The sequence below is a fragment of the Paenibacillus sp. 2TAB19 genome, assembly GCF_052115185.1.
Classification (GTDB): Bacteria; Bacillota; Bacilli; order Paenibacillales; family Paenibacillaceae; genus Pristimantibacillus.
Genome location: NZ_JBFRGE010000046.1, coordinates 1 through 50,126 on the forward strand (window position 1 = coordinate 1; position 50,126 = coordinate 50,126).

The 50,126-nt window shown below is 51.2% G+C and carries 46 protein-coding genes, 4 tRNA genes and 1 other RNA gene; 41 read left to right on the forward strand and 10 right to left on the reverse strand.

Going from position 1 to position 50,126, the window contains the following annotated elements; all coding sequences use genetic code 11:
* Positions 1–19 precede the first annotated feature (19 nt).
* From AB4Z33_RS19710 to AB4Z33_RS19720, 3 genes are all read left to right on the forward strand, one after another.
* A tRNA-Phe gene (locus AB4Z33_RS19710) sits at positions 20–95 on the forward strand.
* A 42-nt stretch (positions 96–137) separates the two neighbouring features.
* Positions 138–221, forward strand: a tRNA-Tyr gene (locus AB4Z33_RS19715).
* A 13-nt stretch (positions 222–234) separates the two neighbouring features.
* Positions 235–310, forward strand: a tRNA-Lys gene (locus AB4Z33_RS19720).
* 58 nt (positions 311–368) lie between these two features.
* Here the strand turns inward: AB4Z33_RS19720 and AB4Z33_RS19725 are convergent.
* Genes AB4Z33_RS19725 through AB4Z33_RS19755 form a run of 7 tightly spaced genes read right to left on the reverse strand, consistent with a single transcriptional unit; the run spans position 369 to position 7,001 of the window.
* Positions 369–1,580 carry an amidase gene (locus AB4Z33_RS19725; protein ID WP_442051542.1) on the reverse strand — a complete coding sequence of 404 codons (1,212 nt, stop codon included), beginning with the start codon at positions 1,578–1,580 and terminating at the stop codon, positions 369–371.
* A 34-nt stretch (positions 1,581–1,614) separates the two neighbouring features.
* Positions 1,615–2,622 (reverse strand): amidohydrolase family protein, encoded by a 1,008-nt coding sequence (locus AB4Z33_RS19730; protein ID WP_442051543.1) that lies wholly within the window; start codon positions 2,620–2,622, stop codon positions 1,615–1,617.
* Positions 2,623–2,652: 30 nt separating this feature from the next.
* Positions 2,653–3,684, reverse strand: a complete 1,032-nt coding sequence (locus AB4Z33_RS19735) for a ring-opening amidohydrolase (RefSeq protein WP_442051544.1) — start codon at positions 3,682–3,684, stop codon at positions 2,653–2,655.
* Positions 3,685–3,686: 2 nt separating this feature from the next.
* Positions 3,687–4,322: a cysteine hydrolase family protein gene (locus AB4Z33_RS19740; protein ID WP_442051545.1), complete on the reverse strand. Its 636-nt coding sequence runs from the start codon at positions 4,320–4,322 to the stop codon at positions 3,687–3,689.
* 3 nt (positions 4,323–4,325) lie between these two features.
* A complete protein-coding gene (locus AB4Z33_RS19745) occupies positions 4,326–5,123 on the reverse strand; it encodes an ABC transporter ATP-binding protein (RefSeq protein WP_442051546.1) in 798 nt (265 codons plus the stop codon).
* Between the two features lie 3 nt (positions 5,124–5,126).
* Positions 5,127–5,897: an ABC transporter permease gene (locus AB4Z33_RS19750; RefSeq protein ID WP_442051547.1), complete on the reverse strand. Its 771-nt coding sequence runs from the start codon at positions 5,895–5,897 to the stop codon at positions 5,127–5,129.
* Between the two features lie 33 nt (positions 5,898–5,930).
* Entirely contained in the window at positions 5,931–7,001 is a 1,071-nt protein-coding gene (locus AB4Z33_RS19755) for an ABC transporter substrate-binding protein (RefSeq protein WP_442051548.1), read from the reverse strand.
* A 277-nt stretch (positions 7,002–7,278) separates the two neighbouring features.
* On the opposite strand from AB4Z33_RS19755, the gene AB4Z33_RS19760 reads away from it, so the two are divergent.
* The 26 genes from AB4Z33_RS19760 to AB4Z33_RS19885 all read left to right on the forward strand — a co-directional run bounded on the left by AB4Z33_RS19760 (position 7,279) and on the right by AB4Z33_RS19885 (position 34,255).
* Positions 7,279–8,931 carry a PucR family transcriptional regulator gene (locus tag AB4Z33_RS19760; protein ID WP_442051549.1) on the forward strand — a complete coding sequence of 551 codons (1,653 nt, stop codon included), beginning with the start codon at positions 7,279–7,281 and terminating at the stop codon, positions 8,929–8,931.
* A 71-nt stretch (positions 8,932–9,002) separates the two neighbouring features.
* A complete protein-coding gene (locus AB4Z33_RS19765) occupies positions 9,003–9,950 on the forward strand; it encodes an MraY family glycosyltransferase (RefSeq protein WP_442051550.1) in 948 nt (315 codons plus the stop codon).
* Positions 9,951–10,041: 91 nt separating this feature from the next.
* Positions 10,042–11,187, forward strand: coding sequence for a PucR family transcriptional regulator (locus AB4Z33_RS19770; RefSeq protein ID WP_442051551.1), 1,146 nt, complete (start codon positions 10,042–10,044; stop codon positions 11,185–11,187).
* Positions 11,188–11,276: 89 nt separating this feature from the next.
* Entirely contained in the window at positions 11,277–12,398 is a 1,122-nt protein-coding gene (locus AB4Z33_RS19775; RefSeq protein WP_442051552.1) for an ABC transporter ATP-binding protein, read from the forward strand.
* Between the two features lie 122 nt (positions 12,399–12,520).
* Positions 12,521–13,084, forward strand: coding sequence for a sigma-70 family RNA polymerase sigma factor (locus AB4Z33_RS19780; RefSeq protein ID WP_442051553.1), 564 nt, complete (start codon positions 12,521–12,523; stop codon positions 13,082–13,084).
* Positions 13,062–14,435, forward strand: coding sequence for a DUF4179 domain-containing protein (locus AB4Z33_RS19785; RefSeq protein ID WP_442051554.1), 1,374 nt, complete (start codon positions 13,062–13,064; stop codon positions 14,433–14,435). Before AB4Z33_RS19780 ends, AB4Z33_RS19785 begins: the two co-directional genes overlap by 23 nt.
* Positions 14,436–14,555: 120 nt before the next feature.
* Complete coding sequence (gene hprK / locus AB4Z33_RS19790; protein ID WP_337104383.1) at positions 14,556–15,494, forward strand: HPr(Ser) kinase/phosphatase; 939 nt, start codon at positions 14,556–14,558, stop codon at positions 15,492–15,494.
* Between the two features lie 27 nt (positions 15,495–15,521).
* The gene (gene lgt, locus AB4Z33_RS19795) at positions 15,522–16,529 is read left to right on the forward strand and encodes a prolipoprotein diacylglyceryl transferase (protein WP_442051555.1); all 1,008 of its coding nucleotides are present in this window, start codon (positions 15,522–15,524) and stop codon (positions 16,527–16,529) included.
* 59 nt (positions 16,530–16,588) lie between these two features.
* Positions 16,589–17,260 (forward strand): pyrophosphatase PpaX, encoded by a 672-nt coding sequence (gene ppaX, locus AB4Z33_RS19800; protein WP_442051556.1) that lies wholly within the window; start codon positions 16,589–16,591, stop codon positions 17,258–17,260.
* On the forward strand, positions 17,247–17,774 hold the full coding sequence (locus tag AB4Z33_RS19805; RefSeq protein WP_442051557.1) for an acyltransferase: 528 nt from the start codon (positions 17,247–17,249) through the stop codon (positions 17,772–17,774). Before ppaX ends, AB4Z33_RS19805 begins: the two co-directional genes overlap by 14 nt.
* A 232-nt stretch (positions 17,775–18,006) precedes the next feature.
* Entirely contained in the window at positions 18,007–19,233 is a 1,227-nt protein-coding gene (locus AB4Z33_RS19810) for an ATP phosphoribosyltransferase regulatory subunit (protein ID WP_442051558.1), read from the forward strand.
* On the forward strand, positions 19,230–19,874 hold the full coding sequence (hisG, locus tag AB4Z33_RS19815) for an ATP phosphoribosyltransferase (protein ID WP_442051559.1): 645 nt from the start codon (positions 19,230–19,232) through the stop codon (positions 19,872–19,874). The genes AB4Z33_RS19810 and hisG overlap by 4 nt, the downstream gene beginning before the upstream one ends.
* Positions 19,875–20,004: 130 nt before the next feature.
* The gene (gene hisD / locus AB4Z33_RS19820) at positions 20,005–21,294 is read left to right on the forward strand and encodes a histidinol dehydrogenase (protein ID WP_442051560.1); all 1,290 of its coding nucleotides are present in this window, start codon (positions 20,005–20,007) and stop codon (positions 21,292–21,294) included.
* Positions 21,295–21,584: 290 nt separating this feature from the next.
* Positions 21,585–22,184, forward strand: a complete 600-nt coding sequence (hisB, locus tag AB4Z33_RS19825) for an imidazoleglycerol-phosphate dehydratase HisB (protein ID WP_337104375.1) — start codon at positions 21,585–21,587, stop codon at positions 22,182–22,184.
* Positions 22,185–22,814, forward strand: a complete 630-nt coding sequence (gene hisH / locus AB4Z33_RS19830; RefSeq protein WP_337104374.1) for an imidazole glycerol phosphate synthase subunit HisH — start codon at positions 22,185–22,187, stop codon at positions 22,812–22,814.
* Between the two features lie 52 nt (positions 22,815–22,866).
* Positions 22,867–23,625, forward strand: a complete 759-nt coding sequence (gene hisF / locus AB4Z33_RS19835; RefSeq protein WP_442051561.1) for an imidazole glycerol phosphate synthase subunit HisF — start codon at positions 22,867–22,869, stop codon at positions 23,623–23,625.
* The gene (gene hisIE / locus AB4Z33_RS19840; RefSeq protein WP_442051562.1) at positions 23,622–24,314 is read left to right on the forward strand and encodes a bifunctional phosphoribosyl-AMP cyclohydrolase/phosphoribosyl-ATP diphosphatase HisIE; all 693 of its coding nucleotides are present in this window, start codon (positions 23,622–23,624) and stop codon (positions 24,312–24,314) included. Before hisF ends, hisIE begins: the two co-directional genes overlap by 4 nt.
* Positions 24,315–24,374: 60 nt before the next feature.
* Positions 24,375–25,181, forward strand: a complete 807-nt coding sequence (gene hisJ, locus AB4Z33_RS19845; protein ID WP_337104371.1) for a histidinol-phosphatase HisJ — start codon at positions 24,375–24,377, stop codon at positions 25,179–25,181.
* A 119-nt stretch (positions 25,182–25,300) separates the two neighbouring features.
* Positions 25,301–26,251, forward strand: a complete 951-nt coding sequence (locus tag AB4Z33_RS19850; RefSeq protein WP_337104370.1) for a ribose-phosphate diphosphokinase — start codon at positions 25,301–25,303, stop codon at positions 26,249–26,251.
* Between the two features lie 168 nt (positions 26,252–26,419).
* A complete protein-coding gene (locus AB4Z33_RS19855) occupies positions 26,420–28,165 on the forward strand; it encodes a tetratricopeptide repeat protein (RefSeq protein ID WP_442051563.1) in 1,746 nt (581 codons plus the stop codon).
* 65 nt (positions 28,166–28,230) lie between these two features.
* Complete coding sequence (trxB, locus tag AB4Z33_RS19860) at positions 28,231–29,178, forward strand: thioredoxin-disulfide reductase (protein ID WP_442051564.1); 948 nt, start codon at positions 28,231–28,233, stop codon at positions 29,176–29,178.
* Positions 29,179–29,725: 547 nt separating this feature from the next.
* Complete coding sequence (locus AB4Z33_RS19865) at positions 29,726–30,676, forward strand: ROK family glucokinase (RefSeq protein WP_442051565.1); 951 nt, start codon at positions 29,726–29,728, stop codon at positions 30,674–30,676.
* 292 nt (positions 30,677–30,968) lie between these two features.
* A complete protein-coding gene (rapZ, locus tag AB4Z33_RS19870) occupies positions 30,969–31,856 on the forward strand; it encodes an RNase adapter RapZ (RefSeq protein WP_337103546.1) in 888 nt (295 codons plus the stop codon).
* Between the two features lie 12 nt (positions 31,857–31,868).
* Positions 31,869–32,855: a gluconeogenesis factor YvcK family protein gene (locus AB4Z33_RS19875; RefSeq protein WP_442051566.1), complete on the forward strand. Its 987-nt coding sequence runs from the start codon at positions 31,869–31,871 to the stop codon at positions 32,853–32,855.
* 6 nt (positions 32,856–32,861) lie between these two features.
* On the forward strand, positions 32,862–33,791 hold the full coding sequence (gene whiA, locus AB4Z33_RS19880; RefSeq protein WP_442051567.1) for a DNA-binding protein WhiA: 930 nt from the start codon (positions 32,862–32,864) through the stop codon (positions 33,789–33,791).
* Positions 33,792–33,985: 194 nt separating this feature from the next.
* Entirely contained in the window at positions 33,986–34,255 is a 270-nt protein-coding gene (locus AB4Z33_RS19885) for an HPr family phosphocarrier protein (RefSeq protein WP_028609180.1), read from the forward strand.
* A 225-nt stretch (positions 34,256–34,480) separates the two neighbouring features.
* Here the strand turns inward: AB4Z33_RS19885 and clpP are convergent, their stop codons facing one another.
* Together clpP and AB4Z33_RS19895 are read right to left on the reverse strand one after the other, a co-directional pair.
* A complete protein-coding gene (gene clpP, locus AB4Z33_RS19890; RefSeq protein ID WP_337103554.1) occupies positions 34,481–35,065 on the reverse strand; it encodes an ATP-dependent Clp endopeptidase proteolytic subunit ClpP in 585 nt (194 codons plus the stop codon).
* Between the two features lie 546 nt (positions 35,066–35,611).
* Positions 35,612–35,686, reverse strand: a tRNA-Arg gene (locus tag AB4Z33_RS19895).
* A 234-nt stretch (positions 35,687–35,920) separates the two neighbouring features.
* Between AB4Z33_RS19895 and AB4Z33_RS19900 the strand changes: the two genes are divergently transcribed.
* The 12 genes from AB4Z33_RS19900 (at position 35,921) to ssrA (ending at position 49,105) form a co-directional block, all read left to right on the forward strand.
* On the forward strand, positions 35,921–36,952 hold the full coding sequence (locus AB4Z33_RS19900; RefSeq protein WP_442051576.1) for a sugar-binding transcriptional regulator: 1,032 nt from the start codon (positions 35,921–35,923) through the stop codon (positions 36,950–36,952).
* A gap of 107 nt (positions 36,953–37,059) precedes the next feature.
* Complete coding sequence (gene gap / locus AB4Z33_RS19905) at positions 37,060–38,064, forward strand: type I glyceraldehyde-3-phosphate dehydrogenase (RefSeq protein WP_307207893.1); 1,005 nt, start codon at positions 37,060–37,062, stop codon at positions 38,062–38,064.
* 206 nt (positions 38,065–38,270) lie between these two features.
* Complete coding sequence (locus AB4Z33_RS19910) at positions 38,271–39,455, forward strand: phosphoglycerate kinase (protein ID WP_442051568.1); 1,185 nt, start codon at positions 38,271–38,273, stop codon at positions 39,453–39,455.
* A 26-nt stretch (positions 39,456–39,481) separates the two neighbouring features.
* Positions 39,482–40,237: a triose-phosphate isomerase gene (tpiA, locus tag AB4Z33_RS19915; RefSeq protein WP_442051569.1), complete on the forward strand. Its 756-nt coding sequence runs from the start codon at positions 39,482–39,484 to the stop codon at positions 40,235–40,237.
* Between the two features lies 1 nt (position 40,238).
* Positions 40,239–41,777: a 2,3-bisphosphoglycerate-independent phosphoglycerate mutase gene (gene gpmI / locus AB4Z33_RS19920; protein ID WP_442051570.1), complete on the forward strand. Its 1,539-nt coding sequence runs from the start codon at positions 40,239–40,241 to the stop codon at positions 41,775–41,777.
* Between the two features lie 47 nt (positions 41,778–41,824).
* Entirely contained in the window at positions 41,825–43,117 is a 1,293-nt protein-coding gene (gene eno / locus AB4Z33_RS19925; protein ID WP_442051571.1) for a phosphopyruvate hydratase, read from the forward strand.
* 148 nt (positions 43,118–43,265) lie between these two features.
* A complete protein-coding gene (locus tag AB4Z33_RS19930) occupies positions 43,266–44,051 on the forward strand; it encodes a sugar phosphate isomerase/epimerase family protein (protein ID WP_442051572.1) in 786 nt (261 codons plus the stop codon).
* Positions 44,052–44,149: 98 nt separating this feature from the next.
* Positions 44,150–44,386 carry a preprotein translocase subunit SecG gene (secG, locus tag AB4Z33_RS19935; RefSeq protein WP_337103538.1) on the forward strand — a complete coding sequence of 79 codons (237 nt, stop codon included), beginning with the start codon at positions 44,150–44,152 and terminating at the stop codon, positions 44,384–44,386.
* A gap of 173 nt (positions 44,387–44,559) precedes the next feature.
* Positions 44,560–47,400 (forward strand): ribonuclease R, encoded by a 2,841-nt coding sequence (rnr, locus tag AB4Z33_RS19940; protein ID WP_442051573.1) that lies wholly within the window; start codon positions 44,560–44,562, stop codon positions 47,398–47,400.
* A 268-nt stretch (positions 47,401–47,668) separates the two neighbouring features.
* A complete protein-coding gene (locus tag AB4Z33_RS19945; RefSeq protein WP_028609190.1) occupies positions 47,669–47,869 on the forward strand; it encodes a cold-shock protein in 201 nt (66 codons plus the stop codon).
* 154 nt (positions 47,870–48,023) lie between these two features.
* A complete protein-coding gene (gene smpB / locus AB4Z33_RS19950; protein ID WP_442051574.1) occupies positions 48,024–48,503 on the forward strand; it encodes an SsrA-binding protein SmpB in 480 nt (159 codons plus the stop codon).
* Between the two features lie 236 nt (positions 48,504–48,739).
* Positions 48,740–49,105, forward strand: a transfer-messenger RNA (tmRNA) gene (gene ssrA, locus AB4Z33_RS19955).
* A 43-nt stretch (positions 49,106–49,148) separates the two neighbouring features.
* Here ssrA and AB4Z33_RS19960 read toward each other — a convergent pair.
* Positions 49,149–49,937: a nucleotidyltransferase domain-containing protein gene (locus AB4Z33_RS19960; RefSeq protein WP_442051575.1), complete on the reverse strand. Its 789-nt coding sequence runs from the start codon at positions 49,935–49,937 to the stop codon at positions 49,149–49,151.
* Between the last annotated feature and the right edge of the window lie 189 nt (positions 49,938–50,126).

The window sequence follows — 50,126 nt, forward strand, 5'->3', positions numbered from 1 at the left end:
AGGCTCGGTAGCTCAGTCAGGCTCGGTAGCTCAGTCGGTAGAGCAGAGGACTGAAAATCCTCGTGTCGGCGGTTCGATTCCGTCCCGAGCCACCACTTTATTTTTTTTCTGCTTTTGGCAGACAGAAATAATATTGTGGAGGATTAGCGAAGTGGCCAAACGCGGGAGACTGTAAATCTCTTCCTCACGGTTCGGTGGTTCGAATCCATCATCCTCCACCATTTCCCACATCAAGAGCCATTAGCTCAGTTGGTAGAGCACCTGACTTTTAATCAGGGTGTCGAAGGTTCGAGTCCTTCATGGCTCACCATTTTTACCCAAAACAACAAACGCAACCGGAGATCTTTGATCTCCGGTTTTTTGTGTGTTTATTTAACTGTTCTAGAACTAGAGGTTGAATGGAACAATGGCAACTGGTGCTGAATTTCATTTATCCAGGATAATAGCTTCAGATCTTGCCCTCTTCCCGCAATAATGGAAAGCCCGATCGGTGGGCCGTAGGCTGATGCTATCGGAATAGAGAGCTGAGGCAAGCCCGTAAGTCCGGCAATGGAAGTGAGCTGCAGTGTACGAAGACGCCAGTCGGCAACTTCCGCGTCCGATGCATTCAGTAAAGGAGCAAGTCCTGGCGTTGTAGGGATGATTAGCACCCCGTCGTCGCCAAGCTTCTCTACCAAGGCGGAAGCAAGTGCTCCGCGCAAAAATGTATGTAGCTCATACTCTTCAGTATTCAAGCTTGCAGCCCATGCGAATCGCTCAGTGGTAGCTTTACCGAAGATGGGTTTCTCATTCTGGATCCACTCACCGTGCGTGCTCCATATTTCAATACCTTGCAGCTTGCGGAATAAGTTCATCCATTCAACAAGGCCATCACGCGAGACACGTACGTTATCATGATGTTGAATTAGTCCGGTAAGCAAAGAGATAGTCGGCTTCAAGTCCTCCCGCATATGCTTATCTGCAAGGGACCAAGCATCTTGCTCCATATAGAGATGATTAAAGCCATTATGGTTACCCGTGTCGAGCAGAAGCGCAGAGCCGACTTGAAGCATTGTAGCGACATCTGCGGCAAACCAGCCTACCGTATCGAAACTCGGCGCAAGCGGAATGACGCCGTCCATCGATACGGCGCCATGCGTGGGACGAAAACCGAATATGCCGCAATGGGAGGAAGGGACTCGGATAGAGCCCCCTGTATCTGTTCCAAGCGCAAAGTCGGATAGTCCGGCAGCGACGGCTACGGCAGAGCCGGAGGAAGAGCCGCCGGGTATTCGGTCAGGCGTTGCCGGGTTAACCGGTGTGCCATAGTGGTCATTCTGACCGCTAAGACTGAACATGAGCTCGTCGGTATGGGTTGTACCTTCTAAGCGTGCGCCATGAGAAAGCAAAGTATCAATAACGGAGGCGTTTTGGCCTGATGGACTATGCGTACGCAGCCAATCCGGATTTCCGGCTCCCGATTTTTCTCCTCGTATAGCAAATATATCTTTGACAGCGAAAGTACGGCCCAGCAAGTGGCCGGAGTTCGACGGCTCAAGAAAGAGTTCTTGGTCGACGTAAGCGTCGAAATGTTTGATCAACAGAAGCCCTCCCTTACTACGAATGAATGAAGCATTATGACGGCAATGGTAAATGGGTGAGCAAGTAGCGACTATCTTTCGTCGTGAAACGGTAACGATCCTGTGCCAACTGGCTGACGAGTACGGCGGATTCGGCATTAAACGGCATTTGGGAAATAATGCGCAGCAGCATATCCATTTCCCGCGGCTCGTAGAAACGCTGAATATAAGCAAGCAGTTGGGCATATTGCAGCATATTGCCGCTGCCCATCGGATTGAAGAAGTCGCTCATGTTATCGCTCCCCATGCCGATACGTACACCGGCCTGGTTTAGCTGCTTAACGCGCGTTATGGCTCGAGTAGCGATTGCGGTCGGGCATACCGTAACATGCAGACCAGCTTCTGCGGTGAGAGCGATAGCTTGCTCGGCAAGCTCATCCGATACGTTAGCGAGCGAGTTGCAGTGGATTGCATAGGTTTTGCCGCTCCAGCCTCTGGCTTTGACTTGCTCGGCTAAGTAAGGGAGCAGAAAATGCTCCGGCTTGCCGCTTTCGTCGGTATGAAATTCAACCCAAGGCGCATTGGCTTGTTCCGCCAGTTCGAAAATACGATTGATATGACTGCATCCATCCTGATCGGACAACGTATGGCCGCCAATGCCGATGCGACTATCCATCGTAAGTGCTTCTGTCAACAAACCGGCGGAATCCGGATAACGATCAAAGCCCTCTTGGTTAAAGGCGGTGATATCGATAATGATATCGTTCTTGTAATGCTCTCTAAGCTCCAGTAACGCTTCTATGCCCTGCAGCCCGACAAGAGGGTCGACGTCTACATGGGTTCGAACATAAGCCGTCCCATAGGAGAGAAGCTGTTGCAGCGCTTGCTCAGCTCGGCTGTAAATGTCTTGCTTCGTAAAGGACGACTTCGCTTCTCTCGTCCAGCCTGCCCGTATAGCTACCGGATCGTCCTTATAGGATCTTTCAGGTACAAGCATCCCTTTATCCAGGTGGGCATGCTCGTTCATAAAACCAGGTATGGTCCACTGTATTGGTTGTGTCATTGTTATCCTCCTATCCACGTTGCAGAGTAACTACGCTCGAACAACGGCTGCTATCAGATTGGCTCCTTGCGGACCTTGATGCTCCGAGCCAGCCGAGCAAAGGATGGAAGCATCGCCAACGAAGCTGCCTACGACTGCGTTTGCAATCGATTTGGCTAAGATGCCGGCATGCATGCTAAGCGCATCGGAATGCATCGTATGCCGCCTGCCTCTAATGTGCGGAAGCGCGTCCGAACCCGCATTGACGAATAGCTGAACGAAGCGAGCGCGGTCTCCCTCGGACAATGTTGGAGCAGCCGAGATGTTCAAGCTCTCGAACGTAGCGAGCAAGCCGTTCAAATCGAAGGCATCCTTCATAACTCCGGAGCCTACGATAAGCGGGCTTTCCGAGCCAATGGCATTGCCCATAACAATTACGCGTACCGCATATTGCTCGTTGCCTGCGGAAACCGAGGTTTTGACCGAATACAAGGAATGATCGCCGTTAATGCTGGCTTCGGAGATGAGCTCGCGCTCCACTTCCCTCAGCGCGACAGCCGAGCCAAGAGCAGATGCAGCTTTCGACCTTGTTCCGCCGATGCCCCAGGGACACTTAATCTCTACGCAATGAACGTCTTCGAGCGCTAACGAACCCGCGTCGGCAATTGCAGCGAGCACGGTCTCGCGCGTTAGATCGACTTGCGCTTGCGTACCGATTTCTTCCGCTAACAATGGACGGCTGGATGCAACACCGAATACGAATCGTTTCTCTTCCGTAGTAACTGCGGATTCTCCCGACCGTTTAACGAACAACGTATAATGTGGGCTCATAAGTCCGCCTGTCTTACCGATCATCATCATCGGGATGCGTTCGAATATTTCCTCATGCGTCCATCCCAGGTAACGCGACAGCAATACTTGAAACGCTAGCGTCGAGTATCCGCGGGAATAACCGTCACCCTCCGTTTGGGCGATAATGCCTTTAATCTCTTCTGCTTGTAATGCACCCGATTCCAGCAAAGCTTCAAGCCTGCTGACATCAGCGGGGTGGTCCATCGATAATTTGATCAAATCGCAATACATAGTTAGTTCTCCTCCAATAGCTTTATAAATTTGTCCGAAGTGGTAACAAATCCAAAATGGCGTTCGATATTGTTCAAGCTTGGTTCGTATGCGTCCTTATAAGCGCATGCCGTAGCATCCCGTATGACGATGACATGATATCCGAGCAAATGCGCATCGCGAACCGTCGATTCGACGCATGTATTCGTATTGATGCCTGTAAAAATCAAGGTCTGAATCGATTGCTGCTGCAGCCTCTCATGTAAATCCGTGCCGACAAAAGCGCTGTAGCGATGCTTCCAAAATACGGTATGTTCCTCACCGGGTGTCAGAGGCTCATAAAATTCGCTGCCCCATGTGCCGGTTCGGCAAGTATCGGGATGGTTGGAGGCTCTGCGGCGCTGCACCCAGGCATCGTCGCCGTCATTAGCTTCGTTATGCGACATTCCGATCATCCATACGGGGATCCCCGCGTGATTGGCAACGCCTCGCAGATGATCGATGACGGGAACGGCCAGATGATAATCCTCGACCGAGTACCCTCCCTTGGCGAAAGCGCCGTCTTCGTGGACAAAATCATTTTGCATATCGATAATGAATAATGCGGTTGGAAGCTCCATTACGCTCGCAAAGGTGTAAGGCTTATTTGTAGATAGCAAGAGCTACACCTCCGTCAGTACGCCCTGCGACTTGAAGACTCCGCGAATGTCTTGGACATGGGCCATGAATTGCGGATCAAGCCTCGTATCAATGGAACGCGGACGCGGAAGCCCGATCGAGATGTCGCGAACGACTTCGCCTGGACGCGGCGACATGACGAATACGCGGTCGGAGAGAAACACAGCTTCCTCGATGCTGTGGGTGATGAATACGACCGTAAACTTGAATTTGTTGTACAGCTTCAGCAGGTCGTACATCATTTGCTCGCGGGTTAGTGCGTCGAGTGCGCCGAAAGGTTCATCCATCATGAGCAGCGACGGGTTCTGGATGAGCGCCCGGCAGATGGAAACGCGCTGCCGCATTCCGCCGGACAGTTCGAACGGGTATTTGTCCGCGAAGCCTTCGAGCCCGACCATGCTGAGCAACTCTAATGCTGCGTCGCGGTTCGTGCCTCGTCCGCCCCGATCGAACCAAGTGATGCCATGCATATCGAACGGGAGCAAAATATTGCCGAGTACCGTCCGCCACTCCAGCAGCACATCCTTCTGAAAAACGACGGCGTTGCCGGCTTGTGGACCGTTCATCGGTGTGTCGTTCAACAAAATGCTGCCGCTGGTCGGCTTATCCAGTCCGGCGATGAGGTTCATGAGCGTAGACTTGCCGCAGCCGCTTGGGCCTACCACCGAAATGAAGGAAGATGGCTCGATATCGAGCGTAACCTCCTTCAGCGCTTGCACGTTGCCGCTCCTTGTCTTGAACGTTTTCTCTACACGGTCGAGCGTGATTTTTTTGCCTGACATGGGCTACGCCTCCTTTCTAGTTGCCTGGTACCATGGCATGCACCATCTCTCGAGCAAGCCGACGATGCAGTACAAGCCGATACCCATAATGGCAAGAGCGAATATGACGCAAAATTCCATCGTGACGTCGAGCTTGGAGTTGGCGGTAAGCTGCAAATAACCAAGTCCTTTCTCTGATGCGACGAACTCGGCGACGACCGCGCCTACAACGGCTAGCGTGATGCCGACCTTCAGTCCGCCAAAGATGCTCGGGAGCGCCTTTGGGAGACGGAAGTAGGCGAACGTCTGAAACGTGCTTGCCCGCATCGACTTGGCCAAATGAAGCATATCCTTCTCCATCGACTTCATGCCGACGACCGTATTGATAATGATCGGGAAGAAGGAGATCAGGAAAGCGATCAGCACTTTGGTCAGCGTGCCGAAGCCGAACCAGAGAATGAGCAGCGGAGCAAGCGATACCATTGGTACGCAATGAATACCGATCAAGATCGGGAAGAATGATTGAGAGAAGTAGTTCGAATACACGATGACGATAGCAATTGGAATACCGATGCCGACGGCCATGGCGAATCCGAGCAGAATTTCGCCGAGCGTCACGCCCCCGTGCCTTACAAGAACATCGAAGTCCACGAAGAAGCGGTGAAAAATTTGCGTTGGCCGCGGCATTAAATATTCGGGAACCGAGAATAGCAAGCAAATGATTTCCCAAAGTGCAAACAATCCGATGAGTGTGGCAACAACCGATGCGGCGCGGCCGACTTTAGCATAGTTCATAGTTCTGGTTACCTCCTCGTGCTAGCCTGGCGATTAAGGCTGCGGGGAATATTCATTCGTGAAGTAGTCTGTTGCCGGCAACTGTTTCTTGATCAAGCCGCTTTCGAACAGAACGCTCGACGTGTGCGTAATATTTTCCTCGCTGACCCAGCCGAAAGGTTTGCCCTCCAGTACTGCCAGTTCGCCGGTGCGTTGAATCTGCATAACCGTCAGCTCTTCGTCCACCGTATCCGGGAACAGCTTCTTGGCAATGGCCGCCGCTTCCTCGGGATTGTCTATCGTATATTTGAAGCCTTCATTCACTGCGGCGAGAAAGCGCTTCGCCGTATTCGGGTTGTCAGCCAAAAATTTATTGTTCGCGGCAAGCGTCAGTCCGGCTACGTCAAAACCGTAATCGGCCAAGTACATCGGCTGGAGCTCTATGCCAAGCTTCTTGTTGAACATCGGGAACTCATTCGTGGAAAATACCGCAACTGCATCAACCTCTTTGTTCAAAAATGCCGTGTTGCGCGCGCCGGTTTCCATTTTGACAAGCTTAACCTTGCTGCCGTCTACGCCATTATGTTCGATGAATTTGTCGTAGAGCGATGTGAAGGTGGAGGAAATAGACGAAGCAATCGATTTACCTTCGAGATCGGCAGGTGTTTTGATTGGGTTATCGGGATAGGACAATAAGATGATTGGCGAGCGCGACATATAGGAAGCGATGATCTTCACCGGCATGCCCTGCTCGATGCCTTGCATCGGTTCGGCTGTCGACATGACGCCGATGTCTTCTTTGTTTTGCGAAAGCACCTGAAGCGTCTGTACCGAGCTTGTGCCTTCCAGCACTTCGACGTCGAGACCGTACTTTTCGAAAATGCCTTTTTCCTTCGTGACGAAGAAAGGAGCGAACTCGCCTTTGAACTTCCAGTTCAAGCGGAGCGTTACTTTCGTTTTCTCCGGTGCGCCTATCGTAATGCCGTTCTCGTCTGCAGAAACTTCGGCAGCAGCTGGGTTAGTTGCCGCAGGCTTCGGCTCATTGCCGGAATTGCCTCCGCATGCCGTTGCAACAAGTGTTACTGCGAGAAGCGGTAGTGCCAATTTAGAAGTCCATCGTCCCATCGTTAATCCCTCCAAATGAATTGTTAGTTTACATCACTTCATATGTGATGTTTAGCTATGAGATTCATGTTACTATAGGCGAAATAGCGTAGCTATGTATAAAGTGCACATTATCGAACGGTTGAAACTATTCAAAATGAACATCTCGGTTTGTGACTAGGTGAATGCAGGCACTAGTTTGCTATATGAATGTTAAATATACTAACATTAATGATGTAAATGGTTGATCAGTCTTAGGAAGCTTGATTACAGCCTATTGAAGAGGATGTGAAGTCAGATGGCTCGTACGATGCAATTCATTGTCAAGCTTCCCGTCATGGGAAGTTCGAGACTCATGGGAGGCGCTGGTGGCCTCGGCCGCTCCATCGATTCCGTTAATATTATGGATTCGCCCGATATCGCCAACTGGGTAAGGCCGAATCAATTGCTGCTCACGACGGCCTATCATTATAAAGACAATCCGGAGGACATGGTGTCGCTCGTACAGCGTCTGCATCAGAGCAACTGTGCCGGTCTGGCCATTAAGATGAAAAGATATATCCTAGCAATTCCCGACATCGTCGTGCAGGAAGCGGATCGTCTTCGCTTTCCGCTTATCGGCCTGCCGCCGACGATGTTGCTGGGCGACGTGCTAAACGAAATTCTGGAGCATCTGCTGAACGAGAAGCAGGTGGAGCTGCAGAAGTCGTTCGATCTGCATCGCAAGTTCACGCAGCTGTTCCTTCAAGGAGCGGACTTGTCGGATATCGCACAGACGCTTGTGGCGATCATTAAGAAGCCGATTCTCATATTGAACGAGCATGGCGATCCGGCAGGGATATCGGATGCCATCCGGAAGCGATTAGGCGATCCCGAATTTATGCTGTCGATCAAAAAAATGCTTTACGCGGCCGACCTGTCCGTCGATAAACTGTCCACTCTTGCGCTGGGCAATGACGAGGTCATTCGGATTTATCCCGTATCGGTGGCAGGGGTTCTCAAAGGATACTTGTGCATGCTGGATAAGGAGTCATCCGGCGATGTTTCACTTATGCCGCTGGAGCAAGCGGCTCATATTATCGCTTACGAGCATATGCGCCAAGAAGCGCTTGTGCTAGGCGAGAGAAGGCTGCGGCAGCAATTCGTTGCCGATATGCTGGACAACAAGCTATCGAAGGAAGAAATATGGCTTCGGGGCAAGAAATACGAGATGCCGCAGGAGGGAGGCTACCTCGTCTGTGTGTGCAAGTCCGATCCGCTACCAGAGGGCCGGTTGCCCTCTAAGCTGGAACAGTCCTCGGAGCGGGAGAAGCGCAGGGGGGAGATCGAGAAGTACTGGGAAGCGAAAGCCATTCAAGCAATCACTGAGTTAAAGGGCGATGACGTCGTCAGTCTGCTCATGCTGCCGGCACAGCCTTTCTCGGCCGTACAGGAGAAGGAGTGGGTGGCGTTGCTTGCGGAATTGCAGGCACAGCTTGCTAAAGGAACGGGCGCAAGAAGCGAGAGCTGTTCGTTCGGCGTGAGCAATTATACAGGCCAGTCCGACAAGATCGCCGCTGCTTACCGAGAAGCGGAGCAGGCGCTTGCAAGCGGTTATGCTATGCGAAGCCGCAGGTTCATCCTGACTTACCGAACTCAACAGGTGCAGGAGCTTATTCAGTCTGTACCGGGCACGAAGCTGAACGACTTCTACCTTTCATCTCTTGGCGAGCTCGTAACGGTAAAGTCGGGGGAGCATGAGGACCTGCTAAGGACGATGGATATTTATTTAAACTATAATTGTTCCGTTGCCGATACGGCGAAGCTGCTGTACATTCACCGCAATACGGTGCTGAACCGGATTAGCCGCTGTGAAGCGCTGCTTAATGTATCCATGAAGGATGTCCATGACACGCTGAAGCTTAGAATCGCCCTTCTTATTCATCAATCAAGGATTTCGGAAAAGGAATAATAATCGCATCTTTTATTTTTGCCTCACTGGGGAACAATGGTACAAAAGCTTCTTCCGGAGGGGTAATCGACATGATGTATGGATTAGCGGCATTAATTAGCTTTGCGATCGTTTTTGTTACAGTACCGCCGCTTAGGAAGCTCGCGCTGAGACTTGGCTTCGTAGATCGTCCAACGACGCGCAAAATACACCGAAAGCCGATTCCCCTTATGGGTGGAGCGGCTATTTTTGCTGGCTGCGTGGCGACAATGCTGCTGTTCGTCGGATTCACGCAGCTAAGCTGGACGATCATAATCGGAGGCTTCGTGCTCGTCGCTGTCGGCCTGCTCGATGATGCATGGAAAGCGAAAGGCCGCGAATTCCCGGTATGGCCGCGCGTAATCATTTATTTGGCTGCGGCGTCCGTACCATCGATTTTTCACATCCAAATGGCAGGCATCGCAAGTCCGATCAACGGCTATTTCTATTCTTTCGACGGTTGGTTCTCATGGCTGGCGACGACGCTATGGGTGTTCGCTCTCATTAATATGATTAATTTCATCGATGGGGTGGATGGGCTTGCGTCAGGCGTTTGCACGCTTTCGTCATTAACATTGTTCGCGGCAGCGCTTATGACGGGGAGGCCCGATGCGGCGATGCTCGCCGTTATCGCTGCGGGAGTGTCCATCGGTTTCCTGATTCACAACTTCTATCCGGCTCGTATCTTCATGGGCGATGCCGGCGCGACATTCCTTGGGTATACGCTAGCGGTCATTGCGGTCGATGGCACATTGAAGCGAGCGACATTCATATCGATGCTTGTACCGTTGCTTGCGCTAGGGCTGCCAATTCTCGACACGTCCTTTGTGATGCTGCGCCGACTTATGAGCGGCAAGGGGCTTCATCATGCGGACAAGCTGCATACGCATCATACATTAATGAAGTGGGGACTGAATCAAGTCCAAACGGTATCGTTCCTATATTTGATTTCAGCGCTTTTCGCTCTGATGTCGATCATCCTTTTGCTCGCGATTGGCTGAACTTGTTTTGCCGTTATGGTACAATGACGTTAAAAAGGCGTTTCGATAGCCGTAGAGCGGCATTAGCCGAGGAGATTGGAGAAGAGCAAAAATGAGCACGACAGATTGGTTGAAACCACTGCAGCACATTTTAAATTGTCCGATTCATGTACATACGATTTCTGTTACGGAATGGGTGGAAGTGGTCAAGGATGCTGATGCGCTTTGGCCAGTAGAGCTTAATGCTCACCATCCAATGGAGGGCCAGCGTGTCGAGAAGCACAATAAGCTGCATTTCGTTGCTGCGTTGTCCGATCATTCCGTTGAGCTGCTCGAGATCGAATTCACCGGGATCAGCCAAGCTGAGAAGGAGCTTATTAGCTGGACGCTTCAGCTTGTGCGCGGTGGAGAGGCCGATTCCAAGAAAGCTTTATCCGTCTCTGAGTCGGAGCGGAATGCGCTCAAGCTAAGCGAGTGGATTCAACAGCAGCTTGAGGAGGCCGAGCCGGCATATTCGTTGCCGGATCATCTCGTTGTCGGAAGTCGCCTTTTTAATGAAATGATTCCGTTTCTACTCGTAACCGAGCAATCGAATACGAAGCTAACGACGTTCACTGAGCTTGAGAAGCTGCTTCGTTCCTTCTTATCGGACGACGTACTGCTTATTCCGTTGAAAACCCAGGAATGGCTCATATGGGGGCCGATCTCGCTTCTGCGCGACGAGGATTCAGAATCTTTCGACGAGAATGAAGAGGAGACGTTAGAGGATAGCCTGGAGTCGATCTGTTCGGGGCTGCACGAGATGCTTGCCAGCGAGTGGATCGGGGAGTGCCATCTGGCGGTGGCGCAGCCCGCGACGCCGGCCAAGGGTATCGTAGAGACGACGATTCTGCTTCGCGAGACGATTAATCTCGGCCGCAAGTTCCACGTAGGGACGAATATTCATATGCCTTGGATGCTGCAGCTGGAGCGACTGCTTAATGCTATTCCTGAAACACAGCGGGCGAAGTATTTGGAGCAATCGCTGAAACGAGCCGATATGTTCGTCGAACCCGAGATGCTAAGCACGCTGGAGACGTTCTTCACACTGGACTGCAATGTGAGCGAGACGGCCAAGAAGCTGTACATTCACCGCAATACGCTCCTGTATCGGCTGGATAAGCTGAAGCAGGAGACAGGGCTTGATGTTCGTCAATTTCGCGATGCCGTTCTCGTCAAAATCATATTGCTATTGTACAAAGTTACGAAAAGGAATTAATTTTTTTGTAGAGTATGTGCATAGTCACAAACGCTTACATCGGATAAGATAAGTGCATAACGAAATTTCTTTCTAGGGGGAAACTTATCATGGCAGGCGTACGTTTAGAGAATATCTACAAGAAATACCCGGGTACCGACAAAGCATCGGTTACTGACGTTAACTTAGACATCAAGGACAAAGAGTTCCTCGTATTGGTAGGACCGTCTGGTTGCGGTAAATCGACTACTCTTCGTATGATCGCTGGCTTGGAAGAAATTTCTGAAGGCAAATTGTTCATCGGCGACCGTCTTGTAAACGACGTAGCTCCTAAAGACCGCGACATCGCGATGGTATTCCAATCCTACGCGTTGTACCCGCACATGAACGTTTACCAAAACATGGCGTTCGGCCTTAAACTTCGTAAATTCAAAAAAGCAGACATCGACAAACGCGTTCGTGAAGCTGCTAAAATTCTTGATATTGAGCATTTGCTCGACCGTAAACCAAAAGCTCTTTCCGGTGGTCAACGTCAACGTGTCGCTTTGGGACGCGCAATCGTACGTGAGCCGCAAGTATTCTTGATGGATGAGCCGCTTTCCAACTTGGACGCGAAGCTTCGTGGACAAATGCGCGCTGAAATCAGCAAACTGACTAAGCGTCTTGAAACAACTACAATCTATGTAACGCATGACCAAATCGAAGCAATGACGATGGGCGACCGTATCGTTGTTATGAAGGACGGTTTCATTCAACAAACCGATTCCCCTGAACAACTTTACAACCACCCTGTTAATATCTTCGTAGCTGGCTTTATCGGCGCTCCTTCGATGAACTTCATCAGCGGAACGTTGTCTGAGCAAGGCGGAACTGTTAAATTCAAAGCTGCTGGCGTAGATGTTGTTGTTCCTGAAGGCAAATCCGCAGCCCTTCGCTCGAAAGGCTATATCGGCAAAGAAGTTATTCTTGGCATTCGTCCAGAAGACCTTCACGAAGAGCCTGTGTTCTTGGAAGCTTCCCCGAACACAATCGTAAATGCAAACATTGAGGTTGCTGAAAACCTTGGTCACGAAATGTACCTGTACCTGAACGGTATCGGCACTGATACAGTTATCGCTCGCGTAGACGGACGTTCCGGCCTTCGTGACGGCGCAAGCGTTAAGCTTGCTCTTGACATGAACAAAGTTCATCTGTTCGACAAAGAGTCCGAATTGAACATTTTCGAAGTTTAATACTTCGATCTAACGAGAGTTGCCTGGAAGTTTCCAGGCAACTCTTTTTTGTTTATTCATGAAAACCGTTTTTGGCGCTCGCACGTCTAATTAGTATGAATGTTTGGACGGGGAGGGAAGGCATGGAGGATCGGGATCAATGCGCTTTGGCAGCCATTCTTGGGGATGAGACGGCGCTGCTCCAGCGTATCGATATGGATAAGCGCCAGCTGTACGGTATCGCCTTCGCCTATATGCGTAATGAGGATGATGCTCTGGAGGCAATGCAGGAAACAGTATGCCGCGTATGGGCGAAGCGTCGAACGCTGCGAGAAGCGAAGTACTTCACGACATGGACTATTCGAATTTTGATACGGGTATGCATGGACGAGCGGAAGAAGCGTAAGCGAGAGCAAGAGAGAACGATTGAAGCAAGCCGCATGCGAAGTGGTGAAAAAATGCATGACGACGACGCGGCGGCAGCAAGGCTCGATATGGCTGCTCAAGTAAAAGCATTGCCTGCCAATTACCGGATGGTCGTCGTACTGAAGTATTATCGCGATATGACAATTACCGAAATAGCTGAGCTGCTGGAGAAGCCAGATGGCACTATACGGACATGGTTGAATAAAGCGTTGAAGCTGCTGCGAAGCGATAAGTCATTGACTGAGGAGGTGGAGGACGATGAACGACAAAGCGGGAAATGAGCGGCAGTTAATCGAGGTTGTGCTGAAAAATGATCGAAATTATGTTGAATGCGAAATGCTGTCGATGGAAGAAGATAAGCTCGATGCAGCTATTCGGCATGGACTTGAGAGGGGACGCCGGCATACGGTCACCAGAAGCAGGAGACGGATCAGTCTGAAGCTTGGTTTATCGGCGGTATGTATACTGCTGCTACTGACGGCATTCGTTCGCGTATCTCCTTCCTTCGCGGCGATCATAAAGGAAATTCCGGGCTTCACTGGATTTGTAGAGCTTATCGAAGGCGATAAGACGCTCGTATCGGCGCTCGACAACGAATTCATTCAACCAATGAGCTTGACCGATGAGAAGAACGGATTCAAGCTGACGGTAAACGGCGTCATTGCCGATGACAATCGGCTCGTGATCCTGTATACGGGCGAAGGACCGGGCATAACGAGTGAGACGGAGATCGAGGACTTTAAGTTGTTGAAGGAGAACGGTGAGGGAGTGCGAGGCGCGATTGGTTTCTCGCAACTCAGAAGCGACGATAAGAAAGACGCAGGATCCGTCCTGTACGATTATTTTGATGTTTCCCTTCAGGATGGCGAAGTCATGCCGGAGAAGGTGGATTTGAATGTTAAGCTGAAGGGTCAATGGCTGCAGCTGTCCGTTCCGATTGACCATGCCAGATTCGCAGGTATGCGCGAGGAAATTGCGGTTAATGAGGTTATCGAGCTTAACGGTCAACGGTTGACGGTAAAAAGCGCAGTCATCACGCCGCTGCAGGTGAGAGTGATCGTAGAGGCTGACCCAAGCAATTTGCTGCAAACAAACGGGATGATCGATGCGGTGCTGAAGGACGAGAAGGGCCGCATCTACAAGTGGAAGACAGGTATGGGGGATTATCATACAGAGATGGTCTATCATTTCCAAAGCAGTTATTTTAGTAAGCCTAAGAAGCTTACGTTTAAAGCAGACGGTGTATATATGTCCGATCGGGATCGGCTATTCGTTATTAACACGGAGACGGGCCAGACGAGCGAAACACCTGACAATCGCATCACCTATAACGGGAAGCAGGAGGATGGGGACGGATATGTCCTGCAAATCGATATGGCGAACTTGGATGAAACGGAGCAAAAGCTTGGTTATACGTTTCTCGAGCATCAGGGAAGCTTCACGGATGCGAGTGGCAAAACGTATAACCTCCTGGATAAGGATGGAACGCAGATTAAATGGAGTGCGGGAGGATTGGAGCCGGCCAGTTATTATTACAAAATTCCGATAGCCGATTATATACAGCCGCTAACGTTCCGCGTGCAGCAGTATCCGGGATATATTTTAAAGCCGATAAGCATTGCAATTAAGTAACATAAGGACGCCGAGCAGCGCTGAAACGTTGCGTTCGGCGTCTTTTTCCTTTACGATGAAGACATTGGAAACATACTTACATATCAGCTTGCTGCAGTTGTCATAAGAGGAGGCCATACGATGGCGAAAAAAGTAAAGGTGTCTGAGCTAGTCCAGCAATTTCAGCTCGAAATCGTCGCTGGAGAAGATGGGCTGAAGCGAGCAATTACGGTTGATGATTTGTATCGACCAGGCCTGGAAATGGCCGGCTATTTCCATTATTATCCGAGCGAGCGCGTGCAATTGCTTGGACGGACGGAAATATCGTTCCTCAGCACGCTGGAGAGCGAAGAACGCAAAGATCGTATGGCGTGGCTATGTAACGAGGAGACACCTTGTATTATTTTGACAAGAGGACTTGAAGCGCCTGAGGAGCTGGTGCAGCAATCGAATGAATCGAAGATTCCGGTGCTGCGCAGCAATGTGGCAACAACGATTTTGTCGAGCCGGATTACGGACTTCCTGGAGAAAAAGCTTGCGCCGACAGCGACGATTCATGGTGTTCTTGTTGACGTCTATGGCGTAGGCATGCTTATTACCGGAGGAAGCGGCATCGGTAAGAGCGAGACTGCTCTAGAGCTTGTTAAGCGCGGACATCGGCTTGTAGCCGACGATGCGGTCGAGATTCGGCAGACGTCCGACGGTCAGCTGCATGGCAGTGCGCCGGAGCTTATTCGCCACTTGCTTGAAATTCGCGGACTAGGCATTATTAACGTGATGACGCTGTTCGGGGCGGGCGCGGTAAGAACGCAGAAGCGGATTGGCCTTGTCATTAAGCTTGAGAATTGGCAGCAGGATAAACAATATGATCGTCTTGGACTTGATGAAGAAACGACGCGCATTATCGATACGGATATTCCGCTCGTAACGGTTCCCGTTCGTCCGGGCCGTAACTTAGCGGTCATTATCGAGGTGGCGGCAATGAACTTCCGTTTGAAACGGATGGGTTATAATGCGGCGCTGCAATTCACGAACAAGCTGACCGAAACGATCGCGGACGATATGGACGATTACGATTGATATTGATATCAAAGGAGATAAGCGTGAATGGAGACTTTGCTCATTAACCCGATTGCGTTCTCGATCGGCACTATATCAGTTCATTGGTACGGCATTATTCTGGGCACGGCGGCTTTGGTCGGCCTGCTGCTCGCGGTACAAGAAGGCAAGCGATTCGGCATTAAGCCGGATTTCTTCATGGATCTGCTGCTGCTTGGCGTTCCATCGGCAATTATCGGAGCGCGGATTTATTATGTGGCGTTTACATGGGATGATTATAAGGATAATTTCCTTGATGTGTTCAAAATATGGGAAGGCGGCATCGCTATCTACGGTGCGCTTATAGGCGCGTTCATTTGCGGATATTTTTATTTCCGCGCGAAGGGTTATAACTTCTTGCGGATCGTTGATATTTGCGTACCGTCGCTGCTGGCGGGTCAAATGATCGGACGCTGGGGCAACTTCATGAATCAGGAAGCTTATGGCGGACCGGTTGAAGAGAGCTTCCTGCGGGAGACGCTTCATATCCCTGCATTTATAGTGAATCAAATGAATGTTGATGGCGTATTCCATCATCCGGCGTTTCTTTATGAATCGCTTTGGAGCTTGGTCGGTATTGCAATCCTGTTCATTTTGCGCCGTCAAAGTTTCCTTCGTTCCGGCGAATTGATGGCAGCCTATTTCATCTGGTACTCCATCGGCCGCTTCTTTATAGAGGCGCTCCGTACGGACAGCTTGGGCTTCGCTGGTCCGAAGTGGTTGGCATCATTCATTGATGCGCTCTGGTCTCCAATGACCGTTGTATTCGAGGAAGGTTATTTGGACCCGGCTTACGGCAATATTAGAATATCGCAGGCTCTTGCTCTGCTTCTGATCGTGGCTGCGATCATCTTCGTTATTGTTCGCCGCAGATCGGGACTTGCCATTGCCCGTTATTCCGATCCGATCGTATCGAGTAAGCCGGAGAAGGTTGCTCAGTTGAATGATGGCAAGTCGTCTGCCGCAGGTGCGGAAGGCGATAGCGGAATTTCTGGATCTAAAGGAAAAGAAGAATAGAAGCAGGCCGGCAGTTAGATGCTGGATGTCTGCGAAAGCGGTTTGGGAGGATTGGATAGATGACAGGCAACATACGTACGATGCTCTTCGATCTGGACGGCACGATTCTAGACACTAATGAGCTTATTATACGGTCGTTCGTGGAGGCGCTTAAGGGCGTAGCAGTGGAAGGATTTGGTAGAGAGCATATTATTCCGACGATGGGTGAACCGCTGATTGACCAATTGAGGCGATTCTCCGGCCTTGAGGAAGTATCGCATCTTGTTGATGCTTATCGCGAGATTAACCTTAGGCTGCATGACGATCTTGTTAAACCGTTTGAATACGTAGTCGAAGTATTGCKCAATCTTCATGGAAAAGGGATTCAGATCGGCGTTGTCACGACGAAGATGCGCCTTACAACGGAGAAGGGGCTTAAGTTCGTTGGCATAGACGAATATGTCGATGCCGTCATTACGATTGACGATGTAAAGAATCCGAAGCCGCATCCTGAGCCGGTCAACAAGGCGATCGCGCTGCTTGGCGCCGATCCCGAGACAACGATGATGGTGGGCGACAGCGTCGTCGACATAAAGTCTGCGGTAGCGGCTGGCACGGTCGCAGTTGGCGTCGCGTGGTCGCTGAAAGGTGAGAAGCTGCTTAGCGAAGCAGGAGCGCATCATATCATTTATGATATGCGCGATTTGTACGCATTCGTCGGAATGGAGAGCGAGCCGTTTGCGAAACGTTGACCGATACCCGGTCGAAGGGCCGAACGCTCTTTGGCAGGTGTACAAGACGGTAAGCCGCTTGAAGGCGGTACGCAACTTTATATTTATCCAGCTGGCGCGTTATTGTCCAAGCTTGCCGCTCAAAAACTTCATATATCGGCGTGTGTTGGGCATGAAGGTGGGAAAGAAGACGGCTTTCGCCCTTATGGTGATGGTCGACGTATTTTTCCCTGAGCGAATCAAGGTCGGCGACAATTCGATTATTGGGTATAATACGACGATATTGACCCATGAGTATTTGATCAGGGAGTATCGTATTGGCGATGTAGTGATCGGCTCGAATGTGATGATCGGCGCGAATACGACGATATTGCCGGGTGTTACGATCGGCGATGGTGCGGTGGTGGCAGCAGGATCGCTCGTACATAAGGATGTGCCGGCAGGAAGCTTCGTCGGCGGCAATCCGATGCGAGAGATTAAGCGGAGCGTTGTCCAGCCCGATATCGCCGACCCTGCGAGGCATATTATTCATTAGCTAGCCGTCTATTGAGCAATGAAAATAGTGTGAGGAACAGCCCCAGGCGGACGAATCCAATTCGTTCGCAGGGGCTTCCTTGTTGTTATAGCTCGGAGTTGGGGAAGGGGCTTTTACTGGCTTGACGGAGCGGCGTTTTTCATGCTAATATTACGACTAATATCTTTAATTTGTTAGAATGGTAACATGGTAATGCTGTAATACACTAAAGCGACCGAAGGTGAGAACGGAAATGTCCAAACCAAAAGTATTTGAGAAGCCGATAGGCGTTAAAGATTATTTGCCGGGAGCGGTGGCGAAGCTTCGCCATATTGAGCGCCAGGTGCTCGCCTGCATGCAAGGCTGGGGCTATGAGCAAATTATGACTCCCACGATGGAATATTACGATACAGTAGGCGTTGCCAGCTCGACGTCCGACCAAAAGCTGTTCAAGCTGCTTAATAATCGCGGAACGACGCTTGTGCTGCGCTCCGATATGACGTCTCCGATTGCGCGTGTAGTGGCATCGTTATTGAAGGATGCCGATTTCCCGCTGCGATTGTCGTACCACTCTAATGTATTCCGTGCGATCGAAGAAGAAGCAGGCCGCGAGGCGGAGTTTTTCCAGACGGGCGTTGAATTGGTTGGCGATTCGTCTGCGGAGGCGGACGCTGAGGTTGTAGCGCTTGCTATTGCGTCGCTGAAAGCGGCCGGCGTAGAACGCTTCAAGATTGCCATTGGCCACGTCGGCTTCTTGAATGGTCTATTCGAGGAGACGCTGGCAGGCCGCGAGGAAGCGCAGGAGCAGCTTAAAGCTTGCTTGCTTGGACGCGATTATGTAGGCTACCGCGAGCAATTGCGCAAGCTTGCGCTTGACGAGCCGGTACAGCGCGAGCTGGAGGGCATCCTTAGGCTCCGAGGCGGACAGGAAATATGCGATCAGGCGCTGCAGCTTAGCGGCAATGAGAAGGCGCGCGAGTCGATCAGCCATCTGTGCGAAATTTGGGATGTGCTGAAGGCATATGGCGTATGCGAGCATGTGCTTATTGATCTCACAATGATTGGGGATTTCTCTTATTATACAGGCATGACTTTCGAGGGATATGCAGCCGATCTCGGATTCCCGGTAGCAAGCGGCGGCCGTTACGACAATCTGCTGTCGCAGTTCGGGCGCAAGGCGCCGGCTACGGGCTTCGCGCTGAAGACGACGCGCATTCTAGAGCTGCTCGGCAACGAGGCGGATGAAGCGGTGGAGAGAACGCTGATCGTTTATGATGCGGCGGGGCGTACGGAGGCGCTGGCAAAGGCGCAGGAGCTGCGCGGCGAGGGCGTTAAGGTTGTGACGGAGCGGTTGGCTGATGGGGATCATTCGTACGCAAAAGTAAGACTTCCTTCACAATTGCACGATAGATTCACGTTCAAGGGTAATGAATATACGGATTACATTGAATTCATTCAGAAAGGAGGCAGCGCCACATGAGCGGAGACAACAAGCAAATATTGAAAGTGGCGATGCCGAAGGGCCGCATCTACAAGCAGGCTTCCAAGCTGTTCCGTGAAGCGGGCTTGCCGATCCCAAGCGACTTCGACGACACGCGCAAGCTCATTATTGAGCTGCCGGAAGCAAAGATGGAGTTCATTATGGCAAAGCCGGTCGATGTGCCGACTTACGTAGAATATGGCGTAGCCGATATCGGCATTGTCGGCAAGGACGTATTGATGGAAGAGAACAAGGATGTCTACGAGCTACTCGATCTTGGCATTGCGAAATGCCGGATGTCGGTCATCGGCTTGCCGGATTGGAAGCCGACGATTAATCCGCGCGTCGCGACGAAATATCCGAACGTAGCATCGGCTTACTTCCGCGAGCTCGGTCAACAGGTTGAGGTCATCAAGCTGAACGGCTCGATTGAGCTTGCTCCGCTGATCGGCCTTGCCGACCGGATCGTCGATATGGTGGAAACGGGACAGACGCTGCGCGAGAACGGACTGGTGGAGATGGAATCGATCTTCGGCATTACGAGCCGCTTGATCGCGAATCGGGTTAGCTATCGGATGAAGAACGACAGTATTCAGAACCTATGCGATCTGTTGCAGGAGACGCTTGCGGCGAAGGCTTAATTAAGGCGAGAGTGCGATAGAGAAGCTTCGGTACAGGATGGTTAAGGCAAGAGAGCGATAGAGAAGCTTCGGTACAGGATGGTCAAGGCAAGAGAGCGATAGAGAATGTGTGAGGGAAGGAGCGCTACGTATGCGCATTATGAGAGCGGAGCAGTTTGGGTTGAAGCGCGAGGTCGAGTATGGCTCGCCCGAGCAGAACGAGGTCGTTCGGACCATCGTAGAGGCGGTCCGAACGGAAGGAGACGCGGCGCTGCTCAGGTACACGGAGCAGCTTGACCGCGTGAAGCTGGATGCGGCGTCGCTTCGCGTGACGCAGCAGGAAATTGAGGCGGCGTATGATAAGGTCGACGCCGCGTTCCTCACGGCCATCCGCGAGGCGGCCGTGAACATTAGGGCTTTCCACGAGAAGCAGAAGCGCACCTCGTGGATGGATCTGCAGCCGGACGGGACGCTGCTCGGGCAGATTCTGCGACCGCTGAAGCGGGTCGGCGTATACGTGCCCGGGGGCAAGGCGGCTTATCCGTCGTCCGTGCTCATGAACGTCATTCCGGCACAAGTAGCCGGCGTGCCGGAGATCGTGATGGTAACACCGCCGGCCACTGGCGGCAAGGCAGGCATCGACCCGTATATTCTCGTTGCCGCCGCGGAATCGGGCGTCAAGGAGATGTACCGGGTCGGAGGCGCTCAAGCCATTGCCGCGCTTGCGTACGGCACGGCTTCGATTGCCCCGGTCGATAAAATATGCGGACCGGGCAACATCTACGTGGCGCTCGCTAAGCGCGCCGTATTCGGTGCCGTCGATATCGACAGCATCGCCGGCCCAAGCGAGATCGTCGTCCTCGCCGATGACACGGCGGACGCATCTTACGTCGCTGCCGACCTGCTATCGCAGGCGGAGCACGACGAGATGTCGTCGGCGATCCTTATTACGCCGTCGACGAAGCTGGCCGAGGCTGTCGTCGCTGAAGTCGAGCGCCAGCTCTCCACGCTGCCGCGCGAGGCGATCGCGCGCAGCTCGGTAGACAACTACGGCGCGGCGCTGCTCGTCGACTCGCTGAAGGACGGCATCGACGTCGTCAATCAGCTGGCGCCTGAGCACCTGGAAGTGCTGACGGCCGACCCGATGAGCCTGCTCGGCCTCATTGAGAACGCGGGCGCGATCTTCCTCGGCCCGTACAGCTCGGAGCCGGTCGGCGATTATTTCGCCGGACCGAACCACATCATTCCGACGAACGGCACAGCGCGGTTCTCCTCGCCGGTCAATGTTGACGACTTCCTTAAGAAGTCGAGCTTGATCTACTACAGCAAGGAAGCGCTAATGACAAACGGCGACAAGATTATCACACTTGCGCGCCACGAAGGATTAGAAGGACATGCTCGCGCGATCGAGATCCGTTTGGAGAAGGAACGCGGGCTTTAATAGATACAAATAACGGCATTCTCGGCATCTAAATCAGAATACTGATGTCTGTTATTCGATTTAGCGGCATTTTGGGAAGCAAATTAGCCCATTTTTTCCACAGTCGGTGAAATAGCTCAATTAATTGCCCGAAATGCCGTTATAGAGCAACTTTCGTGAGAGCTCGCTGAAATAACGTCCCAAAAGGACGCTACACGCTGCATAAGAACCACAAACTGCTGCTCAGGAGCTAACCGCCCCACAGGCGGGAGATATCATACAACCAACATACAAGGAAAGTAGGAATTACAATGGCGGATACTAGAGTGCGTGAGGCGTCGGTCGAGCGCAAAACGAATGAAACGGATATTAAGCTGTCTTTCGCAGTGGACGGCACTGGCGAGACGAAGCTCGAAACGGATGTGCCTTTCCTGAACCATATGCTTGACCTGTTCACGAAGCACGGACAATTCAACCTGCAAGTCGAGGCGCGCGGAGACATCGACATTGACGATCACCACACCGTTGAAGACATCGGCATCTGCCTCGGGCAGACGCTTCGCGAAGCATTGGGCGACAAACGCGGCATTAAACGTTATGCCAGCGTATTCGTTCCGATGGATGAGGCGCTAGCGCAAGTCATTGTCGACGTCAGCAACCGTCCTCACTTTGAATATCGTGCGGAATATCCTTCGGCGCAGGTTGGAAGCTTCTCTACTGAGCTCGTTCACGAGTTCCTGTGGAAGCTGGCGCTTGAATCGCGCATTACGCTGCACGTTATCGTTCACTACGGCAAAAACACGCATCACATGATCGAAGCGGTATTCAAAGCGCTTGGCCGTGCGATCGACGAAGCGACGAGCATTGATCCTCGCGTACAAGGAGTGCCTTCAACGAAGGGAGTGCTGTAAATGATTGCGATTATAGATTATGGCATGGGCAACCTGCATAGCGTGAGCAAAGCGGTTGAACGGCTAGGGTTCGAAGCGGTCATTACCGCTGATCCGCAGCGCATTCTAGAGGCGGACGGCGCGATATTGCCGGGCGTCGGCGCATTCGGCGACGCGATGCAGAATCTGCGCAACACGAAGCTGGATGAGGTGGCGAAGTTCTACGCCGCTTCCGGCAAGCCGATGCTGGGCATCTGCCTCGGCATGCAGCTTCTGTTCAGCGAGAGCGAGGAATACGGCCGGAACGAAGGGCTGAACCTGCTACCGGGTAAGGTTATCCGCTTCCAAGGCGACTACAAAGTGCCGCATATGGGCTGGAACAAGCTGTCGTTCTTGCAAAAGCAATCGCCGCTGTTCGAAGGACTGGAAGAGGGGCATGTGTATTTCGTTCACTCCTTCCATGCAAAGCCGGAGCTGGCGAGCGACCTGCTTGCAACGACGGACTACAATCAGCAAGTGACGGCGATCGTCGGACGCGGCAACGTCTACGGCATGCAGTTCCACCCGGAGAAGAGCGGCGATCTCGGCATGAAGCTGCTCGGCAACTTCTTGGCGCTGACAGGCAGCCCGCAGCTGCAGCAGCAAGCGTAACAACGATAAAGCGATAGAAGGCCCGGCCTGGGCATATAAAGGAGAGGGCAACATGCTGGCGAAACGTATCATTCCGTGTCTCGACGTGAAGGACGGCCGGGTCGTAAAGGGCGTCAACTTCGTCAATCTGCGCGATGCGGGCGATCCGGTCGAGCTTGCGGCTACTTATGACCGCGAGGGAGCAGACGAGCTTGTATTTCTAGATATCTCGGCGTCCGTCGAAGGACGCGCGACGATGATTGAGGTCGTGAAGCGGACGGCTGGCGAGATTACGATTCCGTTCACGGTGGGCGGCGGCATTTCGCATGTAGACGATATGAAGCGGCTGCTGCGCGCGGGAGCGGACAAGATCGGCATTAATACGGCAGCGGTGAAGAATAGGGCGCTCGTATCGGAAGGCGCGCGCAAGTTCGGCTCGCAATGTATCGTCGTAGCTATCGACGCGAAGTTCAATCCGGAATGGGGCGAATGGGAAGTGTACACGCATGGCGGCCGTCAGACGACGGGCATTCGCGCGCTGGAATGGGCACGCGAGGTCGAGCGTCTCGGCGCGGGGGAAATACTGCTGACAAGCATGGACGCGGACGGAACGAAGGACGGCTTCGACGTGAAGCTGACTCAGGCCGTATCGGATTCGCTTGGCATTCCGGTTATTGCCTCCGGCGGAGCGGGCAAGGTGGAACACTTCAATGAAGTGTTCCAGCAGGCACATGCGGATGCGGCTCTAGCGGCGACAATTTTCCATTATAAAGAAATGACGATTCGCGAGGTTAAGGACGATTTGCGTCTGAAGGGAGTAGAGGTTCGATGACGGTTAACGATTACAACGAGCTGCTTACACAAATCAAATGGGATGCGGCGGGACTGATTCCGGCTGTCGTTCAAGACGCACAGAGCAAGGAAGTGCTCATGCTTGCGTATATGAACGAGGAATCCCTTAAGCTATCGATAGAATCCGGCGTTACCTGGTATTGGAGCCGCTCGCGCAGCGAGCTTTGGAACAAGGGAGCGACTAGCGGACATACGCAGCGCATCGTCTCGATGTCCTACGACTGCGACGGCGATACGCTGCTGCTTCGCGTGGAGCAGCAAGGTCCGGCTTGCCATACAGGCCGATACAGCTGCTTCTATAATGCGATCGAGGTGCAAGGCGCATCAACGCCAGCTGCTGAACCGACAGAACAAGCAGTTGAGCGCTTCGCCATGCTCGGTCATCTGGAGAGCGTCATCGCGCAACGAGATGCAGAGCGTCCAGACGGCGCTTATACGACGTACCTGTTCGAGAAGGGCGTTGATAAGATTCTGAAGAAGATCGGCGAAGAAGCTTCTGAAGTGATTATCGCGGCAAAAAATGAAGACAACGACGAGCTGCGCAGTGAAGCGAGCGATTTGATCTTCCATCTGATGGTGCTGCTGCGCGAGCGCAAGCTGCCGCTTGACGACGTAATGCGCGAGCTAAGCGGCCGCGTAGGCAAGCCAACTACGAACAAAATGAGATAGTCCACAGGCTGTCGAATTTCCGAAACGCCCCATTTTACAAAACGAAAGGCCGGAATGCTCATGTTTATCGATTATCATACCCATCATGCCCGCTGCGGCCACGCGGTTGGCGACTTGGAAGAGTACGTGAAGAAGGGCATCGAGATCGGACTTGCGCAGATCGGCCTTTCCGACCATATGCCGCTGCTGCATGTTGACCCCGCAACTTACTTGCCGGAGATGGCGATGCCGATGGAGGAGCTTCCGCGTTATGTCGAGGAATGTCTCGCTCTGAAGGAGAAGTACAAGGGACAGATCGACGTTCGCGTCGGTCTGGAAGGCGATTATATCGAAGGCTGCGAGGAGCAGATCGAAGCGATCGTTAAGGCTTACCCATGGGATTACGTGATCGGCTCCGTTCATTTTCTAGGCGAGTGGGACATTACCGACTTCCGTCAGACGGCGGGCTGGGAAGGGAAAAACAAGCTTGCGGTGTACGAGCAATATTACGATGCGGTTATCAAAGCGGCAGCAACGGGCTTCTACGACTACATCGGCCATATCGACGTCATCAAGCGGTTCGGCTTCAAGCCGGATGAAGATGTGACTCATTTGGAAAATGCAGCGCTTGAAGCTGTCAAGAAGCACGGTCTTGCGATTGAGCTCAATGCATCGGGTTTGCGGACGCCGGTGAAGGAGATGTTCCCAAGCCGTCGCATGCTCGAATATGCCTACGAACTAGGGATCCCTCTGACGATCGGTTCTGATGCGCACCAGCCTGAGAGACTGGGTCAATATTTGGAAGAAGCGCGCGCTGTGCTTAAGGAAGTCGGCTATACGCAGCTAGCGACATTTAATTGTCGAAAAATATTGCTGATTGATTTTTGAATTATCGTAAATTCGATGTATAATAGGATTGAATAAGACAAGATTTGTCGAATAATATTCGACAAGCGACAGTACTAGATAAGTAAAATTTATTGGTTTAAGACGCTCAGGAGGGTATCATGGTAAGCGACAAGGTGCGTATATTTTCGGGTTCGTCCAATCCGGTATTGGCTCAAAAAATCAGTGCAGAGCTAGGTCTATCGCTCGGTGCAATTAAGATGTCTCGTTTCAAAAGCGGGGAGATCTACGTTCACTACGAGGAAACGATTCGTAACTGCGACGTGTTTCTCGTTCAATCGTTCTCTCATCCGATCAACGAGCATTTTGTAGAATTGCTCGTGATGATCGATGCGGCGAAGCGCGCTTCGGCGAGAACGGTCAACATCATCATGCCTTACTACGGCTATGCTCGTCAGGAACGCAAGGCAGCTCCGCGGGAGCCGATCTCGGCGAAAATGTTGGCTGACGTGCTTACGACAGTTGGCGCGAACCGCGTCATTACGATCGATTTGCATGCTCCGGCGATTCAAGGGTTCTTCAACATTCCGGTTGACCACATGACGGCGCTTGACTTGATCAGCGATTACCTGAAAGCCAAAAACATCAAGAATCCGGTCGTTGTATCGCCGGATGCAGGACGTGCTTCGACGGCGGAGAAGCTGGCTAACTACTTGGACACTTCGTTTGCGATCATGATCAAGAAGCGTCCTGCGCACAACGAATCCTCCATTACGCACGTTATCGGTGACGTAGAAGGTCAAACCCCGATTATTATCGAGGACTTGATCGATACCGGCACGACGATCGTAAATGTTGTGGAGAGCCTCAAGGAGCGCGGCGCGGAAGACGTGTACGTATGTGCGACGCATCCGTTGTTCTCCGGTACTGCTATTGAGCGTTTGGATCATCCATCTATAAAAGAAGTTATCGTAACCGACTCGATTCTATTGCCGGAATCGACGCCGGAACGCTTCAAGGTGCTGTCTGTAGCTCCGCTGCTTGCGGAAGCGACACGGATCATCTTGGAAGGCGGCTCGATCAGCACGTTGTTCAAGAACAACGGCGTCTAATATTCGGCTTGCCTTGCCAATATGCCCAAAAGAATAGGTTTACCGCGAAAAAATCGCGGACGGCTCGTATGCCGTCCGCGATTTTTTCCCACATATTCTTTCGTGTTAGGATAGGCAGCGCTATGGTATAATCTTAGAAAATCGGAAGTAACGGGAGGTGCCTTGCTAGTGAAAGAGAAGAGACTTGTGGCTGTCGATACGCAAACGAAGGTAATACCGATTCAATGGGACGCTACGTTTTTCTTTGAACGGGCTGTTCGTTCGCTGGATCGATTCCATTACGACAAGGCCCTCAAATATTTTCGGCGCGCCGTTGAATACGAACCTGACAATCCTGTAAACCATTGCAATATGGCCGGCATCCTATCGGAGATGGGCAACTATGAGGAATCGAATCGGATCTTAAACATGATTATGGATGAGCTTGATCCGACGATGACGGAATGCTATTTCTACATGGCGAACAATTACGCGAATATGGAACAGTACGAGGCTGCCGAAGGCGCCCTCATTCAATATTTGGAGGAAGACCCCGACGGCCAGTTTCTCGATGAAGCGGAAGACATGATGGATCTGCTTCACTATGAGCTGGAGCGCCCGACCCAATTGAAAAACATTAAGTCGCGCGAGGGCATGATTGAACACGATCAAGCGCGGACGCTGCTGGAGGAAGGCAAGTTTACCGAGGCAGTCCGCATCTTAGAACAAATTACGCAGCAGCAGCCTGATTTTCTCGCAGCGAGAAACAATTTGGCGCTCGCTTATTATTACATGGGCATGTTCGATAAGGCGATGGAGACGATTCAAGAGGTGTTAGACCTTGAAGCGGGCAATTTGCATGCGCTTTGCAACCTTGCGATCTTCTACCAGCATGAGGGCGACGAGACCAATCTGCGTCCGCTCGTCGATCTGCTGATTAAGACAGCGCCTTTTCATCAAGAGCATGCGTTTAAACTCGCTACAACTATGGGTATCTTAGGAGAGCATGGCTCTGCGTATCGTCACTTCTCGAGGCTGCTTAAGGACGCTGAGCTGCATCAGGATCCATGCTTGTACCATTACGCGGCTGTAGCGTCCTGCAACATCGGAAGGCTGCAGGAGGCTGAACGGCTCTGGAAGCAGGCGATCAAGCTTGATCCGATGTCAGGCATTCCGCAATATTATATGGAGCAGCTGGAGCATATTCGCAGCGGCAAGCAAACGGGGCATGTGAGCTACCATTATCATTTGCCGTTCGAAGAGCAATTCAAGCTATGGGAAAAGTCGTCGGACGGCATTCCCGATCATCTGAAGCGCGACCCGCTCGTACGTTCCTCGTTCTTCTGGGCGCTGCGCCATGGGGATCAGCATACGAAGCTGCAAGTCATTCAGGCGCTTGGCATGATCGCCGACAGCGAGGTCAAGGACGTACTGCGCGCATTCCTACTGGAGCATGAAGAGGACGATTACTTAAAGCGAATCGCCATATTCGTACTTCGAACAATCGGCGTTCAGGAACCGCTTCATGTGGTGCTTGAGGGCAAGGACACGGTTATCGAGCCAAACCGGGTGCCTTCGCGACTGCCGGTATGGGAAGAGAAGTGGCAGGCCGTTGTCGATTTGGCGATGAGTCTCATGAACAAGCATTACGATCTCGTTCAGCAGCATGATCTAATGACGTTATGGGTGGAGTTTTTATCCCGTACGTACCCGGATGTGCCGAAGCTGACGAAGCCGGAGGGCTGGGCGGCAGCGCTCGAATATTTAACGGCCAAGATGCATCGCCGCGCGATCTCCTACCATGAGGTGTCGATACGTTACGGTACTTCCATCGCTACGGTGAGCAAGAACGTGAAGACGATCGACGGCGTTTGCGGCATCAAAGAAAAGATGAAGTCGATAAGCTCGGTATTTTCCTCGTCTACGGATGTGTAGCCTGTAGGAGCTGCGCTCGCGTGCTTGAAGGAAACTGAGGCAAAACTATAGATGAGGTGATTCACATGTACAAATCGATTATTATCGGTACCGGCCCTGCCGGTCTGACTGCAGCTATTTACTTGGCGCGCGCCAATATGGAGCCCCTAATTATCGAAGGGCCTGAACCTGGCGGTCAATTGACGACGACGACGGAGGTCGAGAACTTCCCTGGTTTTCCTGAGGGAATTATGGGACCTGAGCTTATGGAAAATATGCGCAAGCAAGCGGAGCGCTTCGGCGCTAAGTTTATTACGGGCTGGGTGAACAGCGTCGATATGTCCGAGCGTCCGTTCAAGCTGCAAGTGGAAGGTCACGGCGAGCTTGTCGGCGAGAGCATTATTATCTCGACAGGAGCTTCGGCGAAGTACCTTGGCATTCCAGGCGAGAAAGACAACGTCGGACGCGGCGTGAGCACTTGTGCGACATGCGACGGCTTCTTCTTCCGCGGCAAAAAGATTATCGTGGTCGGCGGTGGCGACTCTGCGATGGAGGAAGCGAACTTCCTTACTCGATTTGCGTCTAACGTTGAGTTGGTTAACCGCCGCGATGAGCTTCGCGCTTCGAAGATCATGCAGGATCGCGCTCGCGAGAACGAGAAAATCAGCTGGAGCCTGAACCGCACGCCGGTTGAAGTCGTAGCTGGCGGCATGGGCGTTACAGGCCTTAAGGTTCGCGATAACGTGACAGGTGAAGAGGATGTTATTGAGACAGACGGTATCTTCATCGCAATCGGCCATACGCCGAACACGAAGTTCCTGAACGGTCAGATCGACACCGACGAGCATGGCTACATTAAAGTGAAGCCGGGCAGCTCCGAGACGAACATCCCAGGCGTTTTCGCATGCGGCGACGTGCAGGACAGCAAGTACCGTCAAGCGATTACAGCAGCGGGAAGCGGCTGTATGGCGGCGCTTGACTGCGAACGTTTCCTTGAAGGCAACGTTACGCATGACTGGAGCAAATCCGTTTAAGCTGTACGGTTGCTGTGTGATCGATATCGGCATCTATGGGAGAATACAGGCTGTACCGGCTAAGCGCGACGACGATGCTTGGCCTGGTATAGCTTTTTTGTATGAAGCTTGTATATTGGATAACTGCAGTAACTTTTGAGTTAATTGGTTCTATTCGTGTTCTATATTGGATATTTGCATTATAGCCTGCCTAATAGGTGAAGAAATGCCTTATAATCACGAAAGTTAGTCAAGAGATCCAACATAGCTGCGAACAGAAGGGCTATGAGACAGCCTATTGCTTCACCTATAAGCGTTAATTATGAGGGAAATTTCATTTATTGAGGTCTTCCGGCTGGGTAATTGCATCCCGTGGAGGATTCTCTCCGATTATGTGGACAGTTCCGTGAGAATAACCGTGTCTTCTACTTAATAAAAGTTTCTTAATCGCGCTAGACAGATGCCTGAACAGCTTGTTTTACCAGCATTCTACATTGTTGACGACAGCATGAACAACGCTTATAGTGGGTACAGAGAAGTTTAACATTATTGATGAGGTGGACTAGTGATGTCTGAGAAGATTTACGTTGGCGTCGATGTCGGCGGTACTGCAATTAAAGTAGGAATTTGTAATGCGGAGGGACAGCTGCTCCAAACGTACGAAGGGCCGACTGAGACAAGTAAAGGAACGGACACTATCCTTCATAATATCGCGACATACGCTCGCGCAATTGTTGACGAATCGTCTTATGAATGGGAGCAAGTAGACGGCGTAGGCGTAGGCATCGCTGGTTTCCTTGATATTCCTAACGGTATTATTAAATTCGCTCCTAACTTAAAAATCGAGAATGTCGATTTGAAGTCTTTCTTGGAGAAAGAACTGAACAAAACAATTAAAGTTAATAACGACGCGAACGTTGCTGCGCTTGGCGAAGCATGGGGCGGGGCAGGCAAAGGCATCGACCAATGCGTATGTTATACGCTTGGCACGGGCGTTGGCGGCGGTATTATTATAAATGGTAAAATCGTAGAAGGCTTCGCTGGCATGGCGGGCGAGCTTGGTCATATGGCAATCGTTCCGGATCTTGAAGCGATTCAATGCGGCTGCGGCAAAATGGGCTGCCTCGAGACCGTATCCTCCGCAACGGGTATCATCCGTATGGCGAAGGATGCCGTAGAGCGCGGCGACCGCACTTCGTTGTCTCTGGTAGAAGATATTATGGCGAAGGACGTTATCGATGCTGCCAAAGCAGGCGACGAGGTTGCATCCCGCATTGTAAGCCGTGCTGCTTACTACTTGGGCAAGTCAATGGCGATGATGGCTATTATTCTTAATCCGCAATACTTTATTATTGGCGGCGGCRTATCGAAAGCAGGCGACTTCCTGTTCGATCAAATCCGTGAAGTATTCGAGAAGTACACGCAAGACCAAGCGAAGGAAAATGTGAAGATCGTTGCAGCTACGCTCGGCAACAATGCTGGCGTTGTTGGCGCTGCTGGACTTATTCTCAGAGGCTAGTCATACCATTTAGATACAACAAGTGCTGCGCCGCCCACGGGCGGCTACAGCCCGTTATTCAGATTGCTTTAAATGATAAGGGTAAATAATTTTGATTCTTATTTATTGGCTTATCATTCACCGCGAAACGAGCTTAGCCGATCATATGCTCGGCAAGCCGTTTACGCTTTGCGAAGTAGGTTTTGCACTAGCAAAACCTTAGTTTATGCTTACGATGTAGGTTTGCTTCGCAAACCTTAGCTTATGCTTACGAAGTAGGTTTGCTTCGCAAACCTTTTAGGAGGTTGTACTCATGGAGACGGCAGTTACAGTTGCGAAGCTTGTCATTATTACAGGAATGTCTGGCGCGGGCAAAACGATTGCTGTGCAAAGCCTCGAGGATCTTGGCTTCTTCTGCGTCGACAACCTGCCGCCTGTGCTCATTCCGAAGTTCGCCGAGCTGATTGATCAATCGAACGGCAAGATCGGCAAGGTAGCGCTCGTGATCGATCTGAGGGGGCGCGAGTTTTTCGACGCTTTGGCCGAATCGCTGGCATTCATTAAAGATCAATTCACCATCGATTGCGAGATTCTATTCCTGGATGCGACCGATGAGGTGCTTGTTCAGCGTTACAAGGAGAGCCGCCGCCGCCATCCGCTTGCGCCGGAAGGAATGCCGCTGGAAGGCATCCGCAACGAACGCCGAATGCTGGAGGATCTGAAGGGCTCGGCCTCGCAGGTGATCGATACGACGATATTGAAACCAGGCCAGTTGAAGGAACGTATTATTACGCGGTTTACGAATTTGGAACAGAACAGTCTCTCCGTGAACGTAACCTCCTTTGGCTTCAAGTATGGCATTCCTATCGATGCCGACCTCATCTACGACGTTCGTTTCCTTCCGAATCCGCATTATATTGAGCATCTGCGTCCGAATACGGGGCAAAATCCGGATGTATACGAATACGTGATGAAGTGGCCGGAAACACAACAATTTCTAACGAAGCTGCTCGACATGCTGCAATTCCTTATTCCGCTCTATCGCAAGGAAGGGAAAAGCCAGGTAGTCATCGGAATCGGCTGTACGGGCGGCAAACATCGCTCTGTCGCGATTGCCGAATATTTGGGACGCATGCTCGGCAGCAGCGATACGGAACGCATTCGTGTCAGCCATCGCGATGCCGATCGTGACAAGCATTGACGGGGTGAGACGATGCAAAGCAGGCATAAAATTATTAGACGCCCGAAAATCGTCGTAATCGGCGGCGGTACAGGGCTCTCTGTCATGCTGCGAGGCTTGAAAGAGAAGCCGCTAGATATTACGGCGATCGTGACGGTTGCCGACGACGGAGGAAGCTCCGGCATTTTGCGCAACGAGCTCCAAATCCCTCCGCCGGGCGACATACGCAACGTGCTTATGGCGCTTGCCGATGCGGAACCGCTGCTCACCGAAGTGCTGCAGTATCGGTTCAATAGCGGGACAGGGCTAGTCGGGCACAGCCTAGGCAATCTGATGCTTGCGGCGATGACGGACATATCGGGCGACTTTGTATCGGGTGTGCGTGAGCTTAGCCGCGTCCTTGCCGTTCGCGGTCAAGTGCTTCCCGCTGCCAATCAAGCGATCGTGCTCAAGGCCGAGATGGCAGACGGCTCGATCGTAACGGGGGAATCGATGATCCCGAAGGCGGGTCAGGCGATTAGGCGTGTATTCATTGAGCCAAGCGATGTGGAGGCGCTGCCTGAGGCAGTAGAAGCGATCGAGCAGGCTGACGCCATCCTGGTCGGTCCGGGCAGTTTGTATACGAGTATTATTCCGAATCTGCTCGTGCCGAAGCTAGCTGAAGCGATCGTTAATTCAACGGCTGTTAAGCTGTTTGTTTGTAATGTGATGACGCAGCCAGGGGAAACGGACGATTATTCCGTCAGCGACCATTTGGAAGCTGTCCATAAGCATATTGGACATCATCTATTCGATTATGTCATTGTGAATGACGGAGAGATTCCGCCGCAGATCGAAAGCAAGTATGCCGAGATGGGCGCTAAAGCGGTTCATCTCGACTTGGACGAGGTAACGAGACGCGGTTATCAGGTTATAGCGGACCGTCTTGTGCTGTTCCGAACTTTTTTGAGGCATGATGCCGAACGTTTAAGCCATCATATATATAAACTGGTAGAGAACTGGATGCTTAGAAAGAGGTGATAATCGATGTCTTTTGCGGCACAAACAAAAAAAGAGCTGACCCTTATTGAAGCCGATAGCTGCTGTGAGCGTGCAGAGCTGTCTGCGCTATTACGGATGAACGGCTCTGTCAGCGTATCCAGCCGCAAGGTTGTCCTCGACATCTCGACTGAAAATGCGGCCATCGCCAGAAGAATCTATTCCTTGCTTAAGAAGCATTACGACATGCATGTTGAGCTACTCGTGCGTAAGAAAATGCGCTTGAAGAAAAATAATGTGTATATCGTTCGGATTCCTTCGGGAGTACAGGAAATACTAAGTGAACTCGGAATCGTGTCAGAGGGTTTCATGTTCTCTAACGGCATCGATAAGGAGATTATTCGTAAGCCATGCTGCAAGCGGTCTTATCTGCGCGGCGCTTTCCTGGCTGGAGGCTCGGTCAACAATCCCGAGGGTTCTTCGTATCATTTGGAAATAGCGTCGATGTACGAGGAGCATTGCGATGCGCTTGTGGAGCTTGCCAATAAGTTCGATCTGAATGCCAGATGTATTGAACGGAAGAAAGGCTTCATTCTATACATCAAGGAAGGCGAGAAAATCATCGAGCTTCTCAACATCGTCGGCGCGCACCAGGCATTGTTCAAATTCGAGGACGTACGAATTATGCGCGACATGCGCAATTCCGTCAATCGGATCGTTAATTGCGAGACTGCGAATCTGAATAAGACAATTGGAGCGGCTGTACGCCAGATTGATAATATTAAGCTGCTGCAGAAGGAAGTCGGCTTGGACAGTCTTCCTGAGAAGCTGAAAGAAGTAGCCGAGATCAGGCTGCAGCATCCCGATATGAATCTGACCGAGGTCGGCGAAATGCTAAGAGGCAAGGTAAGTAAGTCGGGCGTTAACCATCGATTGCGCAAAATCGACGAACTTGCGGAAAAAATACGAGGTAGTTAGCTTTTCACCTAGTGCAACCGCTGGTATAATGTTATAATAATGCAAAATGAACTTATCACCAAAGATAAGAAGTATAAGTCTAAATCTTATACAAGCTTATATTTCTGCGCTAGACGTCACCGGGTCCGCACAGCTGTTGCTGGCCGGGTCGTTTGACGCTTATGAATGAGTATAATATAGGGGGTATGGTTTCCATGACAAGGCTTCCGGTTGTCGTTCGTCTGAAGACGGGGCTTCATGCAAGACCTGCAGCGTTATTCGTACAAGAAGCGAACAAATTTTCCTCCGAGGTATTTGTAGAGAAAGACGACAAAAAAGTTAATGCGAAATCGATCATGGGCATTATGAGTCTAGCGATCAGCTCCGGCACTGAAGTATCCATAAGTGCGGAAGGTTCGGACGCGGAACAGGCTGTAAACGCTTTAGTCGCTCTTGTTAGCAAAGAGGAACTTGAGAATCAATAATTCATTGGTTACCGATGAAAAAAGCCTCACTCGATCAGTTGATCGGTGTAGGCTTTTTTGCGTTTCTGCGAGTTATTGACAAGTTATTAGACCAATTGTGGATAACTGTGCATAGAATGTGAATAAGACTGTGGATAAAATGAATTGTTGCTACGGTTTGTGGATATCGAATAAGAAAAAAAGGCGATACTAGGGCATGAAACCCTTGTACCGCCTTTTTACTACTTATCCAATTTTCTCGATTACTTTGTCAACAAGGCCGTATTCTTTCGCTTCCGCTGCGCTCATGAAGTAGTCGCGATCCGTATCTTGCTCGATGCGGCTAAGCGGTTGACCGCTGCGCTCTGCAAGAATGCCATTGAGATGGTCGCGCATCTTAATGATGCGGCGCGCGCGAATCTCGATGTCGCTCGCTTGTCCTTCTGCGCCGCCTAGCGGCTGGTGAATCATAACTTCGCTGTTCGGAAGCGCGTAACGCTTGCCTTTCGCGCCTGCCGTCAGCAGGAACGCGCCCATTGAAGCGGCCATACCGACACAGATGGTCGATACGTCTGGCTTAATGTATTGCATCGTATCATAGATCGCCATACCGGCTGTAATGGAGCCGCCTGGGCTGTTAATGTAAAGAGAAATGTCCTTCTCGGGATCATCCGCCGCAAGGAACAGCATTTGCGCAATGATGGAATTAGCCACCACGTCGTTTACACCCGATCCAAGAAAAATAATGCGATCCTTCAACAAGCGAGAGTAAATATCATACGCACGCTCTCCGCGATTGCTTTGCTCAATAACCATAGGAACGAAATTCATATCCAACGTAAGCCCCCTCCTTCAAACTGAACGAAATGGTTAAATCGTATTTTCATAATAACGGATGGAAACTCAAAAGTCAAAGATAGTCAGACAAATTATCTGACAAATGATTGGACAAGCAATAAGTGGCCGCTGTATCGGGCTTTGTCGAAGTGGGACATCGGATGAATGGAGACTAAGCGGGGATAAGTGCGGGGAAAATTAGAGCAGGTGTAAAAGTAGATTGAAGCTTGGGAGAGAGGCCCTCCGTAAATAGTTCGATTTCGTCAAACTAAATAGATGCAGTTTAAAAATATCATGCGCTAATGGCATTCCGTCGAACTAAATGGCCGATGAACGCCAAGTGAAGCCTAAAGAGCCACTTTAGTTTCCCTAAATACCGTTATTGAGCGACTTTAGGAGGAGTAAGTGAATTTAGTATCCCGAAATGCCGTTGCAACGTCACTGCAGGAGGTTGAGCTTATTAAAAAAGGCCATTCCGAAACAACATTCGGGATGGCCTTAATAGGTATGCGTTATGTAGTTGCATTAGAAAAAAGTAAGTGGCGCGCCCGCTAGGAATCGAACCTAGATCTCAGGCTCCGGAGGCCTACGTCATATCCATTGGACCACGGGCGCAAAAAACAGTAGCAAGGGTGATTATATGATAATAGCGATTAGAAAGCAAGCGGCTTCCGTAAATTAAATTTGTGAAAATCGTGACAGTAATCGMTTTCATTCGATTTCATGCTCTTGCGGCGAGCAACAATTTCCGATAATATAGGAGGTGGGACTACAAATGTTATAGAGGGACGTTTCGCGTCCCGGTCAATGGAGCTATAGTCTCATATAACGGGTGGAGTGAAGGATAAGATGCGTCAGATCATTGAACTGCAGCAGCAGCTTGTGCCTGATCTTCTAGATGTAATGAGAAAGAGGTATTCGATTCTGCACCAGGTCATGCTGACAGAGCTTATCGGACGCCGCACGCTTGCCACGGCGTTATCGCTTACGGAGCGCGTGCTGCGAACGGAGATTGAGTTTCTGAAGGCGCAAGGCTTGCTCGATGTTCATTCGAGCGGCATTCGAATTACGGATGCAGGCAGAGAGCTTCTGGAGCGGCTGGAACCGGTCTATAAGACGATGTTCGGTCWATCGGAGCTTGAAGATCGAATCCGCACTCGCTTTGGCTTATCGCAAGTTGTTGTTGTAGCCGGGGATTCCGAGAGCTCGGCACAGACGAAGCGGGAGCTTGGCCGTGCAAGCGCACAAGTGCTTCGCAAGGTAATGCAGCCCAATGATGTCGTCGCTGTAACAGGCGGAACAACGATTGCCCAAGTTGCGAATCATTTATCAACCTCTACCGCGCTCAAGACCAATTGGTTCGTGCCTGCAAGGGGCGGACTTGGCGAGAGCCTCGACTATCAGGCGAATACGATTGCTTCGACAATGGCGAAGCGCACAGGCGCGCAATACCGCTTGCTTCATGTCCCGGATCATTTGGGCGAGGAAGCATTCTCATCGATCATGCAAGAGCCTAACATTCGCGAGATTGTCGATGTCATTCGAAGCGCTAGAATCGTCGTCCACGGGATTGGGGATGCGATGGTAATGGCTAGACGAAGACGGCTGGAGCAGGACGTCGTGAATGCGATGGCTGCAGAAGGCGCGCTGGCGGAGTCGTTCGGGTTTTATTTTGACCGAAATGGCGCTGTGGTGCACAAAATGCAGACGGTAGGATTACGGCTCGAGGATATTGTAAAGACTGAAGTTGTTATAGGTGTCGCAGGAGGCAAGAGTAAAGGCGAGGCGATAGCAGCCGTCATGCGGTTCGGTCATAACGATGTGCTGGTGACGGACGAAGTAGCTGCGCTAGAGATCGTAGCTATAATCGAGCAAGAATGACATTAAAGAAGTGGTCATGACGTTATTGCCGAACAGGGCAACCTGCTGCAGGCGAAACGTCTTGAAATAAATTGCCTTATCCCAAAAATGCTTAGGAGGAATTAACAATGGTTAAAGTAGGTATTAATGGTTTTGGACGTATCGGCCGTAACGTATTCCGCGCAGCACTGAACAACCCTGATGTACAAATCGTAGCGGTAAACGATCTTACAGACACGAACACGCTGGCTCACCTTCTTAAATATGACACGACTCACGGCACTCTTGACGCAACAGTAGAAGCTAAAGAAGGCGCTTTGATCGTAAACGGCGTTGAAATCAAAGTATTCGCTGAGCGTAACCCGGCTGACCTTCCTTGGGCTTCCGTAGGCGCTGAAATCGTAGTTGAATCGACTGGTATCTTCACAGCTAAAGAAAAAGCTGAGCTTCACCTTCAAGGCGGCGCTAAAAAAGTTATCATCTCCGCTCCAGCTACTAACGAAGACATCACAGTTGTTATGGGCGTTAACGAAGATAAATACGATGCTTCCGCGCACACTATTATCTCCAACGCTTCTTGCACAACGAACTGTCTTGCTCCATTCGCAAAAGTATTGAACGACAAATTCGGTATCGTTAAAGGTATGATGACTACAATTCACTCGTACACAAACGATCAATCCGTGCTTGACGTTCCACACAAAGACCTGCGCCGTGCTCGCGCTGCTGCAGAAAACATCATTCCTTCGTCGACTGGCGCTGCAAAAGCTGTTTCCCTTGTATTGCCTGAGCTCAAAGGCAAATTGAACGGTATGGCTATGCGCGTACCTACACCTAACGTTTCGGTAACTGACCTTGTTGCTGAACTGAAAGTTAACGTTACGGTTGAAGAAGTTAACGCAGCACTTAAAGATGCTTCCGAAGGCGCTTTGAAAGGCATTTTGAACTACAACGAATTGCCGCTTGTATCGAGCGACTACAATAGCGACCCTGCTTCCTCCACAATCGACGGTCTGTCGACAATGGTTGTTGAAGGCAACATGGTTAAAGTTATTTCCTGGTACGACAACGAGTGGGGTTACTCGAACCGCGTAGTTGATCTTGCTGCTTATATCGCAAGCAAAGGTCTGTAAGGAAAGAAGGCGAACGGGCCGAGGCTCCCTGCACTGCTGGGCGCTTCGGCTCTTAAGTTCGCGCCCTTTTGGGGACTTGGACCTTAAGGGCGTTTCTTCTTGACGAAGGAACGCTCTTTTCTTTTTTTCATACTTAACTCAAGCCGATGCTTCCGATGCTATTTTTGCCCATTGCATTCCACAGAAATTTTAGGAGGGTTCTATCGATGAACAAGAAAAGTGTACGCGACGTAGCTGAACTGGCAGGCAAACGAGTATTTGTACGCGTTGATTTCAACGTGCCGCTCGAGAACGGAAAAATTACGGATGACAAACGGATCCGCGAGACGCTTCCAACGATTAACTTCCTGATCGATAAAGGCGCTAAAGTTATTCTTGCGTCCCACCTTGGCCGTCCGAACGGTCAAGTTGTAGAAGAGCTTCGTCATACGGCTTCCGCAGCGCGTCTGGCTGAGCTTCTAGGCAAACCGGTGACAAAAGCTAACGAAGCAATCGGCGAAGCCGTAGAAGCGCAAGTAGCGGCTTTAAACAACGGCGACGTATTGCTCCTTGAGAACGTTCGCTTCTATGAAGGCGAAGAGCAAAACGATCCGGAACTGGCAAAAGCTTTCGCTAAGCTTGCTGACTTGTTCGTTAACGACGCATTCGGCGCAGCTCACCGCGCGCATGCTTCGACAGAAGGCATTGCACACTTGCTGCCGGCTGTATCCGGTCTTCTGATGGAGAGAGAGCTTGAAGTTCTAGGCAAAGCGCTGAACAACCCTGAGCGTCCTTTCACAGCAATCGTAGGCGGTTCGAAAGTAAAAGACAAAATCGCGGTTATCGACAAAATGCTTGAAATTGCCGACAACATCATCATCGGCGGCGGCTTGTCCTATACATTCTTCAAGGCGCAAGGCCATGAAATCGGCAAATCGCTCGTGGACAACAGCAAGCTTGATCTAGCGCTTGAGTTCATCGAAAAAGCGAAAAAACTCGGCAAAAACTTCCTGATCCCTGTTGATATCGTAGTAACAGACGACTTCAGCGCAAACGCGAACACAAAAATCGTTGACGTTGACGGCATTCCTGCTGAATGGGAAGGCATCGACATCGGACCTAAGACTCGCGAGCTGTATGCGGACGTTATCAAAAACTCCAAGCTCGTTGTTTGGAACGGACCGATGGGCGTATTCGAAATCGAGCCTTTCTCCCACGGCACGCAAGCAGTAGCTCGCGCATGTGCGGAAACGTCCGGCTACACGGTTATCGGCGGCGGCGACTCGGCTGCAGCGGCTGAGAAATTCCACCTGGCTGACAAAATGGACTTCATCTCGACGGGCGGCGGCGCTTCCCTTGAGTTCATGGAAGGCAAAGTACTCCCAGGCGTTGTAGCTCTTAACGATAAATAAGAATAAACCCATTAGGAGGGACTAGCATGAGCAGAAAACCGATTATTGCGGGCAACTGGAAAATGTTCAAGACCGTTTCCGAAGCGGTATCCTTTTTCTCCGAAATTAAAGGCAAAGCAGAAGTAGACGGCGTGGAGAGCGTAATCTGTGCACCATTCACGACGCTTCCTGCCCTTGTTGAAGCAGCGAAAGGCACGTCGATCGCAATCGGCGCGCAAAACGTTCACTTCGAAGACAATGGCGCATTCACAGGCGAGATCAGCGGCGTTATGCTGAAGGATCTTGGCGTGAAATACGTTATTATCGGCCACTCCGAGCGCCGCGCTTACTTCGCGGAATCGGATGAGATCGTGAACAAGAAAGTTCATGCTTCCTTCAAGAACGGCTTGCTGCCGATCGTCTGCGTAGGCGAGAAGCTTGAAGAGCGTGAAGCTGGACAAACGAAAGACGTATGCAAAGTGCAAACCGAAGCGGCATTCCAAGGGCTGTCGGCTGCGCAAGCGGCTGAAGTCGTTATCGCTTACGAGCCAATCTGGGCAATCGGAACAGGCAAATCGTCGACTTCCGAAGATGCGCAAGACGTTATCGGATATATCCGCGGCGTAGTTGCCGGTCTGTATGACCAAGCGACAGCTGATGCGGTTCGCATCCAATACGGCGGCAGCGTGAAGCCGAACAATGTAGCGGAATACATGGGCCAAGCGGACATCGACGGCGCACTTGTCGGCGGCGCAAGCCTTGAGCCTGCTTCTTATATCGCTTTGGTCGAGGGGGCCAAGTAAGATGGCTGCTCCGAAACCTGTAGCACTAATTATTCTTGACGGCTTCGGCCTTCGCGACGACGTAACCGGCAATGCGGTTGCGCAAGCGAATAAGCCGAACTACGATCGTTACTGGTCTACTTATCCGCACACGACGCTGACGGCTTCCGGTGAAGCGGTAGGCTTGCCGGAAGGTCAAATGGGCAACTCCGAGGTTGGTCACTTGAACATCGGCGCCGGACGTATCGTGTACCAGGATTTGACGCGGATCAGCAAGTCGATTCGTGACCGCGAATTTTTCGAGAACGAAACGATTCTCGGCGCTGTGAACCATGTGAAGAAAAACAGCAAGAAGCTTCATCTCTACGGTCTGCTCTCTGATGGCGGCGTTCATAGCCACATTGAGCACTTGTTCGCCCTGCTGGAGCTGGCGAAGAAGGAAGAACTCGAAGACGTATACATCCATGCTTTCCTCGACGGACGCGATGTATCGCCGGACAGCGCGAAGGGTTACCTGGAGCGCCTGCAAGCGAAGATCGAAGAGGTTGGCGTAGGACGCATCGCGACGGTACAAGGCCGTTATTACGCGATGGACCGCGACAAGCGCTGGGAGCGTACGGAGAAGTCTTACCGCGCTATGGTATACGGCGACGGACCTCAATATACCGATCCGATCAAAGCGGTAGTTGAATCGTATGAGAAATCGGTTTATGATGAATTCGTTATGCCAACGGTTATCGTAGGCGAAGACAATAAGCCGGTCGGTTTAGTGGAGTCCGAGGATGCTGTCATATTCTTCAATTTCCGTCCTGACCGCGCGATTCAATTGTCGCAAGTATTTACGAACGAGGACTTCCGCGGCTTTGAGCGCGGCGAGAGCCACCCGGTTAACCTTTACTTCGTCTGCTTGACGCTGTTCAGTGAAACCGTAGGCGGCTACGTTGCGTATTCACCGAAGAACCTCGACAACACGCTTGGCGAAGTGCTCGCGCAGAACAACAAGAAGCAGCTTCGTACGGCTGAAACCGAGAAATATCCGCATGTCACGTTCTTCTTTAGCGGCGGACGCGATGCGGAGCTTCCGGGCGAGACACGCGTGCTGATCAACTCGCCGAAGGTCGCAACTTATGACCTGCAGCCCGAGATGAGCGCCTACGAGCTTGCGGAATCAACTGTTCGCGAGATCGAATCCGGTAAACACGATGCGATTATTCTGAACTTCGCGAATCCCGACATGGTCGGTCACTCCGGCATGCTGGAGCCGACGATCAAAGCGGTTGAAGCGACGGATGAATGTCTGGGCAAAGTCGTAGAAGCTGTGCTGGCGCAAGGCGGCGTATGCATTATTACGGCTGACCACGGCAATGCGGATATGGTATTCGACGAGAATGGCCGTCCGTTTACGGCGCATACGACGAATCCAGTTCCATTGATCGTAACGAAAGCGGGCGCAACGCTTCGTGATGGCGGTATTCTAGCCGACATCGCGCCGACGTTCCTTGATCTGATCGAGCTTAATCAGCCTGCTGAGATGACGGGCTCGACTTTAATCAACAAGTAATGCTTGGTAGCAATCAAATTTAACAAATAAAAAGGAGTGTTTTATCCATGTCTATTATCGTTGACGTATACGCACGCGAAGTTCTTGACTCCCGCGGCAACCCAACTGTTGAAGTAGAAGTATCCCTTGAGTCCGGCGGCAAAGGCCGCGCGATCGTGCCATCCGGCGCATCGACTGGCGCTTACGAAGCTGTTGAGCTTCGCGACGGCGACAAATCCCGTTTCCTCGGCAAAGGCGTTCTGAAAGCCGTTGAGAACGTGAACACAATCATCGCTCCTGAAGTAATCGGTCTTGACGCTCTTGATCAAGTCGCAATCGACCGTAAAATGATCCAACTTGACGGTACGCCTAACAAAGCGAAGCTTGGCGCTAACGCGATCCTTGCCGTATCGATGGCAGTAGCTCGCGCTGCAGCTGACGCTCTTGATGTACCTCTTTACACTTACCTTGGCGGATTCAACGCTAAGACGCTTCCTGTACCGATGATGAATATCATCAACGGCGGCGAGCATGCTGACAACAACATCGACGTTCAAGAATTCATGGTTCTTCCTGTCGGTGCTGAAAGCTTCAAAGAGGCGCTTCGTATCGGCGCTGAAATCTTCCACAACCTGAAAGCTGTATTGCATGACAAAGGCCTTAACACAGCTGTAGGCGACGAAGGCGGCTTCGCTCCTAACCTCGGTTCGAACGAAGAAGCAATCACGACAATCATCTCCGCTATCGAGCGCGCAGGCTACAAGCCAGGCGTTGACGTATTCCTCGGTATGGACGTTGCTTCGACTGAATTCTTCAAAGACGGCAAATACGTGCTTGCCGGCGAAGGCAAATCGTTCTCCCCTGCCGAGTTCGTAGACCTGCTTGCTTCGTGGGTAGACAAGTACCCGATCGTATCGATCGAAGACGGCTGCTCCGAAGACGACTGGGATGGTTGGAAATTGCTTACCGAGAAACTTGGAAGCAAAGTTCAACTCGTTGGCGATGACTTGTTCGTAACGAACACAGAGCGTCTGTCCGACGGTATCGAAAAAGGCGTAGGCAACTCGATCCTCGTTAAAGTTAACCAAATCGGTACGCTTACTGAAACATTCGACGCGATCGAAATGGCTAAACGCGCTGGTTACACGGCAGTTATCTCCCACCGTTCCGGCGAGAGCGAAGACAGCACAATCGCTGACATTGCTGTTGCTACAAACGCTGGCCAAATCAAAACAGGCGCTCCGTCCCGTACGGACCGCGTTGCGAAATACAACCAATTGCTTCGCATTGAGGACCAACTTGGTTCGACTGCTCAATACGGCGGCAAAGCAGCATTCTACAACTTGAAAAACTTCAAATAAGACGCTTGAAGCAAGCTTCTTAAGCGTAAGAGGGAGACGGCCTTGTGCCGTCTTCTTTTTTTATGCGCGTTGTTGCAGGTTATGAACGGCGTCCGAGAGGGGGAATCTAATTTCATACTGATGATATGCAGAGGTGCAGGAAATGGGAATGAAGGAAGAGAGAGTGCAAGACAAGCCGATCATTGGCATGCAAATGTATTCGCTGCGCGATGAAGCGGAAATTGATTTCCTTGGAACGTTAGAGAAGGTTGCGGAGATTGGCTACAAAGCGGTCGAGCTTACCGGGTTTTTCAACGTGCCGGCCAAGGAACTGATGAATAAGCTGAAGATTCTTGGTCTGTCGGCGCCATCGGCGCATATCGCACTGAACTTCAACGATATGCCGAATATGCTCTCGGAGTTTTCGGCACAGCTCGAGTATGCGAAGGAAGTGGGCTTCGACTTTATCATTACACCGTGGGCACCGCTGCCGGAGGAGCCGTTAATGGATGATGTGAAGCATCTCGTCGACGTATTCACCAAATGCGGATTGAAGGTCAAGGAGATGGGGATGAAGTACGGCTTCCATAATCATGAGGATGAATTCAAGCTGATTGAAGGCAAGACCGTGCTTGAGCATCTGATGGAGCAAATGCCGAAGGAGCTTATGACGCTGGAGCTGGATCTTGGGTGGGTGCATATGGCTGGGTATGAACCGGATCTTTATATACACAAGTTCAAAGATCGAATCAAACTGATTCACGCGAAGGACTTCACGGATGGCCGCAAAGATATAGAGGTTGGGCGAGGCAAGGTTGGTTACGATAAGCTGATTCGTACAGCAGACAGCGCCGGTATTGCCTATATTTTTGTTGAGCAAGAGCAGTTTGAGGTAAGTTCGCTTGAAAGCGCGCGAGTGAATTTTGAATATTTCCGAAAATTGGGTTACGTCTGACATCCGGGTACTTGGTTGTCCTATTGTAATCTGTGCCCAGCTATGATAAAATCAGCTTATGTGTTTTTTACGGAGCACCTACGCTGGAGGTGGAATAAATGGAAATCGCTTTGAAAATTGTGCTTGTCATTTTCGCACTTGGCCTTATTGGCGTTGTTTTGCTTCAGAAGGGTAAGAGCGCTGGCTTGTCCGGAGCAATCACGGGCGGAGCTGAGCACTTGTTCGGTAAACAAAAAGCGCGCGGTCTGGATTTGTTCTTGCAGCGCTTGACGATCATTTTGGCAGTTGGATTCTTCGTCCTGGCATTGGTCGTTTCTTACTTCGTACAACAATAATTGAATGATCATGCGGAAAGCAGGGAGATATCCCTGCTTTTTTTGTATTTCTGCACATTGTCGCGGATGTATGGCTTCCATTTCGTGTATACTACATGGTATATGATAATCTATCAACCTGTTGMAGATTATACTAGAATACTGCGGCAGGCGTATGAGGAGAAATAGCGATAATGACAAATTACGAGCAGGAATTGCTTGATTTCATGAGGGAAACGGCATATAAGCCGATGACCTATCAAGAGCTTGAGAAGCACTTCGGTATTGAAGGCGCAGAGGAATTCAAGCAATTTCTAAAGCTGCTCAACCAGCTGGAGGATGAAGGGAAGATCGTTCGTACGCGCAATGAGCTGTATGGCGTACCGGAACGGATGAATCTGCTGAGAGGCAAGCTGCAGGCGCATGCGAAAGGCTTCGGTTTCCTGTTGCCCGACGAGAAGGATCACCCTGATGTCTATATTCATGCCAATGACTTGAAAAGCGCCATGAACGGCGATATATTGCTTGTCCGCATTACGTCGAAGAGCGAGGGCGGCGGACGGATGGAGGGCGAGGTCGTTCGGGTCGTCCAGCGTGCGGTTACGCAAATCGTCGGCACGTTCGAGAATCACGAATCGTATGCGTTCGTTGTGCCTGATGACAAACGGATCAATCGCGATATTTTTATTCCTAAGGGCGGATTTGAAGGTGCGGTTTCGGGCCAGAAGGTCGTCGTGCGAATCGTGTCGTATCCGGAAGGCCGTTCCGCTGCCGAAGGGGAAATTGTCGAAGTACTCGGGCATAAGGATGACCCGGGCATCGATATTTTGTCGATTATTCGCAAGCATCAATTGCCGGAAGGTTTCCCCGATGAGGTGATGGCGGAAGCGGACGCTGCTCCGGATGAGATTACGGAGGAAGAGATCGTTCAGCAGGGCAGACGCGATCTTCGCGGAGAGGTCATCGTGACGATTGACGGTGAAGATGCGAAGGACTTGGACGATGCGGTACATGTGAAGCGGCTGGAGAACGGTAATTTTCTGCTTGGCGTACACATTGCCGATGTCGGCTACTACGTGCGGGAGAAGTCTGAGCTTGACCAGGAAGCGTATCGGCGCGGATGCAGCGTTTATTTGGTGGACCGCGTTATTCCGATGCTGCCGCATCGATTGTCGAATGGAATATGCTCGCTGCATCCGAAAGTCGACCGGCTGACTTTGTCGTGCGAAATGGAATTTGATGCGAAGACGCTGAAGCGCGTTAGGCATGATGTGTTCACGAGCGTCATCCGCACGAAAGAGCGTATGACGTATACGAACGTGAAGAAGCTTCTAACGGCGACCGATGAAGAGCCGCAGACGGAGCTTAAGGAGCGTTATGCGGATTTGCTCGACATGTTCGCGCTAATGGAGCAGCTTGCGATGCGGCTTCGTTCGAAGCGGATGAAGCGCGGCGCAATCGACTTCGACTTCGTGGAGTCGAAGGTTATCGTCGATGAGACGGGTAAGGCGGTCGATATCGTTAAACGCGAACGTTCGGTAGCTGAGCAGATTATCGAGGAATTCATGCTTGTAGCGAACGAGACAGTGGCCGAACATTTCCACTGGCTGCGCGTGCCGTTCCTATATCGAATCCATGAAGACCCGAATCAGGAGAAGCTGCTTACGTTCATGCAGTTCGCCTCTAACTTCGGCTATGTGGTGAAGGGTAAAGGCAATTCCGTTCATCCTCGAGCGCTGCAGACGTTGCTGGAAGAGATACAAGGGAAGAAGGAAGCAACGGTCATCTCGACGATGATGCTTCGTTCGATGAAGCAAGCGAAGTATGATGCGGAAAGCCTTGGCCACTTCGGTCTCGCTGCTGAATTCTATTCGCACTTCACGTCGCCGATCCGTCGTTACCCCGATCTTGTCATCCACCGTATCATTCGCGAGGTGATTGAGGGAGGCGGACATTTGACGGAAGCGCGGCATGAGGCGCTGACGGCTAGAATGCCGGAAGTTGCGCAGCACTCCTCCGAGCGCGAGCGGGTGGCGGTCGATGCCGAGCGCGATACGGAGCAGCTTAAGAAATGTGAGCTGATGCTCGATAAAGTAGGCGAAGAGTTCGAAGGTATCATTAGCAGCGTAACGAGCTTCGGCATGTTCATCGAGCTGGAGAATACGGTTGAGGGTCTCATTCGGTTGAGCGATCTGACGGATGATTATTACCACTTCCACGAGCAGCACATGATTCTCATCGGTGAGCGTACGTCGAAAATCTATCGCATCGGCGATGAAGTGAAGATCCGGATCGCGCGCGTAAGCATGGCGGATCATACGATCGACTTCGAGCTCGTCGATATGAAGCCGCGGAGCGGCGCGATGAAGGGTATTGCCGACGCGGGATTCGGCGTCGGCGGGCGCGGCGGCAAGAAGCGCGGCGGCTATGGCAGCCGCGGTGAGGGCGGCCGCGGCGGAGACCGCTCAGGCGGAGCGGGCGGTCGCGGTGGTCGCGCCGGCGCGGGGCGCGGAGGCGCAGTCGGAGGTGGAACTGGCGGCCACGGGGGTAACCCGTGGGTGGCGACTGGCGGCGGCCAAGGCGGCAAGCGACGCGGGCGCGGCGGTAACGGGGCAGGCGCTGTAGGAGCTGGTGCTGCGGGTAACGAACCAGGACGCGAGGATCGGGCATCGTGGAAGATCCCCGATGGAGCTGCAGGTGATCGTCAGGAGTCGCAATCGCGAGGCGATTCTGCTGAAGGCGGCAAAAAGCAGCAAACCGACATGTGGGGCTTGCCGATCCGGGGAGGTCGCAGCAGTTCATCATCAAGCGGCGGCCATTCGGTTGGTTTCAGCAGGAACGGCAGCAGCGGTCAGGGCGGAGGTAAGCGGAAGAACGCGACGTCTGGCGGCGTATTCAATGCCAACCGTTCGAGCGGCAGTCAGCCAGGACCTGATGCTGCCGGCGGGGGTGAAGGCAAGAAGAAACGTAAGAAGAAGAGCGGAGGGGGAGGCGGCAACGCGACAGCTGCCTTCGTCCGGAAGAAGCGTAAATAAGCGATTAAAGGGTTAGCGGCGCACTCGTTCGGGAGGCCTACCGGGTGCGCCGTGTTTTGGACGAATTGGGAAATTATATTTATATTTGGGCTTGTCGCTTGCTTTTTAATTGTGGGAATAGTATACTCAAGTCAATCGATGATATGAACCTGAATTCACATATTGAAAAGGGTGTCATTATAGTCATGAAACCCTTTCCAATGTGTGAATTTTTTGTTTAAAGACAAACCAGGCGCATATTAATATTATTTTTTTGGAGGTTTTACACATGCAACAAGGTACAGTTAAATGGTTTAACGCAGAGAAAGGTTTTGGCTTCATCGAAGTTGAAGGCGGCAACGATGTATTCGTACATTTCTCCGCAATCACTGGCGAAGGCTTCAAAACTCTTGAAGAAGGCCAACGCGTTGAGTTCAACGTTGTTCAAGGCAACCGTGGACCACAAGCAGAAAACGTAGTTAAGCTGTAATAGCTTACTCGTTGAACGGAACCGTCCTTAGCTTTGGCTAAGGACGGTTTTTGTGTATACAGGGGATTGGCAACTTCTTGCATTCCGCTTACAAAGTTGCTACAATAAATTTCTGAATATAAACATTTTACGCTGCAAAGTTGAGGTGACCGGCATGGGCAAGAAAGCCGACGGCAAGCAATTAGCCCAGAATAAGAAAGCTTCCCATGACTACTTCATCGAAGATACCTTTGAAGCGGGAATGGTGCTTACGGGCACGGAGATCAAGTCGCTGCGCAACGGCAGAGCCAATATAAGCGATGCGTTCGCAACGATTCGCAATGGCGAAATCTTCATTCATAACATGCATATTAGTCCGTTCGAGCAAGGCAATATCCATAATCCCACCGACCCAACTCGGGCGCGCAAGCTGCTGCTGCATAAGGCTCAGATCCACAAGCTATACGGTCTGTCCAAGCAAGAAGGCTATGCTATCGTGCCGCTTAAGATCTACGTGCGCAATGGATATGCGAAGCTGCTCATCGGTCTAGGTAAAGGTAAGAAACAGTATGACAAGCGCGATACGGCTGCTAAGCGCGATGCACAACGCGATATTCAGCGTGCGCTGCGCGAGAAGCAGAAGGTCGCCAGATAGTTGCAGCATTACCATGGATGATCCCAGCCATTGTTGCCAACAACAATGACGAGCATTAGCCGGAAATTCGTGTTATACTAAAGCAGTAGCAAAGGCAATACAACGCAAGCTCAACTGATCAATAACAGATCTGCTGGATAATAAGCAGCTGTTGTTGCTCGCTAATCCTGAAGCTTCATTGACGCTAAACGCTTGAGGTTGAATGAATTTCAACGGTCAGCCGTTTATGCCAAGATGGGGGCGTTCTTGGATTCGACGGGGATTGTACGAGCGCGGGTTGCGGGTAGCAGGGAGTCGTCTGCTTCATCAACGCTAAAGCCAATTAAATGGCAAACAACAACAAAACTACGCTTTCGCAGCTTAATAACCTGTGAGCGTGCTCCTACCTAGCATCGCCCATGTGACTAGACTAGGGGCTAACAAGTAGTGGGATACGCCGCTTCGGTCTCCGCCTGGGGTCGACGGAAGAAGATAATCAGGCTGACCCAACGCGTAGTCGGTTACGGGACGACGCTCGGGTGACATCAATACCGTGACTACACCCGTAGAAGCCTGTGTGGCGTGATCTTCGGACAGGGGTTCAAATCCCCTCGCCTCCACCAATACCATGAGAAAGAGCACCGTATTAGGTGCTCTTTTTGCATTCTAATTAATCAACGAAGTATACACCTTTTCAAGGTAAGCAATAGCAACATGTTCCGCTTCTTCTTTTATAAGTACATCAGAATGTTGACGTAAGCGTTGATAGAGGTGGATAGTGCTTTTTAACGCATGGTAGCAACTCTCGAAACCGTGTAAAGGGATGGTCTTTTTTAGTTCTTCTATTTCACTGATGCCATACTGTTCCAGCTTTCTAACGCCTCTAGGTAGTTGACCATTACGCATCAAAACCAAAGGACCTAATACAACACTGCGAATAAATGTAATATGATCGATCAATTCAAACCATTCTCCTCTTCCCAGCTTCGTGGCGCCGTAATGGATCCAGACCCAGAAGCGGTCCTCTATCCATTGTGAATTAGGGTATGGATGTGAGGGAGAGGTTTCATTAAAGATTTTACTGATTTCCTGATCTTTTTCCCATAAAATAAGCGGGTTTTCAATTCGTATTTCAAGCTCTTCCAATGTTACAAATTTAAGATCTACATGCAGTGGCTCTGGTCCGTATAAGCAAATAACCACACGAGGTTCACCAACGTGTTCACCTGTGAATCCAGAAAGTAATTTGCCCAATCCTTCTGCAATGAGAAGCCGTTGATTCATGATTTGCTCCTGGTAGGCTGAGTCATATACGATGATAAGGTCTAAATCGCTATACTCATCCATGGTGTTCGTCATCATCGAACCACCAGCAAGGAGACCTCGAACTCGTCGATCTTGACTTAGTTTTTCCTTTGCTTGACACACGAATCGTTCGTGTACAGGTAAAAGCATATAAAGCACCCCTTATAACATGACCCAAAAAATGGGTATTACGCCAATTTATCATTTCATATGAACTTTGTCAATTATAAACTGGGCGATACTCGGGTGAAATCAAAACTGTGACTACACCCGTAGAAGCCTGTGTGGCGTGATCTTCGGACGGGGGTTCAAATCCCCTCGCCTCCACCAATACCATGA

Coding starts and splice junctions, on each gene's coding strand:
- hisF (WP_442051561.1), top strand. CDS start 22,867: ATGCTGGCGAAACGTATCATTCCGTGTCTCGACGTGAAGGACGGCCGG.
- rapZ (WP_337103546.1), top strand. CDS start 30,969: ATGGAGACGGCAGTTACAGTTGCGAAGCTTGTCATTATTACAGGAATG.
- hisIE (WP_442051562.1), top strand. CDS start 23,622: ATGACGGTTAACGATTACAACGAGCTGCTTACACAAATCAAATGGGAT.
- AB4Z33_RS19930 (WP_442051572.1), top strand. CDS start 43,266: ATGAAGGAAGAGAGAGTGCAAGACAAGCCGATCATTGGCATGCAAATG.
- rnr (WP_442051573.1), top strand. CDS start 44,560: ATGACAAATTACGAGCAGGAATTGCTTGATTTCATGAGGGAAACGGCA.
- whiA (WP_442051567.1), top strand. CDS start 32,862: ATGTCTTTTGCGGCACAAACAAAAAAAGAGCTGACCCTTATTGAAGCC.
- AB4Z33_RS19785 (WP_442051554.1), top strand. CDS start 13,062: ATGAACGACAAAGCGGGAAATGAGCGGCAGTTAATCGAGGTTGTGCTG.
- AB4Z33_RS19730 (WP_442051543.1), bottom strand. CDS start 2,622: ATGACACAACCAATACAGTGGACCATACCTGGTTTTATGAACGAGCAT.
- AB4Z33_RS19850 (WP_337104370.1), top strand. CDS start 25,301: ATGGTAAGCGACAAGGTGCGTATATTTTCGGGTTCGTCCAATCCGGTA.
- tpiA (WP_442051569.1), top strand. CDS start 39,482: ATGAGCAGAAAACCGATTATTGCGGGCAACTGGAAAATGTTCAAGACC.
- AB4Z33_RS19945 (WP_028609190.1), top strand. CDS start 47,669: ATGCAACAAGGTACAGTTAAATGGTTTAACGCAGAGAAAGGTTTTGGC.
- AB4Z33_RS19885 (WP_028609180.1), top strand. CDS start 33,986: ATGACAAGGCTTCCGGTTGTCGTTCGTCTGAAGACGGGGCTTCATGCA.
- AB4Z33_RS19770 (WP_442051551.1), top strand. CDS start 10,042: ATGAGCACGACAGATTGGTTGAAACCACTGCAGCACATTTTAAATTGT.
- AB4Z33_RS19780 (WP_442051553.1), top strand. CDS start 12,521: ATGGAGGATCGGGATCAATGCGCTTTGGCAGCCATTCTTGGGGATGAG.
- hisG (WP_442051559.1), top strand. CDS start 19,230: ATGAGCGGAGACAACAAGCAAATATTGAAAGTGGCGATGCCGAAGGGC.
- AB4Z33_RS19750 (WP_442051547.1), bottom strand. CDS start 5,897: ATGAACTATGCTAAAGTCGGCCGCGCCGCATCGGTTGTTGCCACACTC.
- trxB (WP_442051564.1), top strand. CDS start 28,231: ATGTACAAATCGATTATTATCGGTACCGGCCCTGCCGGTCTGACTGCA.
- hprK (WP_337104383.1), top strand. CDS start 14,556: ATGGCGAAAAAAGTAAAGGTGTCTGAGCTAGTCCAGCAATTTCAGCTC.
- AB4Z33_RS19755 (WP_442051548.1), bottom strand. CDS start 7,001: ATGGGACGATGGACTTCTAAATTGGCACTACCGCTTCTCGCAGTAACA.
- AB4Z33_RS19810 (WP_442051558.1), top strand. CDS start 18,007: ATGTCCAAACCAAAAGTATTTGAGAAGCCGATAGGCGTTAAAGATTAT.
- AB4Z33_RS19735 (WP_442051544.1), bottom strand. CDS start 3,684: ATGTATTGCGATTTGATCAAATTATCGATGGACCACCCCGCTGATGTC.
- hisH (WP_337104374.1), top strand. CDS start 22,185: ATGATTGCGATTATAGATTATGGCATGGGCAACCTGCATAGCGTGAGC.
- AB4Z33_RS19765 (WP_442051550.1), top strand. CDS start 9,003: ATGATGTATGGATTAGCGGCATTAATTAGCTTTGCGATCGTTTTTGTT.
- AB4Z33_RS19875 (WP_442051566.1), top strand. CDS start 31,869: ATGCAAAGCAGGCATAAAATTATTAGACGCCCGAAAATCGTCGTAATC.
- AB4Z33_RS19745 (WP_442051546.1), bottom strand. CDS start 5,123: ATGTCAGGCAAAAAAATCACGCTCGACCGTGTAGAGAAAACGTTCAAG.
- hisD (WP_442051560.1), top strand. CDS start 20,005: ATGCGCATTATGAGAGCGGAGCAGTTTGGGTTGAAGCGCGAGGTCGAG.
- AB4Z33_RS19960 (WP_442051575.1), bottom strand. CDS start 49,937: ATGCTTTTACCTGTACACGAACGATTCGTGTGTCAAGCAAAGGAAAAA.
- AB4Z33_RS19760 (WP_442051549.1), top strand. CDS start 7,279: ATGGCTCGTACGATGCAATTCATTGTCAAGCTTCCCGTCATGGGAAGT.
- lgt (WP_442051555.1), top strand. CDS start 15,522: ATGGAGACTTTGCTCATTAACCCGATTGCGTTCTCGATCGGCACTATA.
- hisB (WP_337104375.1), top strand. CDS start 21,585: ATGGCGGATACTAGAGTGCGTGAGGCGTCGGTCGAGCGCAAAACGAAT.
- eno (WP_442051571.1), top strand. CDS start 41,825: ATGTCTATTATCGTTGACGTATACGCACGCGAAGTTCTTGACTCCCGC.
- clpP (WP_337103554.1), bottom strand. CDS start 35,065: ATGAATTTCGTTCCTATGGTTATTGAGCAAAGCAATCGCGGAGAGCGT.
- secG (WP_337103538.1), top strand. CDS start 44,150: ATGGAAATCGCTTTGAAAATTGTGCTTGTCATTTTCGCACTTGGCCTT.
- gpmI (WP_442051570.1), top strand. CDS start 40,239: ATGGCTGCTCCGAAACCTGTAGCACTAATTATTCTTGACGGCTTCGGC.
- AB4Z33_RS19775 (WP_442051552.1), top strand. CDS start 11,277: ATGGCAGGCGTACGTTTAGAGAATATCTACAAGAAATACCCGGGTACC.
- gap (WP_307207893.1), top strand. CDS start 37,060: ATGGTTAAAGTAGGTATTAATGGTTTTGGACGTATCGGCCGTAACGTA.
- hisJ (WP_337104371.1), top strand. CDS start 24,375: ATGTTTATCGATTATCATACCCATCATGCCCGCTGCGGCCACGCGGTT.
- AB4Z33_RS19910 (WP_442051568.1), top strand. CDS start 38,271: ATGAACAAGAAAAGTGTACGCGACGTAGCTGAACTGGCAGGCAAACGA.
- smpB (WP_442051574.1), top strand. CDS start 48,024: ATGGGCAAGAAAGCCGACGGCAAGCAATTAGCCCAGAATAAGAAAGCT.